This window comes from Pelomicrobium sp. P1, from assembly GCF_052805615.1.
Genome location: NZ_JBRBEM010000003.1, coordinates 168231 through 225901, shown reverse-complemented (window position 1 = coordinate 225901; position 57671 = coordinate 168231). Strand labels below are relative to the sequence as shown.

Annotated in this window: 43 protein-coding genes and 2 pseudogenes (2 of these 45 cut by a window edge); 37 read left to right on the top strand and 8 right to left on the bottom strand. The window is 67.7% G+C overall.

What is annotated here, in order from left to right; translation table 11 throughout:
- Positions 1-2013: the 5' portion of a DNA polymerase I gene (gene polA, locus ACUVYZ_RS04735; RefSeq protein ID WP_439933519.1), read on the bottom strand. The gene continues 696 nt to the left of window position 1, outside the view; only the first 2013 of its 2709 coding nucleotides appear in the window; its start codon is at positions 2011-2013; its stop codon lies beyond the left edge, outside the window.
- Between the two features lie 30 nt (positions 2014-2043).
- Between polA and ACUVYZ_RS04730 the strand changes: the two genes are divergently transcribed.
- The 4 genes from ACUVYZ_RS04730 to ACUVYZ_RS04715 all read left to right on the top strand — a co-directional run bounded on the left by ACUVYZ_RS04730 (position 2044) and on the right by ACUVYZ_RS04715 (position 4993).
- Positions 2044-2772, top strand: coding sequence for an LOG family protein (locus ACUVYZ_RS04730; RefSeq protein ID WP_439933518.1), 729 nt, complete (start codon positions 2044-2046; stop codon positions 2770-2772).
- Positions 2773-2840: 68 nt separating this feature from the next.
- Positions 2841-3254, top strand: coding sequence for a DUF2782 domain-containing protein (locus tag ACUVYZ_RS04725; protein WP_439933517.1), 414 nt, complete (start codon positions 2841-2843; stop codon positions 3252-3254).
- A gap of 25 nt (positions 3255-3279) precedes the next feature.
- Positions 3280-4230, top strand: a complete 951-nt coding sequence (locus tag ACUVYZ_RS04720; protein ID WP_439933516.1) for a homoserine kinase — start codon at positions 3280-3282, stop codon at positions 4228-4230.
- A 34-nt stretch (positions 4231-4264) separates the two neighbouring features.
- Complete coding sequence (locus ACUVYZ_RS04715) at positions 4265-4993, top strand: BPSS1780 family membrane protein (protein WP_439933515.1); 729 nt, start codon at positions 4265-4267, stop codon at positions 4991-4993.
- A 54-nt stretch (positions 4994-5047) separates the two neighbouring features.
- On the opposite strand, the gene ACUVYZ_RS04710 is transcribed toward ACUVYZ_RS04715, so the two are convergent.
- Together ACUVYZ_RS04710 and ACUVYZ_RS04705 are read right to left on the bottom strand one after the other, a co-directional pair.
- A complete protein-coding gene (locus tag ACUVYZ_RS04710) occupies positions 5048-7237 on the bottom strand; it encodes a UvrD-helicase domain-containing protein (RefSeq protein WP_439933514.1) in 2190 nt (729 codons plus the stop codon).
- A gap of 71 nt (positions 7238-7308) precedes the next feature.
- Entirely contained in the window at positions 7309-8205 is an 897-nt protein-coding gene (locus ACUVYZ_RS04705) for a phosphoribulokinase (protein WP_439933513.1), read from the bottom strand.
- Between the two features lie 234 nt (positions 8206-8439).
- On the opposite strand from ACUVYZ_RS04705, the gene leuS reads away from it, so the two are divergent.
- The 22 genes and pseudogenes from leuS to ACUVYZ_RS04595 all read left to right on the top strand — a co-directional run bounded on the left by leuS (position 8440) and on the right by ACUVYZ_RS04595 (position 40193).
- Positions 8440-11046, top strand: coding sequence for a leucine--tRNA ligase (gene leuS / locus ACUVYZ_RS04700; RefSeq protein WP_439933512.1), 2607 nt, complete (start codon positions 8440-8442; stop codon positions 11044-11046).
- Positions 11047-11210: 164 nt separating this feature from the next.
- Positions 11211-11510, top strand: a complete 300-nt coding sequence (locus ACUVYZ_RS04695) for a nucleotidyltransferase family protein (protein WP_439933511.1) — start codon at positions 11211-11213, stop codon at positions 11508-11510.
- A complete protein-coding gene (locus ACUVYZ_RS04690; protein WP_439933510.1) occupies positions 11500-11844 on the top strand; it encodes a HepT-like ribonuclease domain-containing protein in 345 nt (114 codons plus the stop codon). Before ACUVYZ_RS04695 ends, ACUVYZ_RS04690 begins: the two co-directional genes overlap by 11 nt.
- 247 nt (positions 11845-12091) lie before the next feature.
- Positions 12092-13255, top strand: a complete 1164-nt coding sequence (locus ACUVYZ_RS04685; RefSeq protein WP_439933508.1) for a Fic family protein — start codon at positions 12092-12094, stop codon at positions 13253-13255.
- 69 nt (positions 13256-13324) lie between these two features.
- Positions 13325-14446, top strand: coding sequence for a DEAD/DEAH box helicase (locus ACUVYZ_RS04680; protein ID WP_439933507.1), 1122 nt, complete (start codon positions 13325-13327; stop codon positions 14444-14446).
- Positions 14447-14571: 125 nt separating this feature from the next.
- Positions 14572-15528, top strand: a pseudogene (locus ACUVYZ_RS04675) (type I restriction-modification system subunit M); the annotation flags it as partial.
- Between the two features lie 14 nt (positions 15529-15542).
- Entirely contained in the window at positions 15543-19112 is a 3570-nt protein-coding gene (locus ACUVYZ_RS04670) for a helicase-related protein (RefSeq protein WP_439933506.1), read from the top strand.
- Positions 19113-19291: 179 nt separating this feature from the next.
- Positions 19292-19933: an ATP-binding protein gene (locus tag ACUVYZ_RS04665; RefSeq protein ID WP_439933505.1), complete on the top strand. Its 642-nt coding sequence runs from the start codon at positions 19292-19294 to the stop codon at positions 19931-19933.
- Positions 19930-23649, top strand: a complete 3720-nt coding sequence (locus tag ACUVYZ_RS04660; RefSeq protein ID WP_439933504.1) for a DUF559 domain-containing protein — start codon at positions 19930-19932, stop codon at positions 23647-23649. The genes ACUVYZ_RS04665 and ACUVYZ_RS04660 overlap by 4 nt, the downstream gene beginning before the upstream one ends.
- Positions 23650-23682: 33 nt before the next feature.
- Complete coding sequence (locus ACUVYZ_RS04655; protein WP_439933503.1) at positions 23683-23940, top strand: hypothetical protein; 258 nt, start codon at positions 23683-23685, stop codon at positions 23938-23940.
- On the top strand, positions 23940-24350 hold the full coding sequence (locus ACUVYZ_RS04650; protein WP_439933623.1) for a type II toxin-antitoxin system VapC family toxin: 411 nt from the start codon (positions 23940-23942) through the stop codon (positions 24348-24350). Before ACUVYZ_RS04655 ends, ACUVYZ_RS04650 begins: the two co-directional genes overlap by 1 nt.
- Before the next feature lie 15 nt (positions 24351-24365).
- Positions 24366-27689, top strand: a complete 3324-nt coding sequence (locus tag ACUVYZ_RS04645; RefSeq protein WP_439933502.1) for a Swt1 family HEPN domain-containing protein — start codon at positions 24366-24368, stop codon at positions 27687-27689.
- A gap of 10 nt (positions 27690-27699) precedes the next feature.
- Positions 27700-28539 (top strand): annotated as a pseudogene (locus ACUVYZ_RS04640) (type I restriction enzyme subunit R domain-containing protein); the annotation flags it as partial.
- An 89-nt stretch (positions 28540-28628) separates the two neighbouring features.
- The gene (locus ACUVYZ_RS04635) at positions 28629-30086 is read left to right on the top strand and encodes an ATP-binding protein (RefSeq protein WP_439933501.1); all 1458 of its coding nucleotides are present in this window, start codon (positions 28629-28631) and stop codon (positions 30084-30086) included.
- A 44-nt stretch (positions 30087-30130) separates the two neighbouring features.
- Positions 30131-33763, top strand: a complete 3633-nt coding sequence (locus tag ACUVYZ_RS04630; RefSeq protein WP_439933500.1) for a hydantoinase B/oxoprolinase family protein — start codon at positions 30131-30133, stop codon at positions 33761-33763.
- A gap of 177 nt (positions 33764-33940) precedes the next feature.
- A complete protein-coding gene (locus ACUVYZ_RS04625) occupies positions 33941-34459 on the top strand; it encodes an LPS-assembly lipoprotein LptE (RefSeq protein WP_439933499.1) in 519 nt (172 codons plus the stop codon).
- Between the two features lie 54 nt (positions 34460-34513).
- Positions 34514-35563, top strand: a complete 1050-nt coding sequence (gene holA / locus ACUVYZ_RS04620) for a DNA polymerase III subunit delta (RefSeq protein WP_439933498.1) — start codon at positions 34514-34516, stop codon at positions 35561-35563.
- 10 nt (positions 35564-35573) lie between these two features.
- Positions 35574-36848 (top strand): glutamate-5-semialdehyde dehydrogenase, encoded by a 1275-nt coding sequence (locus ACUVYZ_RS04615; protein ID WP_439933497.1) that lies wholly within the window; start codon positions 35574-35576, stop codon positions 36846-36848.
- 284 nt (positions 36849-37132) lie between these two features.
- Positions 37133-38917, top strand: a complete 1785-nt coding sequence (gene lpdA, locus ACUVYZ_RS04610) for a dihydrolipoyl dehydrogenase (protein WP_439933496.1) — start codon at positions 37133-37135, stop codon at positions 38915-38917.
- Positions 38918-38953: 36 nt separating this feature from the next.
- Entirely contained in the window at positions 38954-39310 is a 357-nt protein-coding gene (locus ACUVYZ_RS04605) for a DsrE family protein (protein ID WP_439933495.1), read from the top strand.
- 78 nt (positions 39311-39388) lie between these two features.
- Positions 39389-39850, top strand: coding sequence for a GNAT family N-acetyltransferase (locus ACUVYZ_RS04600; RefSeq protein ID WP_439933494.1), 462 nt, complete (start codon positions 39389-39391; stop codon positions 39848-39850).
- 163 nt (positions 39851-40013) lie between these two features.
- A complete protein-coding gene (locus ACUVYZ_RS04595) occupies positions 40014-40193 on the top strand; it encodes a hypothetical protein (protein WP_439933493.1) in 180 nt (59 codons plus the stop codon).
- A gap of 20 nt (positions 40194-40213) precedes the next feature.
- Here the strand turns inward: ACUVYZ_RS04595 and ACUVYZ_RS04590 are convergent, their stop codons facing one another.
- Together ACUVYZ_RS04590 and ACUVYZ_RS04585 are read right to left on the bottom strand one after the other, a co-directional pair.
- Positions 40214-41296 carry a glycerophosphodiester phosphodiesterase gene (locus ACUVYZ_RS04590; protein ID WP_439933492.1) on the bottom strand — a complete coding sequence of 361 codons (1083 nt, stop codon included), beginning with the start codon at positions 41294-41296 and terminating at the stop codon, positions 40214-40216.
- A gap of 64 nt (positions 41297-41360) precedes the next feature.
- Positions 41361-42608: a D-amino acid dehydrogenase gene (locus ACUVYZ_RS04585; RefSeq protein WP_439933491.1), complete on the bottom strand. Its 1248-nt coding sequence runs from the start codon at positions 42606-42608 to the stop codon at positions 41361-41363.
- A gap of 48 nt (positions 42609-42656) precedes the next feature.
- Here ACUVYZ_RS04585 and ACUVYZ_RS04580 point away from each other — a divergent pair, with 48 nt between their 5' ends.
- Positions 42657-43016, top strand: a complete 360-nt coding sequence (locus tag ACUVYZ_RS04580; RefSeq protein WP_439933622.1) for a diguanylate cyclase domain-containing protein — start codon at positions 42657-42659, stop codon at positions 43014-43016.
- A gap of 21 nt (positions 43017-43037) precedes the next feature.
- Here the strand turns inward: ACUVYZ_RS04580 and ACUVYZ_RS04575 are convergent, their stop codons facing one another.
- On the bottom strand, positions 43038-43916 hold the full coding sequence (locus ACUVYZ_RS04575; RefSeq protein WP_439933490.1) for a dienelactone hydrolase family protein: 879 nt from the start codon (positions 43914-43916) through the stop codon (positions 43038-43040).
- A 243-nt stretch (positions 43917-44159) separates the two neighbouring features.
- Here ACUVYZ_RS04575 and ACUVYZ_RS04570 point away from each other — a divergent pair, with 243 nt between their 5' ends.
- The 4 genes from ACUVYZ_RS04570 to ACUVYZ_RS04555 all read left to right on the top strand — a co-directional run bounded on the left by ACUVYZ_RS04570 (position 44160) and on the right by ACUVYZ_RS04555 (position 50513).
- On the top strand, positions 44160-44555 hold the full coding sequence (locus tag ACUVYZ_RS04570) for a YqaA family protein (protein ID WP_439933489.1): 396 nt from the start codon (positions 44160-44162) through the stop codon (positions 44553-44555).
- A 93-nt stretch (positions 44556-44648) separates the two neighbouring features.
- Positions 44649-48506, top strand: coding sequence for a DUF3683 domain-containing protein (locus tag ACUVYZ_RS04565; RefSeq protein ID WP_439933488.1), 3858 nt, complete (start codon positions 44649-44651; stop codon positions 48504-48506).
- A 22-nt stretch (positions 48507-48528) separates the two neighbouring features.
- A complete protein-coding gene (locus ACUVYZ_RS04560) occupies positions 48529-48945 on the top strand; it encodes an HIT family protein (RefSeq protein ID WP_439933487.1) in 417 nt (138 codons plus the stop codon).
- Between the two features lie 8 nt (positions 48946-48953).
- The gene (locus ACUVYZ_RS04555) at positions 48954-50513 is read left to right on the top strand and encodes a hypothetical protein (protein ID WP_439933486.1); all 1560 of its coding nucleotides are present in this window, start codon (positions 48954-48956) and stop codon (positions 50511-50513) included.
- Between the two features lie 3 nt (positions 50514-50516).
- Here the strand turns inward: ACUVYZ_RS04555 and phoR are convergent, their stop codons facing one another.
- Positions 50517-51851 (bottom strand): phosphate regulon sensor histidine kinase PhoR, encoded by a 1335-nt coding sequence (gene phoR, locus ACUVYZ_RS04550; RefSeq protein WP_439933485.1) that lies wholly within the window; start codon positions 51849-51851, stop codon positions 50517-50519.
- A gap of 189 nt (positions 51852-52040) precedes the next feature.
- On the bottom strand, positions 52041-52727 hold the full coding sequence (phoB, locus tag ACUVYZ_RS04545) for a phosphate regulon transcriptional regulator PhoB (protein ID WP_439933484.1): 687 nt from the start codon (positions 52725-52727) through the stop codon (positions 52041-52043).
- A 160-nt stretch (positions 52728-52887) separates the two neighbouring features.
- Here phoB and ACUVYZ_RS04540 point away from each other — a divergent pair, with 160 nt between their 5' ends.
- The 6 genes from ACUVYZ_RS04540 to ACUVYZ_RS04515 all read left to right on the top strand — a co-directional run.
- Positions 52888-53298 carry a gamma-butyrobetaine hydroxylase-like domain-containing protein gene (locus ACUVYZ_RS04540; RefSeq protein ID WP_439933621.1) on the top strand — a complete coding sequence of 137 codons (411 nt, stop codon included), beginning with the start codon at positions 52888-52890 and terminating at the stop codon, positions 53296-53298.
- Positions 53299-53383: 85 nt separating this feature from the next.
- Positions 53384-54118, top strand: coding sequence for a bifunctional demethylmenaquinone methyltransferase/2-methoxy-6-polyprenyl-1,4-benzoquinol methylase UbiE (gene ubiE / locus ACUVYZ_RS04535; RefSeq protein WP_439933483.1), 735 nt, complete (start codon positions 53384-53386; stop codon positions 54116-54118).
- A gap of 61 nt (positions 54119-54179) precedes the next feature.
- Positions 54180-55613 carry a CUAEP/CCAEP-tail radical SAM (seleno)protein gene (locus ACUVYZ_RS04530; RefSeq protein WP_439933482.1) on the top strand — a complete coding sequence of 478 codons (1434 nt, stop codon included), beginning with the start codon at positions 54180-54182 and terminating at the stop codon, positions 55611-55613.
- 11 nt (positions 55614-55624) lie between these two features.
- Positions 55625-56335, top strand: a complete 711-nt coding sequence (locus ACUVYZ_RS04525; RefSeq protein WP_439933481.1) for a TapB family protein — start codon at positions 55625-55627, stop codon at positions 56333-56335.
- Positions 56336-56345: 10 nt separating this feature from the next.
- On the top strand, positions 56346-57032 hold the full coding sequence (locus ACUVYZ_RS04520) for a hypothetical protein (protein WP_439933480.1): 687 nt from the start codon (positions 56346-56348) through the stop codon (positions 57030-57032).
- Positions 57033-57036: 4 nt separating this feature from the next.
- Positions 57037-57671 carry the 5' portion of an ATP-grasp domain-containing protein gene (locus ACUVYZ_RS04515; RefSeq protein ID WP_439933479.1) on the top strand. It continues 613 nt past the right edge of the window, so 635 of the gene's 1248 nt are visible here — the first part of the coding sequence; its start codon is at positions 57037-57039; the stop codon falls past the right edge of the window.

The following is a 57671-nucleotide window of genomic DNA, read 5'->3' as shown; positions in this document are numbered from 1 at the left end:
CGGTGGCGCGATGAAGGCCTCCCGGATGCGCCGGCCTTCGGCCGTGCGGATGGGGATGTTCTGCAGGTTGGGCTCGTTACTGGAGAGCCGGCCGGTCACCGCCACCGCCTGGGCGTAGTTGGTGTGCACCCGGCCGGTTTCCGGGTGGATCATGCGGGGCAGCTTGTCCGTGTAGGTGGACTTGAGCTTGGAAAGGCCGCGGTACTCCAGGATGAGCTTGGGCAGGGGATAATCCAGGGCGAGCTGCTGGAGCACGTCCTCGTCGGTGGACGGCGCACCGCCCGGGGTCTTCTTGACCACGGGAAGCTTAAGCTGCTCGAACAGGATTTCCTGGATCTGCTTCGGGGAATTGAGGTTGAAGGGCTGCCCGGCCACCTCATGGGCCTTTGCCTCGATCTCCATCATGCGCTGGGCAAGCTCCCGGCTCTGGGCCTCGAGCCGCGCCACGTCCAGCAACACCCCGTGCCGCTCCATGGCGAAGAGCACGTGCATGACCGGCATTTCCAGGGCCTGGTATACGTGGAGCAGCTTGGGCTCGGCTTCGAGCTGGGGAAACATGGCCCGATGCAGTTGCAGGGTCACGTCGGCGTCCTCGGCCGCGTACTCAGTGGCGCGCTCCACCGGTACCTGATCGAAGCCGATCTGGCCCGCCCCTTTGCCGCACACCTCTTCGTAGGTGATGGTCTTCACCCCCAGATAGCGCTCGGCCAGGCTGTCCATGTCGTGGGCGCGGTGGCTTTGCAGCACGTAGGACTGGAGCAAGGTATCGTGGACCACGCCCCGGAGCGCAACCCCGTGGTTCGCGAACACGTGCATGTCGTACTTGGCGTGCTGGCCTAGCTTGCGCTTCGTGTCGTCCTCCAGCCAGGGCTTGAGCCGCGCGAGGGCCCGGGTCAGGTCGAGCTGGGGCGGCGCGTCCGGGTAGCGGTGGGCAAGCGGCAGGTAGGCCGCCTCGTGGGGTTCCACGCAAAAGGAGATGCCCACCAGGCGGGCCCGCATCGGGTCGAGATCGGTGGTCTCCGTGTCCACGGCCGCGAGCCCGGCGGTCTCGAGCCGCGCCAGCCAGGCCTCGAGCTGCGCCTCGGTGAAGAGGGTCTCGTAACGGCGCTCGGCCCGGGGCTCGGCGGTTGCGGGGGCGGCCGCCCGGCCGCCGTCCCCCGCCGGGTCCTGGGCCTCGAGCTCCCTCAACCAGCTCCTGAAGTCGAAGCGCTGGAACAGGGCCTGGAGCCGCTCCCGGTCCGGGGGCCGAGGCCGCAGGTCCTCGATGGAAACGGGAAGCGGCACGTCGCGGCGCACGGCGAGCAGCTCCCGCGCCTTCGGCAACCACTCCAGGGCTTGGCGCAGGTTCTCCCCCGCGACGCCCGGGATCTCACCCGCCCGGGCCATCACCGCCTCGAGGCTCCCGTACTGCTGCAGCCACTTGGCCGCCGTCTTGGGCCCCACCTTGTCCACCCCCGGCACGTTGTCGATGGCATCCCCGATCAGAGTGAGGTAATCCAGCACCCGCTCCGGCGGGACCCCGAACTTGGCCCGGACCCCCGCTTCGTCCAGCGTTTCGTTGGTCATGGTGTTTACCAGCACCACGTTCTGGCCCACGAGCTGGGCGAGGTCCTTGTCCCCGGTGGAGACCACGCAGCGCAGCCCCCGCGCCTGCGCCTCGCGGCAGAGGGTGGCGATCACGTCGTCCGCCTCCACTCCCTCCACTTCCAGCAGCGGCCAGCCGAGGGCCTGGATCGCCTCCTTGAGGGGTTCGATCTGCCGCGCCAGGTCTTCCGGCATGGGCGGCCGGTTGGCCTTGTACTTGGGATACAGCTCCTCGCGGAAGGTCTTTCCTTTTGCGTCGAAAACGCAGCCGATATAATCGGCGTCATGTTCCCTGCGCAGCCTGCGCAGCATGTTCAGCACGCCGTAGATCGCCCCCGTCGGCTCGTTGTTGCGGTTTCTCAGGTCGGGCAGCGCGTGGAACGCGCGGTAGAGATAGGACGAGCCGTCCACCAACAGCAGCGTCTTCATCGGATGCTTTTCTTCTTTTGAGGTGCCCACATGAGTATCAGTCACAAGCTTCCTTCGGCGGTCGCCGTCGAAGCGTTGAAGAAAACCTGGTCGGCCCGGGAGTCGTGGCGGGTCTTCGGGATTATGTCAGAATTCGTCGAGGCGACGGAACGGCTGAGCGCGGTGATGCCGGCGGTGAGCGTCTTCGGCAGCGCCCGGGTCACCCCCAACCATCCGTACTACGCCCTCACGGAGAAAATCGCCCGGCTGCTCTCCGACGCCGGGTTCAGCGTGATCTCGGGCGGCGGCCCCGGCGTCATGGAAGCGGCCAACAAGGGCGCGTTCTTCGGAAAATCCCCTAGCGTGGGCCTCAACATCCAGTTGCCCCACGAGCAGCACGGCAACCCGTTCCAGGACATCTCCCAGAGCTTCCGTCATTTCTTCGCTCGCAAGTACATGTTCGTGAAGCTCGCCACCGCCTGGGTGGTGATGCCGGGCGGCTTCGGCACCCTGGACGAGCTGATGGAGGCCCTCACCCTGGTACAGACCGGCAAGTCCCGGCGCATTCCCATCATCCTGGTGCACGGACCGTTCTGGCAGGGGATGCTGGACTGGTTCCGCACCACGCTGGTCACCGAGGGCATGATCGACGCCGAGGACCTCGACCTGATCCAAGTGATCGACGAGCCCGAAAAGGTGGTGACCGCCATCTTCGACTACTACGCCACCCGCGGCTTCTCCCCGTCCGAAAAGGAAAAGGAGATGCAACTCAACCTGTAAGGCTCAACGAAAAGCCCGGGCGCTCGTCTATAATCCGGGGCCATGCCTCTGCAAAGGACAACGACATCATGATCCCCCACCGCTTCGTCCAGGGCCTCGCCGCCGCCGGGCTCTTTTGCCTCTGGGCCGCGGCGGCAGCCCAGACGCCCAACCCGCCTTCGAAGCAGCCGCCTGCGCCCGCGGGACAGCCGCCGTCCAAGCCGCAACCCCCGGCCAATCTGGAACCCCTGCCCGAGCCGCCTCCCCCACCCCCCGGCTACGAGCCGGACCCTTCCCTCGAGCCCCAGGTGACCATCATCCAGCGCGGGGAGGAGACGGTGGAGGAATTCCGCATCAACGGGCGCCTCTACATGGTCAAGGTGACACCCCGCTACGGGCCGCCCTACTACCTCATCGATTACCAGGGCAACGGCCAATTCATCCGCCGGGACAGTCCGGACCCGGGTTTCAGCCCGCCCATGTGGGTCATCGAGCGCTTCTAGCGGGGCGGAGCCCTTCGCCTGCCCCATGTCGGTCTTCACCCCCGTCACCCCCGAGGAGCTTTCCGCCTGGCTGCGCCACTACGCGGTGGGGACGCTCGTCGCCTTGGAAGGCATCGCCGAGGGGATCGAGAACACCAACTACCGGGTGACCACCACCCAGGGCCGCTTCGTCCTCACCCTGTTCGAGAAGCTCAGCGCCGAGGAGCTGCCCTTTTACGTGGACCTGATGGCCCACCTGGCGGAGCACGGCATCCCGTGTCCCCGGCCCATCGCCGGACTGGACGACTGCCGCTTCCGGCCCTTGAAGGGCAAGCCCGCCTGCCTGGTGAGCTTTCTGCCCGGGCGGCCGCAGGAGCATCCCGCGCCGGCCCATTGCGCCGCCGTGGGCGCCGTGCTGGCCGAAATGCACCTGGCGGGCGCCTCCTACCCGCGGCGGCTCGACAACCCCCGGGGTCCCAAGTGGTGGCGCGCCACGGCGCCTCAGGTGATGCCCCACCTTTCCCCGGAGGACGCCGCCCTGCTCAAGGAGGAGTTGCGCTTCCAGGCTCTGTACCGCTTCCACGACCTGCCCCGGGGGGTGATCCACGGCGATCTGTTCCGGGACAACGTGTTCTTTCTGGAGGGACGGGTGTCGGGGCTGATCGACTTCTACTTCGCGGGCAACGACGTCCTGCTCTATGACGTCGCCATCACGGCGAACGACTGGTGCCTGGATGCTCGGGGCCAGATAGACGAGGCGCGCTGCCGGGCGCTCCTCTCCGCCTACCACGAAGTGCGGCCCTTGACCGCTATCGAGCGCGGCGCCTGGCCCGTGCTGCTGCGGGCGGCGGCGCTGCGCTTCTGGATTTCCCGTCTCTTCGACTGGCATTTTCCCCGCCCGGGCGAGCTCACCCACGCCAAGGACCCGGAGCACTGCAAGCGCATCTTGACCGCCCACATCGCCGCTCAATCGCGGCTCGCGCGCCTGTGGGTTTAAAATAGTTTCGTTCGTTATCCGCTCGGAGAGGCAGATGCAGGTGCGCAGGCTCGCGCCCATGCGCGGCTGGGAATGGATCGTTCAGGGCTTCGCCCTGTTCCGCAGGAGTCCCCTCAACTGGATCGCCTTGTGCCTAGCCCTGGTGGGATTCGCCCTGGCCGCGAGCTTGATTCCCCCCATCGGCGAACTGGTGTTCTACCTGCTTTCGCCGGTGCTGCTGGCCGGTCTCATGGTGGGCTGCCGCAACCTGGAGCAGGGCGGCCGGCTGGAGCTCACCTGCCTGTTCGAGGGTTTCCGACGCCAGACCAGCGCCCTCGTCACCATCGGCGGCGTCTACCTGGTAGGGCAAGTGCTGATCTACGGGGTGGTGGTCGTGCTGGCCGGCGCGAGCCTCAACGAGCTCATGCGGGACGTGCAGGGATCGACGCCGCCAGCGGTGCCCCCCATGCCCGGCCAGGTGATGCTGGCCCTCGCCGTGGCCGCCGCCCTGTCGGTGCCCCTGCTTATGGCGGTGTGGTTCGCCCCGCTGCTGGTGATTTTCGACGGGCTCATGCCCTTCGCCTCCATGCGGGAGAGCTTCAACGCCTGCCTCGCCAACATCCTGCCCCTGGTGGTCTACAGCCTGATCCTGATGGTGCTGGGCTTCCTGGCACTGCTGCCCTTCGCCCTGGGGCTGATCCTGCTAGTGCCCACCGTGTTCGCCTCGATCTACGTGAGCTACAAGGAGATCTTCGCCGCCGATCCGGCCCTGGCCGCGGCGTGACGCGGGCACCAATATCCCGAGAATGCCTGGAGGCGCTCGGCCCACTCTCCAGGCTCAATGGGCGGGGGTGAGCTTGGCGTACTCCAGCGCCAGCCACTTCAGCCCCGCCTCGGAAAAGCGCACCTGCACCCGGGCGTCGGGGCCCCGGCCTTCGCAGTTGACGATGACCCCCCGGCCGAACTTGGGGTGAAGCACGCTCTGGCCCACGTGCCACTCGGGGCCGCCGGCGAGGCGAAACGCTGGCTCCGGCCAGGTGGATCCCTGGGGCGAAGCCGGAGCGGGCGCAGCCCGGCGTGCCGGGACCCCGCTCCCCATGGCCTTCACCAGCTCGGCCGGGATTTCCTGTAGGAACCGGGAAGGCACGTTGTAGCGGGTCTGGCCGTGGAGCATGCGGCTCTGGGCGAAGCTCAAGTACAGCCGCCGCCGGGCGCGGGTGAGGGCGACGTACATGAGGCGCCGCTCCTCCTCCACGCCGCCGGGGTCCAAGAGGCTCTGTTCGTGGGGGAAGAGCCCTTCTTCCAGGCCGGTGACGAACACGGCGTGGAACTCCAGCCCCTTGGCCGAGTGCACGGTCATGAGCTGGAGCGCCTCCGCGCCGCTCGCCGCCTGGTGCTCCCCGGCCTCCAGGGCGGCGTGGGCCAGGAAGGCGGCCAGGTCGTGTTCTTCCGCCTCTTGGAGGAAAGCGCTCGCCGCGTTGACCAGCTCGTCCAGGTTCGCGAGCCGCTCCTCCCCTTCCCGCTCGGCCCGGTAATGGGCGGCGAGCCCGCTCGCCTCGATCGCGTGTTGAACCAGCTCCGGCAGGGACAGGGCGGCAGCCGCGGCGCGCAGGTCCTCGATCAGGGCCACGAACCCCTCGATTCCCTTGCGGGCCCCCTCCGGCTTCTGTCCCCTGGCTTCCGCCCTCCGGCGCGCCGCCTCCCACAGGCTCGAGCCGGCGGCCGCCGCCTCGCTGCGCAACTGCTCCAGGGTGCGGGCGCCGATGCCCCGGACGGGGAAGTTGATGACCCGCTCGAGGGCGCCGTCGTCGCCGGGATTGGCCGCCAAGCGCAGGTAGGCGAGGGCGTGCTTGACCTCCTGGCGCTCGAAAAAGCGCAGCCCTCCATACACCCGGTAGGGAACGCCGGCGCTGAAGAGGGCGTGTTCCAGGACCCGGGACTGGGCGTTGGAGCGGTACAGCACCGCCATGTCGGAATAGGGCACCCCTTCCCGGCTTAAAGCCCGCACCTCGTCCACCACGAACCGGGCCTCTTCCTGGTCGGTCAGGGCCTGATACAAGCGCAGGGGCTCTCCTTCGCCGTCCGTGGTCCACAGGTTCTTGCCCAGGCGATGGCGGTTGTGCTTGATCACGGCGTTCGCCGCCGCCAGGATGTTGCCCGCGGAGCGATAGTTCTGTTCCAGCTTAATCAGCCGGTAGCCGGGATGGTCCCGCTCGAAATCCCGCATGTTCTCGGCGGAGGCCCCGCGGAAGGCGTAGATCGACTGGTCGTCGTCTCCCACCGCGAACAGGGGCGTCTCCCGGCCCGCCAGGCGCTTGAGCCAGAGGTACTGGAGGCGGTTGGTGTCCTGGAACTCGTCCACCAAGATATGGGCGAAGCGGTCCCGGTAATGGGCGGCGAGCGCCGGGTCGCGGGAGAAAAGCTCGTAGGCCCGGAGCAGGAGCTCGGCGAAGTCCACCACCCCTTCCCGGTCGCACTGCTCGTCGTAGGCGGCGTAGAGCTGCGCCATGCGCCGGGTGCGCTCGTCCAGGGCCTCCACCTGGGCGGCGCGCAGGCCTTGCTCTTTGGCGGCGTTGATGAAGTACTGGAGCTCCCGCGGCGGCACCTTCTCCTCGTCCACGTGCAGCCCCTTGAGCAGGCGCTTCACGAAGGCGAGCTGGTCCTGGCTGTCCAAGATCTGGAACAGGGCGGGCAGTCCCGCCTCCCGATGATGGGCCCGCAGCAGCCGGTTGCACAGGCCGTGGAAGGTGCCTACCCACATGCCCCGGGGATTGATGGGTAGCATAGCCGAGATGCGGGTGAGCATCTCCCGGGCCGCCTTGTTGGTGAAGGTGACCGCCATGAGCCCGTGGGGGACCACCTGTCCTGTCTGGATCAGATAGGCGATGCGGGTGGTGAGCACCCGGGTCTTGCCGCTGCCGGCGCCCGCCAGCACCAGGGCCGACTGGGGTTCCCCCGAAGGCTGCCGCAGGGGAAGGGTGACCGCTTCGTGCTGCTGGGGATTGAGTCCGGAGAGAAGCTGCGACATGGAAGAATACGGGGCCGCTCAAAGCCCCGTATTCTACACCGCGCTCGGTCCCCGCACGCGGGCGGTCGGCCTCACACCCGCGTGAGGGCCTCCAGCGCGTTCAGTTGCTTGCTCTTGGAGATCAGCTCCTGGATCAGGGGGGTGATGATGATCTCCATCGCCATGCCCATCTTGCCCCCGGGCACCACGAGGGTGTTGGGCCGGGACATGAAGGAGTTGTGCAGCATGGAGAGCAGGTAGGGGAAGTCCACCCCCCGGGGGTTGCGGAAGCGGATCACCACGAAGCTCTCGTCCAGGGTGGGGATGTCCCGGGCGATGAAGGGGTTGGAGGTGTCCACGATGGGTACCCGCTGGAAGTTGATGTGGGTGCGGGAGAACTGGGGCGTGATGTAGTGCACGTAGTCGTGCATGCGCCGCAGGATGGTGTGGGTCACCGCCTCCAGGGAGTACCCCCGATCGTTCATGTCCCGGTGGATCTTCTGGATCCACTCCAGGTTCACCACCGGCACCACGCCGATCAGCAGGTCCACCTTGCCGGCGATGTCGATGGCGTCGGTCTTCACGCCTCCGTGCAACCCCTCGTAGAACAGGAGGTCCGAGCCCGGAGGAATGTCCTCCCAGGGGGTGAAGGTGCCGGGCTTCTGGCCGTAGGGGGCCGCCTCCTCCTCGTTGTGGAGGTACTTGCGGTACCTCCCCCTGCCGTTTTCCCCGTAGGCGCGGAACAGGTTTTCCAGCTCCTCCCACAGGTTCGCCTCCGGGCCGAAGTGGCTGATGGCGCGCCCCTTCTTCTCCGATTTCTCGATCTGGCGCTTCATCTCCTCCCGGTCGTAGCGGTGGAACGCGTCGCCCTCGACGAACACCGCGTTGATCTTCTCCCGGCGGAAGATGTGCTGGAACGCCTGCTTGACCGTGCTGGTGCCGGCGCCCGACGAACCGGTAACCGCAACGATGGGATGCTTCTGCGACATGGCCTGCTCCTCGTCCCGTGGCATGCAAGGGGGCATCGACAGCGCTTAAATGCCCCAGTCTACCAAGCGTCAATTTAACAGAGGGTTTCGAAAGGCAAGATACGACTTGCTTATCGTATCGATAGCGTTTTCGTGGCAAATAACCCCCCAGGGACTGGCCGCGCCCGTTTCCTCCGGCACGCTATAATTCGTTTTTTCCTGAATTCACGGACTTTTTTTCGAGGCGCCAGGCTTATGGAAGCCCACTACCATCCGGAGCTCGTCGAGGCGCGAGCCCAGACCCATTGGGAAAAGACGCGCCGCTTCCGCGCGGTCGAGAACACGGACAAGCCCAAGTACTATTGCCTGTCCATGTTCCCCTACCCGTCGGGAAAGCTCCACATGGGGCACGTGCGCAACTACACCCTCGGCGACGTGCTGGCCCGCTACCACCGCATGCGCGGCTACAACGTGCTGCAGCCCATGGGCTGGGACGCCTTCGGGCTGCCGGCGGAAAACGCCGCCATGGCGAACGGCGTTCCTCCGGCCCGATGGACGTACGACAACATCGCCTACATGAAGCAGCAGCTCAAGTCGCTGGGCTTCGCCATCGACTGGGACCGGGAGCTCGCCACCTGCCGGCCGGAGTACTATCGCTGGAACCAGTGGCTGTTCCTGCGCATGCTGGAAAAGGGCCTGGTCTACAAGACCACGGGCATCGTGAACTGGGACCCGGTGGACCAGACCGTGCTCGCCAATGAGCAGGTGATCGACGGCCGCGGCTGGCGCACCGGGGCGCCGGTGGAAAAGCGCGAGATCCCCATGTACTACATGCGGATCACCGCCTACGCCGAGGAGCTGCTGGCCGGCTTGGACCGGCTTCCCGGCTGGCCCGAGCGGGTGAAAACCATGCAAGCCAACTGGATCGGCAAAAGCGAAGGGGTGCGCTTCGCCTTCCCCTACACGCTGCCGAACGGCGAGAAAGGCCTGCTCTGGGTCTTCACCACCCGGGCCGACACCCTCATGGGCGTGACCTTCTGCGCCGTGGCGGCCGAGCATCCCCTGGCCGCGTACGCCGCCCGGAATAACCCCCCGCTCGCCGCCTTCATCGAGGAATGCAAGCGCGGCAGCGTCATGGAAGCGGACCTCGCCACCCTGGAAAAGAAAGGCATGCCCACGGGACTGACGGTGATCCATCCCCTCACGGGCGAAGCGATCCCGGTGTGGGTGGCCAACTACGTCCTCATGGGCTACGGCGAGGGCGCGGTCATGGCCGTGCCCGGCCACGACGAGCGGGACTTTCACTTCGCCAAGAAGTACGGGCTTCCGATCAAGCAGGTGATCGAAGTGCCGGGCGAGACGTTTTCCACCGACGCTTGGCAGGACTGGTATGCGGACAAGGCACGCGGACGGTGCGTGAACTCCGGAAAATACGACGGCCTCCCCCACGAGGCGGCGGTAGAGGCCATCGCCGCGGACTTGAAGGCCCTGGGCCTGGGCGACAAACAGGTGCAATGGCGGCTGCGGGACTGGGGGATTTCCCGCCAGCGCTACTGGGGCTGTCCCATCCCCATCGTCCACTGCGAAGCCTGCGGCGAGGTGCCCGTGCCCGACGACCAGCTCCCGGTGGTGCTGCCCGAGGATCTGGTGCCCGACGGCAGCGGCAATCCCCTGGCGAAGACCCCCTCGTTCTACGAATGTTCGTGCCCCCGCTGCGGCCGGAAGGCGCGCCGAGAGACCGACACCATGGACACCTTTGTCGATTCCTCTTGGTACTTCCTGCGCTACTGCTGCCCGGACAACCACCGGGCCATGGTGGACGAGCGGGTCGCGTACTGGATGCCGGTGGACCAGTACATCGGCGGCATCGAGCACGCCATCCTGCACCTGCTCTACTCCCGCTTCTGGACCAAGGTGATGCGGGACCTGGGCCTCGTCTCATTGGACGAGCCTTTCACCAACCTGCTCACCCAGGGCATGGTGTTGAACGAAATCTTCTACCGAAAGGGCGAAGGCGGACGCATCACCTACTACAACCCGGCGGATGTGGACGTCCTGACCGACGAGCAGGGGCGCCGCGTCGGCGCGGTGCTGCGCTCCGACGGCAAGCCCGTGGAGTCCGGCGGCATCGGCACCATGTCCAAATCCAAGAACAACGGGGTCGATCCCCAGGCGTTGATCGAGAAGTACGGCGCCGATACGGCCCGGCTCTACATGATGTTCGCCTCGCCCCCGGAGCAGACCCTGGTCTGGTCGGACTCGGGCGTGGAGGGCGTGTACCGCTTCGTGCGGCGGCTGTGGAAGTTCGCCGCCGAGCACGAAGCCGCGATCCGCGGCGCCCCGGAGCGGCCTTCCGGCGAGTTGGATGGAGATCTCAAGGCGCTGCGGCGGGACGTGCACACCCACTTGAAGCAGGCCAACTTCGATTTCCAGAAGTTCCAGTTCAACACCGTGGTCTCGGCGGCGATGAAGATGCTGAATGCCCTGGAGGCCGCGCCTGTGGAGGGCAACGCCGAACGCAAAGCCGTGCTGCGCGAATCCATGGGCATTCTCCTTCGGCTCCTCGCCCCCATCGCCCCCCACGTCACCCATGTCCTGTGGGAAGAGCTGGGTTTCCCCGGCGACATCCTGGACGCCCCCTGGCCGGAGGCCGACGAGGCGGCGCTGGCCACCGACGAAGTGGCGCTGGTGATCCAGGTGAACGGCAAGCTGCGGGGCGAAGTGCGGGTGCCCGCCCAGGCCGACCGCGCCACCATCGAAAAGCTCGCCCTGGAGAGCGAACCGGCACGCAAGTTCGTCGCCGGCCAGCCGGTCAAGCGCGTGGTGGTGGTGCCGGGGCGGCTGGTCAACATCGTGGTGTAGTCGCCAGGGTGCGGGCGCCTGGACACAAGCGAGCCCGGGTTTCTCGGTTGTAGATGTACCTTTCGCACCTAAGGGCGTTGGGCTTCCTTGGCGATGCACAAGTCCATCTATTGCGATGCGCTCTGCAGCCGGGGAGAATGCAACGGGATAGCGGATAGGCGGCCATGAAAAGGGACGAAGCCATTCAAAAGCTGCGGCAGCATTTCCCCGAGCTGCGGGAACGCTTCGGGGTGGCCCATCTGTCCGTTTTCGGCTCGGTGGCGCGCGACGAGGCCGGACCGGAGAGCGACGTGGATATCCTCGTCGAGTTTTCGCCCGATGCCCGGGTTGGCTTGTTCGGCCTCATCGAGTTGCAGCAGCGTCTGGAGGAGCTACTCGGCTGCAAGGTGGACGTCGGTACGCCGCAAGGTCTAAGGCCGCGCATCCGGGATCGTGTGCTCAGTGAGGCCGTGCATGTCGCCTAGGAAATGGCCGCGCCGGCTTGAGGACATCCTCGACGCGATTTCCGAAATCCGATCCTTCGTGGCCGGTATGCCGTACGACCAATTCCGTTCGGACGCCAAAACGCTCAAGGCCGTGGAGGCCGATCTGATGATCATCGGCGAAGCGGCCGGCCATATTCCCGATGACGTGCAGCAAGCGAATCCTGAGGTGCCTTGGCATCTCATGCGAGCGATGCGGAACCGTATCGTGCACGTCTATTTCGATATCGACCCGCGTATCTTGTGGGACACCATCCAGCAAGACCTGCCACTTCTGGAAAAAGCGATCAAAAAGCTCTTGGAGAAAGACAATTGATTCCTGGGGCGGCGGAGGCTACGGGAAAGCCGTTGTCGGCCAGTCGATGAAACGCTTCCTGGTGGTGCCGGGGGCGGGTCAACCTCATTGGGTTAGCCATCAGGGCACGGGCGCTTGGGCACCGGCCAAGCCCTGCTTGCCCGTTCGGGTTGCGCATCAGGGCGAGCTTATTTAAGCTTCTGCCATAAAGTCTTAATAAAAAGCATCCCTATTTCACATCGTTGATTAATGAGGAGCCCCCGCCCCCATGAAGCGGGGCGAAACCGGCAGATATGAGGTGATCGCCGTTGCGGGAGAGAGGGTTCGCGCGCTCATCCCCGCGCCCCTGCCTCCAGTGCCTCCCCTTGTCTTCGACGGAGCCCTTCAGCAGGCGTTGGAAGCTGCGGTGCTGGCGCTCGGCCGGCTGGACGGCGTCTCCACCTTACTGCCGGATAAGTCTTTGTTTCTCTATGCTTATGTTCGGAAGGAGGCGGTCCTCTCGTCCCAGATCGAGGGGACGCAATCCTCCCTCTCGGACTTGCTCCTGTTCGAGCTTCACGAAGCGCCCGGCGTGCCGCTCGATGACGTGGTGGAGGTGTCGAACTACGTGGCCGCACTCGAGCACGGCTTGCGCCGCTTGCGTGGGGGGTTTCCCCTTTCGAGCCGTCTGATTCGCGAAATCCACGGCGTACTGATGTCAAGCGGCCGCGGAAGTCACAAGGAGCCGGGCGAATTTCGCCGTTCGCAGAACTGGATCGGGGGCGGCCGTCCGGGTAACGCCACCTTTGTTCCGCCGCCGCATACAGCGGTGCCCGACTGCATGTCCGATCTCGAGCGCTTCTTGCACGCCACGGACAATGGCCTTCCCGCGCTTGTCCGGGCCGGGCTCGCCCACGTGCAATTCGAAACGATCCACCCGTTTCTCGACGGCAACGGACGCGTCGGGCGGATGCTCATCACATTCCTGCTGTGCCACGCGGGCGTTTTGCGCGAGCCCCTTCTCTACCTGAGCCTCCACTTCAAGCAGAATCGCAGCGCCTATTACGAATTATTGGATCGAGTGCGCCGCGAGGGCGACTGGGAAATGTGGCTGGAATTCTTCCTCAAGGGCGTCCAACAGGTGGCCGAAGGCGCGGTCTCGACGGCCGAGCGGCTTTCCGAACTGTTCCGAACGGACCGAGGGCGGATCGAAGCGGCGTGCCGGCGCGCCGGCTCGGCTCTGCGCGTGCACGAGGCGCTCAAGGCGCGGCCGATTCTCTCCATGCCCGACGTTTGCAATGCGACCCGCCTGTCGTTCCCGGCCGCCTCCTCGGCCATGGAACTGCTCTGCGGGCTCGGCATCGCGAAAGAGCTGTCCGGCAAGCGGCGCAATCGCCTCTTCGTGTACGACCGCTATCTTGCCATCCTGAACGAAGGAACGGAGCGGCCATGAGCGTCGAGATCTCCGAAGGCTTGTCCGAGGGGGACAGAGTGAGCGTGACCTGCGCAGTAAAGACACTCCATGGGTGAGAGGCTTCTACGAGAAGGCCAGATTCTCACCGGCTCGTTATTCAGCGAGCCGATGCGGGTGGAGACCGTGCGCGCGAACGGCCCGGACACGTGGGTAGCCGGCCTCGTCGGCACGCAATCGGAGCGGTTCCGCAAGGTCACGCTCACGCGTCGCGATCTCCAGAATCTCACCATCCTGGACGCGCGGCATACCTACGACGGCGACGGGCGTCTCCTTCGCCTCGGCCTGCAGGCGTACGCTCTCGGCATCGCCTACGAGTTCGATCCGTACTTCGGCCTTTCGATCTCCCGCGTGGACCCGCTGCCGCACCAGCTCGAGGCGGTCTACGACTACCTCTTGAAGCTCCCGCGGGTCCGGTTCCTGCTGGCGGATGACGCCGGGGCCGGGAAGACGATCATGGCGGGCCTGCTCATCCGTGAACTCGAACTCCGGGGTTTGGCCGAGCGCATTCTGATTGTCTGTCCTGCCAACCTCACGTTCCAATGGCAGCGCGAGCTGAAGGAGAAGTTCGACGAGAAGTTTCTCGTGCTGAAGGGCAGCGACATCCGGGATCAGTTCGGGGTCAACCAGTGGCTGAAGCAGAAGCGGGTCATCGCTTCGCTCGACCTCGCCAAGCGGCACGAGATCCTGCCGGGGTTGCGGCAGGTCCATTGGGACCTCGTCATCGTGGACGAGGCGCACCGCATGTCGGCGTCCGACGAGAGCCACAAAAGCCTGCGCTACAAGCTGGGCGAGCTTCTGCGGGACACGTCGGATCACCTGCTGCTGACTGCCGCGCCGCAGTCGGGCATCGAGGATGCCTTTCCCTTGCTCCCCGGGCTTCCGCGCCCCGAGTTCGCCGAGTGGAATGTCGGCAGCCTGCATGATACGCAGCGCATCGAGCTCCATTTCGTCCAGCGCACCCGCCGCGACATCGAGCAGACCTGGAAGGGTGACGCCTCTTTTGCGAAGCGGAAGCCGGCCGACGCGACCTACAAGCTCTCCGATCCGTGCCGCGAGCCTTCGAGCGCGCCTACGCGTTTTGCTCGGAGATCGTGCGCACCGGTGAGCGCCTGGAGGCGCGCAAGCGCCGCGTGCGCTACTGGGGTGCGCTCGCGCTTCTGCGCTGCGTGATGTCGAGTCCGGCTGCGGCGTTGGCGGGCGAAACGAGGTACCGGGCTAAGGTGGGCACGCGGCTTCGGAGAGAGCGAACGATTTAAAGTTGGTGTTGAGACGTTATGAAAGGAACGAAGAGAGTCATGGCCAAACAACAGAGCGCCACCTCCGCTAACCTGGGCTTCGAGGCGGAGCTCTGGGCGGCGACAAATGCCCTGCGCGGCTCGATGGACGCCGCCGAGTACAAGCACGTCTTCCTCGGGCTCATCTTTCTCAAGTACATCTCCGACGCTTTCGAGGAGCAGCATGCGAAGCTCGTCGCTGAGCAGGCCCAGGGCGCCGACCCCGAGGACCCGGACGAGTACCGGGCGGAGAGCATCTTCTGGGTCTCGCCCGAGGCCAGCTGGTCCGAGCTGCAGAGGAATGCTCGCCAGCCTACCATCAGCGAGCTCGTGGACCATGCCATGGCGGCCGTCGAGCGTGACAACCCCTCGCTCAAGGGGGTGCTCCCCAAGGACTACGCCCGGCCTGCCCTCGACAAGCAGCGCCTCGGGCAACTCATCGACCTCATTTCCAACATTCACCTGGACAGGGGCGACAACCACGCCCGGGACATCCTGGGCCGGGTCTACGAGTACTTCCTGACGCAATTCGCCAGCGCCGAGGGCAAGAAGGGCGGCGAATTCTACACCCCCCGGTGTGTGGTACGGCTCCTCGTGGAGATGCTCGAACCCTTCCAGGGCTGCGTCTACGACCCCTGCTGCGGCTCGTCAGGCATGTTTGTGCAGTCGGTGGAGTTCATCGAAGCGCACGCCACCGGAAACGGCAATAGCGGCCGCGCCCGCAGCCAGATCAGCATCTACGGCCAGGAGTCGAACTACACCACCTGGCGCCTCGCCAAGATGAACCTCGCCATCCGCGGCATCGAGGGGAGAATCGCCCCCGGCGACACCTTCCACAACGACCGCTTCCCAAACCTCAAGGCCGACTTCATCCTCGTCAATCCCCCGTTCAACGTCTCCGACTGGGGCGGCGAGCGGCTGCGCGACGACAAGCGCTGGAAGTACGGCGTGCCGCCCAAGGGCACCGCCAACTTCGCACAGGCCCGTGCTGTATGAAACTCGAAGACCTCACGCCCGGAGCGAGCGTCCGCGGCATCCTGCCCGATGCCGCCGTCACCGTCGTGAACGTGCAGTGGCACGGCTCCGACGCGCTCACGCTGGTCTATCGTGATCCTGCCGGCAAGTTGGCGGATGAGATCCTCTACCGCCACGACGAGCAGCGCCTCGAGATCGTCGAGCAAGGTCGCCCATGGAGCTTCGACGGCGACGGTACGACGTTCCGCTTGGTCGCCGAGGCGCATCGCATCCGGCTCGCACACCTCTTCGACCCCGTGCTCGCGGTCCACACGTCGCTCGTCGAGCCGCTGCCCCATCAGATCACGGCGGTCTACGAGGCGATGCTTCCTCGTCAGCCGCTGCGCTTCCTGCTCGCCGACGATCCGGGTGCCGGCAAGACGATCATGGCCGGACTCCTCATCAAGGAACTCATTGCGCGAGGTGATCTCAAGCGTTGCCTCATCGTCTGTCCCGGAAGCCTCGTCGAGCAGTGGCAGGACGAACTGGCGCGGAAGTTCCACCTCCCGTTCGAGATTCTGACCAACGACAAGCTGGAAGCGGCCCGCACCGGAAACTGGTTCCTGGAGAACGACCTCGTCATCGCGCGACTGGACAAGCTCGCACGCAACGAGGATGTGCAGCAGAAGCTCGCCGCACCGGACAACCGTTACGACCTCGTGGTATGCGACGAGGCACACAAGCTCTCCGCGACCTTCTTCGGCGGCGAGGTGAAGTACACCAAACGCTACCGCCTCGGGCAGCTTCTCTCCGGCATAACGCGCCACTTCCTGCTGATGACCGCCACGCCGCACAACGGCAAGGAGGAGGACTTCCAGCTCTTCCTCGCGCTGCTCGACGGCGACCGGTTCGAGGGGAGGTTCCGCGACGGCGTGCACCAGGTGGACGTCTCCGACCTGATGCGGCGCATGGTGAAGGAGAACCTTCTCAAGTTCGACGGCACGCCGCTCTTTCCGGAACGCATCGCGTACACGGTGCCCTACAAGCTCTCGCCGGCGGAGGCTCGCCTCTATAAGGAAGTCACGGAATACGTACGCGAGGAGTTCAATCGCGCCGAAGCGCTGCAGAACGATAAGCGCGCCGGCACGGTCGGCTTCGCGCTCACGATCCTGCAACGCCGCCTCGCCTCGTCACCCGAAGCTATCTATCAGTCACTGCGTCGGCGTCGCGAACGGTTGGAGAAACGCCTTCGCGAGCTGGAACTGATGCAGCGGGGTGCGATGTCGGCACCCGTGACGGGAGGGCCGATTCTCGACCCTGAAGATGTCGAAGACCTGGAGGACGCCCCTGAGAACGAGGTCGAAGCCGTTGAGGAGGAGATTCTCGACCAGGCAACTGCAGCGAGCACCATCGCCGAACTCAAGCTGGAGATCGAGACGCTCGCTCGCCTCGAAGCCCTCGCCGCCGAAGTACGCCGCAGCGGTCAGGACACCAAGTGGCGCGAGCTGTCGCAGCTCCTGGGCGAGATCTTCACGCCCGCCGCGCTCACAGCCGGCGAGCCCGATCCGCCGCCGTACGACGCCCGCTCCATCCCAAAGCCCGCGCGCTCGCCACGCCAGAAGCTCGTGATCTTCACCGAGCACCGCGACACCCTCGCCTACCTCGAGCAGCGGATCGGTTCCCTACTCGGACGGCCCGGAGCGATCTCGGTCATCCACGGGGGAATGGGTCGCGAGGAGCGGCGCAAGGCGCAGGAGAGCTTCCTGCACGACCCCGAAGTGCGCGTGCTGCTCGCGACCGACGCCGCGGGCGAGGGCATCAACCTTCAGCGCGCGCATCTGATGGTGAACTACGACCTGCCGTGGAATCCGAACCGCCTCGAGCAGCGCTTCGGCCGCATCCACCGCATCGGTCAGACCGAGGTCTGCCACCTGTGGAACCTCGTCGCCGAGGAAACGCGCGAGGGAGATGTCTATCGGCGTTTGCTGGAGAAACTCGAAGAGGCGCGCGCGGCACTCGGCGGCCAGGTCTTCGACGTGCTCGGCAAGCTCCAGTTCGAGGGGCGGCCTCTGCGCGAGCTCATGATCGAGGCCATCCGCTACGGCGACCGGCCGGAAGTGCGCGCGCGACTCACCCGTGCCGTGGAGCGCGCGGTCGAGAAGGATCGGCTCCGGGACCTGTTGGAAGAGCGCGCGCTCGCGCACGACGCGATGGATGCGAGCCGGGTCGCGCGCGTGCGCGAGGACATGGAGCGCGCCGAAGCGCGGCGCCTGCAACCGCACTACATCGAGTCGTTCTTCCTCGAAGCGTTCCGGCGACTGGGCGGCACCGCCCGGGAGCGTGAGCCGCGACGCTACGAGCTGACGCACGTGCCCGCGCCGGTGCGCAAGCGCGACCGGCAGATCGGCGCCGGAGATCCGGTGCTCGCCCGTTACGAGCGCATCGTCTTCGAGAAGCCGCTCATCGCGCCCCCGGGTAAACCGCTCGCGGCCTTCATCTGCCCCGGCCATCCGCTGCTCGACGCTGTGCTCGATCTCACGCTGGAGCGCCACCGCGACCTCTTGAGACGCGGTGCAGTCCTCGTGGACGAACGCGATCCCGGAACGGCGCCGCGCGTGCTGTTCTTCCTGGAGCACGCGATTCAGGACGCGACGGCGCTCCCATCCGGGGAACGGCGCGTGATTTCGCGCCGCATGCTCTACGTCGAAATGGACCAGGCAGGCAACACGCGGCACCTGCACTACGCGCCGTACCTCGACTACCGGCCGCTCGCCGAAGGCGAGCCCGACGCCGCGACGCTGCTCGCGCGCCCCGAGGCCGCGTGGATCACGCGGGACTTGGAGCAGCGCGCCCAAGGCCACGCCATCGCCCACGTCGTACCGGAGCATGTGAAGGAAGTGCGGGATCGCCGTCTCGCGTGGATCGAGAAGACGCGCGCGGCGGTGAAGGACCGGCTCACGAAGGAGATCGCCTACTGGGATCACCGCGCCGAAGAGCTCAAGGCGCAGGAACAAGCCGGCAAGGCCGGCGCGCGGCTCAACTCCCAGGAAGCGCGGCGCCGGGCCGACGAGTTGCAGGCGCGTCTGGGACGCCGCCTCGCTGAGCTCGATCGTGAGGCACAGATTTCGGCGCTACCGCCCGTGGTGCTCGGCGGTGTCGCGGTCGTGCCCATGGGGCTGCTCGCCAAGGTGATGGGTCGGGCAGCGCTAACGGCAGCAACCCCCGTCGATACGCAAGCGAGCGCGACCCGGGCACGCGCCCTCGTGATGGAGATCGAGCGCCGGCTGGGCTTCGAGCCGGTCGACCGCGAGCACGAGAAGCTCGGCTACGACATCGAAAGCCGCGATCCCAGAACGGGCCGTCTCCGGTTCATTGAGGTAAAGGGGCGCATCGCCGGCGCTGACGCGGTGACGGTGACGAAGAACGAGATTCTCTACTCGCTCAACAAGCCCGACGACTTCATCCTCGCGATGGTCGAGTTCCATGACGACGGCGGCCATCGCGTCCGTTACCTGCGTCAGCCGTTACGGCGCGAGCCGGACTTCGGCGTCACCAGCGTCAACTACAACTTCGCGGAGTTGCTCGCGCGGGCGACGGACCCGAATTGACGATTCATGTGATGAATGAATATCATTCACGCGATGAAAACGCTGCCTCGTCTGGTTGGCGCCGCCCTGGCCGAACGGCTGCGCGTGATGCCGGCGGTCGTGGTTAGTGGCGCGCGCTGGCCCGGCGCGGCGGCTACCCCACCCCGGCGCTGGCGCTCCGCACCGCCGCCGAGCGTGCGGTGTGGTTCGACGGCTACGTGCGTACTTATCTCGAGCGCGACCTCCAGGAGCTGGCCGCGATCTCGGCGCTGCCCGACTTCCGCCGGCTGATGCGCGCGGCGAGCCTCCGGCTGGGCCAGCTCCTCAACCAGACCGAGCTGGCCCGCGACGTGGCGCTGCCGCAGCCCACGGTGCACCGCTGGCTCAACCTGCTCGAGACCTCGTACCTGCTCGTGCGCCTGCCGGCCTACGCGGTCAACCGCACCAAGCGCCTGATCAAGTCGCCCAAGCTCTACTGGAATGACACCGGCCTCGCACTGCATCTCGCGGGCGTGGATGCGCCGGGCGGTGCGCATCTCGAAAACCTCGTGCTCGGCGACCTGCTCGCCTGGCGCGACGCGCGGCTCGAGCGCCCCGAGCTCTGCTATTGGCGCACCACGCTGGGTGAGGAGGTGGACTTCGTGATCGAGACCGGCGGCAAGCTCCTGCCCATCGAGGTCAAGGCCACCGCGCGCCCGCGCCTCCCCGACGCCGCGCACCTGCGGACGTTCCGCAAGGAGTACGGCAGAAAGGCACGCGCCGGGCTCCTGCTCCACACCGGGACGACGCTCGAGTGGCTGGCTCCCGACGTGCTCGCTGCGCCGTGGTGGAGGGCGCTGTGAAGAAGAAGCTCATCGAAGTCGCCCTCCCCCTCGAATCCATCAACAAGGCCGCCGCGCGGGAGAAGTCCATCCGCCACGGCCACCCCAGCACCCTGCACCTGTGGTGGGCGCGCCGGCCCCTAGCTGCTGCCCGGGCGGTGATCTTCGCCCAGATTGTGGACGACCCCTCGGCGGTGCCCGAGGAGTTCCCCACCCCCGAAGCGCAGGAGCGCGAGCGCCGGCGGCTCTTCCGCATCATCGAAGAGCTGGTTCAGTGGGAAAACACCACCAACGAAGCCGTGCTGGAGAAGGCGCGCGCCGAGCTCTGGAAGAGCTGGCGGCGAACCTGCGCAGACAACGCGAACCATCCGCGGGCGAAGGAGCTGTTCGACCCCGAGAAACTCCCCGCCTTCCACGACCCCTTCGCCGGCGGCGGCGCCTTGCCGCTCGAAGCGCAGCGGCTGGGCCTGGAGGCCTACGCCAGCGACCTCAATCCGGTGGCGGTGCTCATCAACAAGGCCATGATCGAGATTCCGCCCAAGTTTGCCGGCAAGCCGCCCGTACATCCTCCCTCTCCCAGCGGGAGAGGGGATGGGGGTGAGGGCTTGTTCCAGCGCGGTTGGCGGGGCGCACAGGGCCTGGCCGAGGACGTGCGCTACTACGGCCAGTGGATGCGCGACGAGGCCGAGCGGCGCATCGGCCACCTGTACCCGAAGATCGAGATCACCCGCGAGATGGTGGAAGACCCCATCAACCCCCGGCCTGACCTCGCGCCGCTCGTCGGCCAGAAGCTCACCGTGATCGCCTGGCTGTGGGCGCGCACGGTCAAGAGCCCCAACCCGGCCTTCGCGCATGTGGACGTGCCGCTCGCTTCGACGTTCATGCTCTCGACCAAGGCAGGCAAAGAGGCCTACGTCGAGCCGGTGATCGAGGACGGCGGCTACCGCTTCACCGTCAAGGTGGGTAAGCCCAAGGACCCGGAGGCGGCGAAGAACGGAACATCGGCTGGCAAGCGTGCGGCGTTCAAGTGCTTGATGTCCGGCGCGCCGATTCCCTACGACTACATCCGGGGCGAGGGCCAGGCCGGGCGTATGGGCGCACGGCTGATGGCGATCGTCGCCGAAGGCCCGAACGGACGCGTGTATCTGCCGCCCACGCCAGAACACGAAGCGATTGCGCGGGAGGCGAAACCGACGTGGAAGCCGGAGGTTGCGATGCCCGAGAACCCGCGCGACTTCAAGACACCGCTCTACGGCCTCACGACCTACGGCGACCTCTTCACCCCGCGCCAGTTGGTGGCGCTGACGACCTTCTCCGACCTGGTGGGCGAGGCGATGGAGCGGGTTAAGCGCGACTACCTGAGGGCGATGGGTGAGGAGGCCCCCACCCCAGCCCTCCCCCAGAAGGAGATGATAGCCCCCACCCCAGCCCTCCCCCGCTGGGGGAGGGAGCCATTCTCCTCCCCCCAGCGGGGGGAGGACGGGAGGGGGGTCAATACCCAGCGGGGGGAGGACGGGAGGGGGGCCAATACCCAGCAGCAAGAGACCAGGGGGGCAGCATCGGAAGCCGGCATGGGGGCCACCGAGGCACAATTCTGGCAGCCTACGCCGGTTCCCCCAGCCCTGTTGCAGGCTGCGCGTGACCTGCGCAAGACCATGACCGATGCGGAACAGTTGTTGTGGCAGTGTTTGCGCGGGAAGCAGTTGGGCGGTTTTAAATTTCGCAGGCAGCATCCCATTGACCGCTTCGTTCTGGATTTCTACTGTCCTGCGGCAAGATTAGCGATCGAGCTGGACGGCAGTCAGCACAACACCGAGCAAGGCCGGGCAGCCGATGCGGAGCGCACCGCCTGGTTGAATGCACAGGGTATTCGCGTGTTGCGTTTCTGGAACAGTGAGGTGTTCAACAACCTCGAGGGTGTGATCACCACCATTTGGGAGGCCCTGCATGCTTACTCCGACGTTGGCCCCCACCCCAGCCCTCCCCCAGCGGGAGATGTTGACCCCCACCCCAGCCCTCCCCCAGCGGGAGATGTTGACCCCCACCCCAGCCCTCCCCCTCCGGGGGAGGGAGCTATGATCCTCCCCCCAGCGGGGGGAGGACGGGAGGGGGGCCTTCCCCTCCGCGACGGCGGCGCTGGCGCCCAGGCCTACGCCGAGGCCGTGGGGATTTATTTGGCGTTTGCGGTGGATAAGGTTGCGGACTACTGGTCCACGATTTGTACCTGGCATTCAAGTAAGGAGCTGATTCGCAACACGTTTGGCCGCCAGGCAATCCCCATGATGTGGGACTTTGCCGAGGCTAATCCCTTCTCCGAGTCCAGCGGCAACTGGATGGCAATGGTGGACTGGACGTGGAAGGCCACAGAAGTGTTGCCAGCCCAATCTGCGGGGGCCTCGAGCCAAGCTGACGCCCACACCCAGGCCGTCAGCACCAACAAGCTCGTCTCCACCGACCCGCCCTACTACGACAACATCGGCTACGCCGACCTGTCGGACTTCTTCTACGTCTGGCTGCGGCGCTCGCTGCGCGGCGTCTTCCCCGATCTGTTCGCCACGCTCGCTGTGCCCAAGGCCGAGGAGCTGGTCGCTACGCCTTACCGCCACGGCAGCAAGGAGAAGGCCGAGCAGTTCTTCCTTGACGGCATGACCCAGGCCCTGCACCGCCTGGCCGAGCAGGCCCACCCGGCCTTCCCGGTCACCATCTACTACGCCTTCAAACAATCCGAAACCGCCTCCCCTCCCCCGCTGGGGGAGGGGCAGGGTGGGGGCCAAAGCTCCCCAGCGGGGGAAGGGCAGGGTGGAGGCACCACTAGCACCGGCTGGGAGACCTTCCTCGAGGCCGTGATCCGCGCTGGCTTCGCCATCAGCGGCACCTGGCCGATGCGGACCGAAATGAAGACCCGCCAGATTGCGATGGGCACTAACGCCCTCGCGTCCAGCATCGTCCTGGTCTGCCGCCCGCGCACCCCCTCCCTTCTTCCCTCCCCCAGCGGGGGAGGGGTAGGGTGGGGGACCGCCACCCGCCGCGAGTTCGTCGCCGCGCTCAAGGCCGAGCTGCCCGCGGCGCTCGCCGAGCTGCAAAAGGCCAACATCGCCCCGGTGGATCTGGCGCAGGCCGCCATCGGCCCCGGCATGGCTGTCTACACGCGCTACGCCAAGGTCCTGGACGCCGAGGGCAAGCCGCTCACGGTGCGCGAGGCGCTAGCGCTCATCAACCAGATCCTCGACGAGGTTCTGGCCGAACAGGAGGGAGACTTCGACGCCGATAGCCGCTTTGCCATCGCCTGGTTCGAGCAGTACGGCTTTGCCGAAGGCGAGTTCGGTGTGGCCGAGACGCTCTCCAAGGCCAAAAACACCAGCGTGGCGGGCTTGGCCGAGGCGGGCATTCTCGAATCCAGGCGCGGCAAGGTGCGGCTCCTCAAGCCAAGCGAGCTGCCCGCGGACTGGGACCCCGCCACGGACATGCGCCTCACGGCGTGGGAGATGGTCCACCACCTGATCCGCGTCCTCGAATCCGGCGGAGAGAGCGCGGCCGGAGGGCTCGTCGCAAAGCTCGGCAGCAAGGCCGAGACCGCGCGCGAGCTGGCCTACCGTCTCTACACGATCTGCGAACGCAAGAAGCGCGCGGCGGAAGCGCTCGCCTACAACGGGCTCGTGCAGAGCTGGCCGGAAATCGCTCGGCTGGCACAGGACGCTCCGGCGGCGGTGCCCGCTCAGACCGACCTGGACATTTGACGGCAATACGGGAATACGGTTAACATGCTTTCCATGAAAGCCACCATCGACATCCCCGACGAGCTGTACCGCAAGGTCAAGGCCAAGAGCGCACTGCTCGGCAAGCCGGTGCGCGAGGTGACGGTCGAACTGTTTCGACAGTGGGTCGAAGGGGCCGAAGCGGCACCGCCGCCGGCAGGCGCCGACTGGCTGGAGGAGTTCAGGAAGCTGCAGATCCCCGCCGGCGCTGCCGGCCCGACTGCGCGCGACATCCTCGAGGAAGGGCGTAACCGCCTGGAGCCGGGACGGTGATGACGGTCGATGCCAGCGTCTGGATCGGCTTTCTCGACCGCAACGACCCCTTCAATACTTCGAGCGACGCGCTGCTGCGGCGACTGCAGTCGTCGAGCACGCCCTACTACAGCCCGGCGTTCGCCGCCCTCGAGATCGCCTGCGCCTTGGCGCATCGGCAGCGCGACGCACAGGCGGGCATCGCGGCAGCCGCCCTTCTGCGCCGCAACGGTCAGTTGCGGCTCGTCGAAACGTCGAGACTCCAGCCTCTCGCCGAAGAGCTGGGCTGCCGGCTCTTCCTGCGCGGGGCGGATGCGCTGTACGCCGCGACGGCCGAACTCACCGCAACGCCGCTGGTGAGCTGGGACCGCGAGCTGATCGAGCGTGCCGGCGCGCTCACGCCCGAGCAGTGGCTGGCGCAGTACGGGTAACAAGAGTCGAACCGTATGGCCATCACCAACCACGAACGGATCGGCAAGGCGATGGAGCTGCTGCGCGCGGGGCTCGCGCCGTTCGTCGAGCGCGAGGTGCAGGCGGCGGTCAAGGCAGGCACGGTCCGCATCGAGGCGGTGCAGCGCTTCGCCGAAGACCCGCTGATCGGGAAGAGGCCCATCGCGCAATGGGACGTGGCTGCGTTGCTCAAGCTGATGTGGGAGACATGGAACGACGTGTTCGGCCGCACGTTGGGCCGCGCCGAGCGCTCGCTGGTGCAGGAGCTGCGCGACTGGCGCAACAAGTGGGCGCATCAGGAGCCATTCTCGAGCGATGACGCCGACCGCGCGCTTGATTCGATGGCTCGTCTGCTCAGCGCTGTCTCCGCGCCGCAGGCCGACGAGATCGGCAAGATGAAGATGGAGCTGCGCCGGCTCGTCTTCGACGAGCAGGTCCGCAGCGAGAAGCGCAAGGCCGGCGGCTCCCTCATCGAGGCGGCGGCGACAGGCACGCTCAAGCCCTGGCGCGAGGTCGTGACTCCACACGCGGACGTGGCAAGCGGGCGCTACCAGCAGGCCGAGTTCGCGGCCGACTTGTGGCAGGTACACCTGGGCCAGGGCAGCGACGAGTACCAACAACCCACCGAGTTCTTTCGCCGCACCTTCCTCACCGAAAGCCTTAAGCGGCTGCTGGTGGGGGCTGTGCAGCGCCTGTCGGGCACCGGCGGCGACCCGGTGGTGCAGCTCCAGACCAATTTCGGCGGTGGCAAGACCCACTCCATGCTGGCGCTGTATCACCTCTTTAGCGGTGCCGCACCGGGCGATCTCGCCGGTATCGACGCGGTGATGGCCGAAGCGGGGGTGAAGGCGCTACCCAGGGTGCGGCGGGTGGTGCTGGTAGGCAACAAGATCTCGCCTGGTAACCCCATGCGCAAGTCCGACGGCACGCTGGTGCGCACGCTGTGGGGCGAGCTGGCCTGGCAACTGGGCGGGCGCGAGGCGTACGAGCGCATTCGCGAAGACGACGAGCGGGCTACCAGCCCCGGCGATGCGCTGCGCGAGCTGTTTGTAGAGTACGGCCCCTGCCTCATTCTGATCGACGAGTGGGTGGCCTATGCCCGCCAACTGCACGACGCCGCCGACCTGCCGGGCGGGAGCTTCGAGACGCAGTTCACGTTTGCCCAGGTACTCACCGAGTCGGCCAAGCTCGCGGGCAACTGTCTGCTTGTGATCTCGCTGCCGGCGTCCGACACGCAGGGCTCGCCGCACACCCAAGCCGATGACGTGGAGGTGGGTGGCATCCGCGGGCGCGAAGCGCTCGATCGACTCCGCAATGTCGTGGGGCGCGTCGAGTCGTCGTGGCGACCGGCTTCGGCCGAGGAAGGGTTCGGGATCGTGCGGCGGCGGCTCTTCGAGCCGCTTTCGGGTCCGGAGGCGTTCAAGCAGCGTGACGTGACGGCGCGCGCGTTCGCGGACCTATACCGCGCGCAGGCTGCCGAGTTCCCGCCCGAGTGCAGGAGCGGCGACTACGAGAGGCGCATTCAGGCCGCCTACCCCATTCACCCGGAGGTCTTCGACCGGTTGTACGAGGACTGGTCGACGCTGGTGAAGTTCCAACGCACGCGCGGTGTGCTGCGGCTCATGGCCGCTGTCATCCACTGCTTGTGGGAGAAGGGTGACCGGAACCCGCTGATCCTGCCTTCGACAATCCCGATGGACGACCCACGCGTGCAGTTCGAGCTCACGCGGTATCTGTCGGACAACTGGGTGCCAATCATCGAGAAGGACGTGGACGGTCCGAACTCACTGCCGCTCAAGATCGACGGCGAGGTGCCGAACCTCGGCAAGCTGCACGCCACGCGGCGTGTGGCTCGGACTATCTTCCTCGGCTCCGCACCGACGGCGGCCGCCGCGCACCGCGGGCTCGAAGACCGCCGGGTGAAGCTTGGCTGCGTGATGCCGGGCGAGTCGGCGGCCGTGTTCGGCGATGCACTGCGCCGGCTCGCCTCCGCGGCGACCTACCTCTACCAGGACGGGCCGCGCGTCTGGTACGCGACGCAGCCCACGGTCACGAAGCTCGCGGAGGACCGCGCGGAGCAGTTGAAGCGCGACCCGGACAAGGTGGCCGTGGAGCTCGAAAAGCGCATCCGCGCCGACATCCAGAAGAAGGGCGACTTCTCGCGCGTGCATCCGCTGCCGCGAACCGGAGCGGACGTGCCCGACGATCTCGACGCGCGGCTCGTCGTGCTCCCGCCCGAGCACGCGTACACGAGGGAGAGCGGCAACGCCGCCGAGCAAGCGGCGCGGACGATTCTGGAATCTCGCGGCAACGCACCGCGCCTCTATCGCAATACGCTCGTGTTCCTGGCGGCGGACAAGATCCGCATGCAGGACCTGGACGAGGCTTTGCGCAAGTACCTCGCGTGGGCGTCCATCGTCGCGGAGAAGGAAACGCTCGACCTGAGCCCGTTCCAGGTCCGGCAGGCCGAGACGCAGAAACAGGCGGCGGACGCGGCCGTGGCGGCGCGGCTGCCGGAAACCTACCAGTGGATTCTGGTGCCCGAGCAGAAGTCGCCGCAGGCACCGATCCAGTGGCAGGCGCTGCGGCTTGCCGGGTCGGATGCGCTCGCGGTGCGAGCGAGCAAGAAACTCAGAAGCGAAGAGCTGCTCGTGGCGAACCTCGGGTCAACGATTCTGCGCAAGCACCTGGACGAGGTGCCGCTGTGGCGCGGTGACCATGTTGCAGTCCGGCAGCTCGTCGAGGACTTCGCGCGCTACCTGTACCTGCCCCGTCTCGCGGGTCCCGAGGTGTTGGTGCAGGCGATCCGCGAGGGCGTGGCGCTCCTGACCTGGCAGTCCGACACCTTCGCGTACGCCGAGAGCCACGACGAGGTGAGTGGCAGGTATCGCGGTCTGCGCGCCGGTCAGCAGATCAGCGTTGGCGCTGAAGATGCCGGGCTGCTCGTCAAGTCGGATGTCGCTCGCCGCCAGCTCGACGCGGAGGTGCCGCAGTCGAAGCCGCCGGGTAGCGGCCCCGCTCGGAGCGAACCGCCGACGAGCGGAACCACGGGCGGCGCGGCGCCGCAGCCCGCCACACCTGTCCTGGCACGTCGATTCCACGGCACCGTGCGTCTCGATCCAGCGCGCGTCGGGCGCGACGCTGGACGAATCGCCGAAGAGGTGATCGCCCATCTCGTGGGACAGCCCGGCGCGGAGGTGACGGTCACGCTGGAAATCGACGCGCGACTCCCGAGCGGGGTCAACGAACAGACCGTGCGCGCGGTGACGGAGAACAGCCGCACCCTGAAGTTCGAATCGCACGGATTCGAGAACGAGTAGCCATCCAGCGGCGCACCGCAGCCGGTACGACTTCATCGACGGCTTCGGCGACGCCCCGCCACACGCCTCCTTCATCGGCTTCACCGACACGCCCATCGAGCTCGCCGACGCCAACACCCGCGCCGTCTTCGGCGACTACATCGGCATCTACGACATCCAGCGCGCGGTCGAGGACGGCGCCACAGTCCCGATCTACTACGAAAGCCGGCTGGCCAGGCTAGCACTCGACGAGGCGGAGCGACCGAAGGTCGACCCTGACTTCGAGGAGATCACTGAGGGCGAGGAGGTCGAAGGCAAAGAGATCAAGACGAAATGGGCGCAGCTCGGGGCCATCGTCGGGGCCGAAAAGCGCCTGAAGCTCCTCGCGCAAGACATTGTCGAGCACTTCGAGCGGCGGCTGGAGGCGATGGACGGCAAAGCGATGGTCGTCTGCATGAGTCGGCGCATCTGCGTGGAGCTTTACCGCGAGCTGGTGCGGGTCCGTCCGGAGTGGACCGGCGATGACGACGCCCGAGGCGTCATCAAGGTCGTGATGACCGGCTCGGCATCCGATCCGTCCGATTGGCAGCCCCACATCCGCAACAAGCCGCGGCGCGAGGCGCTCGCCAAGCGCTTTCGTGACCCGAACGATCCGTTCCGGCTCGTGATCGTCCGCGACATGCGGTTGACCGGCTTCGATTGCCCGAGTCTACATGCGATGTAACTGGACAAGCCGACGCGGGGGCACGGGCTGATGCAGGCCATCGTGCGAGTGAACCGTGTGTTTCGCGACAAGCCCGGCGGGTTGGACGTGGACTCCTTGGGACTCGCCTACGAGTTGAAAGGGGCCCTGGCGACCTACACCGAGAGCTGAGGCACACGCCGCACAGAAATTTTCTTAAAACATGATTATAAGTCAAGTACACTTGACTTAAATTAGCAAAATAGGATAATCGGGCTGTGATCACCTCACCCCAGGAGGTCATGGCCGTCCTCCGGCAGTACAACCCATGGTGGTTGGGGCTGCCGGTGCCTGATTTGCCCGCCTGGCGCCGGGCGGTGTTCCGGGAACTCGATTTCTGGCTGCGCACGCCGCCCGCCCATCGGGCGGTGCTGCTTTCCGGCGCGCGCCAGGTGGGTAAGACCACGCTGCTCTTGCAGGCCATCGAAGCGCTGGTCAAGGGCGGTGTGCCGCGGCAAAACATCCTGTACGCCACGTTCGACCACCCGTTGCTGAAGCTCGCGGGGCTCGATGGTGTCTTGAAGCTGTGGCGCGAGTTCGAGCCGGCCGCCGAGGGACCGGAATACCTCTTTCTCGACGAGATCCAGTTCATGCGCGGCTGGCAAACCTGGCTCAAGCACCAGGTGGATTTCGAGAAGCAGCGCCGGATCGTCGTGACCGGCTCGGCGACGCCGCTGGTGGAGGAGGGCCAGGAATCAGGCGTGGGGCGCTGGCACACCCTCAAGCTCGCCACGCTTTCTTTCTACGAATACCTGCAGATCAAGAAGCTGCCGCAGCCGCCGCTGCCGGAGGTGGCCTCGCTCGCTCAGCTCCTCGACTGGACGCCGGCGCAATTCGCACGGGCCGCCGAGCAGGCCCGCCCGCTGATGGCGCATTTTCACGAGTACTTGCTGCGCGGCGGCTTTCCTCAGTGCGCGCTGGTGCCGAGCGTGGATCTGGCGCAGAAGCTTTTGCGCGAAGACATCGTGGACAAGGTGCTCAAGCGCGACATGACGGCCCTGTTCGGCGTGCGGCGGGTGCTAGAGCTGGAGCAGACCTTTCTCTATCTGTGCCTGCACGACGGCGGGCTGCTCGACATGGTGGACCTGGGCAAAAACCTCGAGGTCAAGAAGCCCACGGCGCAGAATTACCTCACGCTCCTGGAATCCACGCACCTGATCCACCGGCTCCCGCCCCACGGCTATGGCAAGGAGATCTTGCGCGCGCGCTACAAAGCGTATCTGGCCGACGCCGCCATCGCGCCGAGCGTTCTGCTCAAGGGCAAGGCGATGCTGGACGATCCTGTCGCGGTGAGCCGCGCAGTAGAGACAGCCTTCTTCAAGCACGTTTTTACGCGCTACTACGCGCTGAGCATCGGCTTTGCCTACTGGCGTAACCGCCGCAACGAAGAGGTGGATATCGTCGCCGACGTCCGAGGGCAGCTCGTGCCGTTCGAAGTGAAATACAGCCGCCAGCACACGGGCCTCGGCGAGCTCAAGGGCATGGCGGCCTTCTGCACGGAAAAGCGGGTGCCCCGGGGCTATGTCATCACGCGGGAGCTTTCCGATTTCAGCGTCCTGGCGCTGCCGGACTCGCCGGCCGGCACCCGGCTGCTCAAGATTCCAGCGGTGCTCGCCTGCTACTGGCTGGGGCAATCGGAACTGCTCGGGGCGCGCAGACAGGAGCTCGAAGAGTGAACCGGTTTGGCCGGAGACTCAAGAGGCTCCTCTGTAACCGATTCATGGATGCAAACCGGGGCAAGTGGCAGTTCTGGATCGACCGCGGCGGCACGTTCACCGACGTGGTGGCGCGCACGCCCGAGGGCGAGCTCCGGACGCTCAAGCTCCTGTCGGAAGCCCCCGGCCGCTACCAGGACGCCGCGGTGGAGGGCATCCGCCGCATGATGGGGCTCGCGCCCGGCGCGCCGATCCCCGCCGAGGAGATCGACGTGGTCAAGATGGGCACCACGGTGGCCACCAATGCGCTCCTTACCCGCACCGGGGAACCCACGCTGCTTCTCATCACCCAGGGCTTTGGGGACCAGTTGCGCATCGGCTACCAGAACCGCCCGCGCCTGTTCGATCTGAACATCGTCCTGCCGCAACCCCTCTACCGTCAGGTGGTCGAGGTGCGCGAGCGCCTGAGCGCCCACGGCGAGGTCATCACGCCCCTCGACGAGGCCGCCGCGCGGGAAGCGCTGGAGGCCGCCTACCGGGAGGGTCTGCGCGCGGTCGCCATCGTGCTCGTGCACGCCTGGCGCTACCCGGACCACGAGCGCCGGCTGGCCGATCTCGCCCGAGCAGTGGGTTTCACCCAGGTCTCCGCCTCCCACGAGGTGAGCCCCCTCATGAAGCTCGTCTCGCGAGGCGACACCACTGTGGTGGACGCGTACCTCTCCCCTGTGCTGCGCCGGTACGTGGATCAGCTGGCCGCGGAGCTGGGCGACGTGCGCCTCATGTTCATGCAGTCGAACGGGGGACTTACGGGGGCGCCCCAGTTTCAGGGACGCAACAGCCTCCTCTCGGGCCCGGCGGGGGGCGTGGTGGGCGCGGTGCGCACGGCCCGCGCAGCAGGGTTCGAGAAAATCATCGGCTTCGACATGGGCGGCACCTCCACCGACGTGTGCCACTATTGCGGCGAGCTGGAGCGGGTGTTCGACACCCAGGTGGCGGGCGTGCGGCTGCGGGCGCCGATGCTCGCCATCCACACCGTGGCCGCCGGCGGGGGTTCCATTCTGCGCTTCCACCAGGGCCGGTTCCAGGTGGGACCGGACTCGGCAGGCGCCTTGCCCGGGCCGGCCTGCTACCGCAACGGGGGACCGCTGACCGTCACCGATGCCAACGTGATGCTGGGACGCATCCAGCCCGAGTATTTTCCCAAGGTGTTCGGCCCCGCGGGCGACGAGCCCCTGGACGCCGAGATCGTGCGGGAGAAGTTTGCCGCGCTCGCGCGCGAGATCGAGCGGGAAACGGGTCTCGCCCGCACGCCGGCGCAGGTGGCCGAAGGCTTCATCGAAGTGGCCGTGGCCAACATGGCCAACGCCATCAAGCATATTTCGGTCGCGCGCGGCTACGACGTGAGCGAGTACGTGCTCAACGGCTTCGGCGGCGCGGCCGGTCAGCACGTGTGCCGCGTGGCCGACGCCTTGGGCATCGACACGGTGCTGCTCCATCCCCTGGCCGGGGTGCTATCGGCCTACGGCATCGGGATCGCCGAGGTGACCGCGATGCGCAGCCACGCCGTGGAGCGCCCCTTGACGGCGGCATCCATGGCCCCGCTCGCGGCTACCCTCGACCAACTGGAGCAGGCCGCGCGCGAGGAGCTCGCCGCCCAAGGCATTGGCCAGGCGTCGATCCGCGTCGCGCGGCGCGCGCATGTGCGCTACGAGGGCACCGACACGGCGCTGCCCGTGGACGAGGGCCCGATCGAGGAGATGGTGCGCCGCTTCGAAGCGCTCCACCGCCAACTCTACGGCTTTCTCATGCCGGAGCGGCCCCTGGTGGTGGAGACGGTGTCGGTGGAAGCGGTGGCGCAAGACGAAATTCCCGCCGCGCCTTGCGCGTGGGCGGCACTCCCCGGCGCCCGCGCCGCACGCGGCGAACCGCCTTCTCCCCTGGCCACGGTGCAGATGGTCGTGGCGGGAAGCGCCCGCGCAACGCCTCTGTACCGGCGGGAGTGTTTCGTCCCCGGCCAGCGCGTCCAGGGACCTGCTTTGATCGTCGAAGCGAACGCCACCACGGTGGTGGAGGCCGGCTGGGCGGCCCGGGTGGGCGACCAAGGCGAGCTCGTCCTCACCCGCGCGACGCCCCGCCCACGGCGCGTCGCCCTCGGCACCCAGGCGGACCCGGTGAAGCTGGAGATCTTCAACCATCTTTTCATGTCCATCGCCGAGCAGATGGGCCTGCGGCTTGCCCATACCGCCCATTCGGTCAACATCAAGGAACGGCTCGACTTCTCCTGCGCCGTGTTCGACGGCGAGGGCAACCTGATCGCCAACGCGCCCCATATCCCGGTGCATCTCGGCTCCATGGGGGAAACGGTGAAGCAGGTGATCCGGGACAACGCCGGGCGCATGCGGCCGGGCGACGCTTTTGCGGCCAACGACCCTTACCACGGCGGAACCCATCTTCCGGATGTCACGGTCATCACGCCGGTGTTCGACCGGGACGGCCGGGAGGTCCTGTTCTACGTGGGCTCCCGGGGCCATCACGCCGACATCGGGGGTTTGACTCCCGGCTCCATGCCGCCGCGCTCGACGCGGGTGGAGGAGGAAGGCGTGTTGATCCGCAATTTCCATCTGGTGGACGGAGGCCGCTTCCGCGAGCTGGAACTGCTCGCGCTGCTTTCCTCGGGCCCCCACCCGTGCCGCAATCCGCAGCAGAACCTGGCCGACCTGCGGGCCCAGGTGGCTGCCAACGAGAAAGGCGCGCAGGAGCTGCGCCGCCTGGTGGACCACTACGGGCTGCCGGTGGTGCGCGCCTACATGGACCACGTGCGGGCCAACGCGGCCCAAGCCGTGCGCCAGGCGATCGGCAAGCTCAAAGCCGGCGCTTTCCAACTGGAAATGGACAACGGCGCCGTGATCCGGGTCCGGGTGACGGTGGACCGGAACGCGGGACGCGCCGTGGTGGACTTCACCGGCACCTCCCCGCAACGATCCGACAACTTCAACGCCCCCCGGGCGGTCACGCTGGCCGCGGTGCTGTACGTGTTCCGCACCCTGGTGCAGGAAAACATCCCGCTCAACAGCGGCTGCTTGGAACCCCTCGAGATCATCATTCCGGAAGGGTCCCTGCTCAATCCCCGCCCCCCGGCCGCCGTGGTGGCGGGCAACGTGGAGACGTCCCAGAACATCGTGGACGCCCTTTACGGCGCCTTAGGGGTGCTCGCCGCCTCTCAGGGCACGATGAACAACTTCACCTTCGGCAACGAACGCTACCAATACTACGAGACCCTCGCCGGCGGTGCCGGGGCGGGCCCCGACTTCGACGGGGCGAGCGCCGTGCACACCCACATGACCAACTCCCGCCTCACCGATCCGGAGGTGCTGGAGTGGCGCTTTCCTGTTCTGGTGGAAGCCTTCTCCGTCCGGCGCGGCAGCGGCGGGCGAGGCCGCCATCGGGGCGGCGACGGCGTCACGCGCCGCATTCGCTTCCTGGAGTCCATGACGGTGGGCATCCTCGCGGGACGCCGGCGGATACGACCCTTCGGACTCTTCGGCGGGGAGCCGGGTGCGCCGGGACGGGCATGGATCGAGCGGCGGGACGGGTCGCGGCAGGATCTGGGGGCTACCGACGAAACGGCGGGGGACGCGGGCGACGTCTTCGTCATCGAAACCCCCGGCGGCGGCGGGTACGGAGTTCCCGAAGGATAAGGGCGCCGTCAACCCGCCGCGGAGTACACAAAGGCGGAGAGAAAAAACTTTTTCTCAACGTAAAGGGCGCCAAGAGCAAACAGAAAGAGCGGTCCTTTTACTTCCTTCCCATTCTGTACACCTTTGGCTTTTGCAAAGCGTTTTTTCTCCGCGCCTCGGCGCTATAATCCCCGCACCATGACGATCCTTGAGACCCGGCGCCGGTGGCTGCGCGGTCTCCTAGCTAGCGCGCCCCTTGCCCTGCTCGCCGCGGGCTGCGGCTTTCGGCTGCGGGGCACCCAGGACCTGGCGTTCAAAACGCTTCACGTCACAGGCGGTGACCCCGTTTTCCTGACCGAGCTTAAGCGGGCGGTCGCCGCCGGCACGGGCGCCCGGCTGGTGGACGACTCCAAGGCGGCCGAAGCGGTGCTGTTCATCGACGGCGTCGCCCGGGACCGCCTGATCCTCTCCCTCTCCGGGGCGGGACGGGTGCGGGAGCTGGAGCTGCGGCTGCGGGTACAGTTCCACATGAACGACGCCAAGGGCCAGCCCTTGATCGCCCCGTCCCAGATTTCCCTTAAGCGGGCCCTGACCTACGATGACACCCAGGTGCTGGCCAAGGAACAGGAGGAGGCGCTGCTCTACCGGGACATGCAGAACGACGCGGTCCAACAGATCCTGCTCCGGCTGGCGGCAGTGAGGCCCAAGGCAGGCTGAAGCACCCGCCGCGGAGGCTCGGACCCGAGCCGACCCGCCCCCGCACAGGGAAAATTGCCCTTTTTCGCCGCCATGCCCGTCATCGACTCCGAAGCCCTGCCGGCCCAGCTCGCCAAGCGCTTCGCGCCCCTGTACGCGATCCACGGGGAGGAGCCGCTACTGGCGCAGGAAGCGGCCGACCGCATCCGCGCCCGGGCCAGGGCCCTGGGGTACACGGAGCGGGCGCTTTTCATCGCCGAAGGCGGTTTCGACTGGGGGAGCCTCTCCGCGGCTGGCGCCAGCCTCTCCCTCTTCGGCAGCCGCAAGCTGATCGAACTGCGCGTACCCACCGGACGGCCGGGCGCCGCCGGGGCCGAGGCCCTCGTCGCCTATTGCGAGGGGCTTCCAGCGGACGCGGCGACCCTGATCGAGCTGCCCAAACTGGAGCGTTCCGCTCTCGGGAGCCGCTGGTTCGAGGCCCTAGGGCGGGCAGGCGTCGTGGTGCACGCGAAACCGGTCCCGCGAGAGCAGCTGCCCCGCTGGATCGCCGCGCGCCTTGCCGCCCAGGGCCAGCAGGCGGACGCCGAGACCCTGGCGTTCATGGCCGAGCGGGTGGAAGGCAACCTCCTCGCCGCGTTCCAGGAAGTGCAAAAGCTCGCGCTCCTGTTCCCGCCGGGACCCCTGCCCGGGGAGGCGGTGCGAGCGGCGGTGGCCAACGTGGCCCGCTATGAGCCGGTCCAGTTGGGGGAAGCCCTCTTCGGCGGCGACGTGGCCCGCTTCGCCCGGGTGCTGGAGGGCCTGCGGGGCGAAGGGGCGGCCCTTCCCCTGGTGCTGTGGCAGATCGCCGAAGACGTGCGCGCCGTGGCCCGCCTCCAGTCGGCCCTCTGGCAGGGCAGAAAACGCGATCAGGCGCTGCGGGAAGCGCGGGTGTGGGGTGCGCGCCAAGCCTGGACGCCGGGCGCCGCCCAGCGCTTCGATCCGGCCCGGCTGGACTGGACCCTGCAGGAGCTCGCCCGGCTCGACCGCATGGCCAAGGGGCTCGCCCCCGGGGACGTGTGGAGCGAGCTGGTGCGGCTCGCCCTGACGCTCGCGGACGCATCGGCGGCGCAGGCCAAAACGGTTTAGAATCTGGGTCATGGATCTCTCTTCGGAACGGGACATCAAGGCGTACATGCAGGCGCTGGGGCGCGCCGCAAGGGAAGCGGCGCGCGCCATGGCTAAGGCCGAGACCGCCGCCAAGAACCGGGCCCTGGAGGCCATGGCGGTCGCCATCGAGCGAGCGCAGGAGCGGCTCCTCGCGGAAAACGCCAAGGACGTGGAGGCGGCCCGGGCCAAGGGCCTGGAGCCCGCCCTGATCGACCGGCTGACTTTGACCGCCAAAGGCGTCGCCGCCATGGCGGACGGCTTGCGCCAGATCGCCCAGCTCCCGGACCCGGTGGGGGAGATCATCGACCTCAAGTATCGTCCCTCGGGGATCCGGGTGGGCCGCATGCGGGTGCCGCTGGGCGTGATCGGCATCATTTATGAAGCCCGGCCCAACGTGACCGCCGACGCGGCGGGGCTGTGCCTGAAGGCTGGAAACGCCGCCATCCTGCGGGGCGGGTCGGAGGCGATCCGCTCCAACCAGGCCATCGCCGCTCTGGTGCACGAGGGGCTGGAAGCGGCGGGGCTGCCCCATGCGGCGGTGCAGGTGGTGGAGGTCACCGATCGGGCCGCAGTGGGCGAGTTGATCACCATGAAGGACTACGTGGACGTCATCGTCCCGCGGGGGGGCAAGGGCCTGATCGAGCGCATCTCGAAGGAAGCGCGCATCCCGGTGATCAAGCACCTGGACGGGGTGTGCCACGTCTACATCGACGAGGGCGCCGACCTGGAAAAGGCGATCCGCATCGCCGACAACGCCAAGACCCAGCGTTACGGCACCTGCAACACCATGGAGACGCTGCTCGTCGCCCGCGCCATCGCGCCTGCGGTGCTGCCCCGGCTCGCCCGCCTCTTCCTGGACAAGGGGGTGGAGCTGCGGGGCTGCGAGGAGAGCCGCCGGCTCGTGCCGCAGATGAAGCCGGCCACCGAGGAGGATTGGTACGCCGAGTACCTGGCGCCGATCCTGGCGGTGCGGGTGGTGGACGGGCTGGACCAGGCCATCGACCACATCGCCCGCTACGGCTCCCAGCACACCGACGCCATCGTGACCGAGGACTACACCCGCGCCCTGCGCTTCTTGCGGGAAGTGGACTCCAGCTCGGTTATGGTGAACGCCTCCACCCGCTTCGCCGACGGCTACGAGTACGGCCTAGGCGCCGAGATCGGCATCTCCACCGACAAGCTCCACGCCCGCGGCCCCGTGGGCCTCGAGGGCCTCACCAGCCTCAAGTTCGTGGTGCTGGGGGACGGGCACGTCCGTACCTGATCCGGGTTTTCGATGAAGGGGCTCCGCTCCTTGATCGCTAGGCACATGAGCGCTGCTCTTCGTGGGTTCAGGCCCAGGAGACGATTTGGAACCGCGGGTTAGCCGTCAAGCGACGGGCCGTCGATCCAGTTCATCGCCGGGACTTGCCAACAGGAGCATTCTTGGCGAATCTCAAAGGCGCGGGCATTCCCGCCACGAGTGGATCCGGTAGCGCAGTATCCCCAGCATGCGCTCCGCAACCGGAGATGCTGTAAGCAACAAGGCCAGCGCGGAGGAGATCAAAAATGGCCCAGCTCGTTGATATACGCGTCCCCGACATCGGCGACTTCAAGGATGTGCCGGTCATCGACGTCCTGGTCAAGCCCGGCGACCGCATCGAAAAAGAGGCGAGCCTGATCACCCTGGAGTCCGACAAGGCCACCATGGACGTGCCCTCGCCCCGGGCGGGCGTGGTGAAAGAGGTGAAGGTGAAGGTGGGCGACAAGGTTTCCGAGGGCTCCCTCATCCTGACCCTGGAAGCGGAGGCGGCAGAGGCAAAGGCGCCGGCGAAGGCGGAAGCGGCCCGCGCGGAGGTCCCCCCGGCCAATGCACCCGAGCGGCCCGCCGCACCGCCCCCCGCTCCCGCGCCGGCGCCGCCGCCCGCGGCGGTCGCGAAGGGCGATCTTCACGCCGAGGTGCTGGTGCTGGGGGCGGGTCCTGGGGGCTACACGGCCGCTTTCCGCGCCGCCGACTTGGGGAAAAAGGTGGTCCTGGTGGAGCGCTATCCCGCCCTGGGCGGGGTGTGCCTCAACGTGGGCTGCATTCCTTCGAAAGCGCTCCTGCACGTGGCCAAGGTCCTGACCGAGGTCCAGGAGTTGGGGCATGCCGGAATCACGTTCGGGCAGCCCCAGATCGAGCTGGCGGGATTGCGCAAGTGGAAGGAAGACGTGGTGGGGCGCCTGACCAAGGGGCTCGCGGGGCTCGCCAAGCAGCGCCAGGTCCAGGTGGTGCAAGGGGTGGCCGAGTTCAGTGGGCCCCACGCCCTGAAAGTCAAGACCGCCGAGGGGGAAAAGACCCTCACCTTCGACTACGCGGTCATCGCCGCCGGCTCCCAAGCGGCCAAGCTCCCCGGGCTGCCCTACGAGGACCCCCGGGTGATGGATTCCACCGACGCCCTGCGGCTCGACGAAATTCCCAAGCGGCTCCTCGTGATCGGCGGGGGCATCATCGGGCTGGAAATGGCCACCGTCTACCACGCCCTGGGCTCGAAAGTGAGCGTGGTGGAGCTCCTGGATGGACTCATCCCCGGGGCCGACCGGGACGTGGTGAAGCCCCTGGAGAAGCGAATCCGGGCCCGGTATGAAGCGATCTATCTCAAGACCAAGGTCGCCCGGCTCGAGGCCCTGAAAGAAGGCCTCAAGGCCACCTTCGAGGGCGAGCAAGCCCCCGCACCCCAGGTCTACGACCGGGTGCTGGTGGCGGTGGGGCGCCGGCCCAACGGGCACGCCATCCAGGCGCAAGCCGCGGGCGTTCGGGTGGACGAGCGCGGCACCATCCCGGTGGACCGGCAGCAGCGCACCAACGTCGCTCACATCTTCGCCATCGGCGACATCGTGGGCGAGCCTATGCTCGCCCACAAGGCGACCCACGAGGGCAAGGTGGCGGCCGAAGTGATCGCGGGGCTCAAAAGCGCCTTCGACGCCCGGGCGATTCCCTCGGTGGCCTACACCGACCCGGAAGTGGCGTGGATGGGAGCGACGGAGCTCGATCTCAAGGCCCAGGGCATCGCCTACGAGCGGGCGGTGTTTCCCTGGGCGGCGAGCGGGCGGGCCCTCGCCGAAGGCGGCGCCGACGGCCTCACCAAGCTGCTCTTCGACCAGCAGAGCCGGCGGCTCCTGGGGGCGGCCATGGTGGGCCCCAACGCCGGGGAGCTCATCGCCGAGACGGTGCTCGCCCTGGAGATGGGCGCCGACGCCGAGGACATCGGCCTCACCATCCACCCCCACCCCACCTTGTCCGAGACCGTGTGCTTCGCGGCCGAGATGGCGGAGGGGACCATCACCGACCTGTACGTGCCGAAGAAAAAATGAAGCGCCTTCTCTTCTGAAGGGTCAAGGAGGATCGCCATGAAATTCCTGATCGCAGTCTCTTCCGGAACCGACGACCCCACCCGCGCCACCTTGGGCATGATGGCGGCCAAAGTGGCCCGCGAGCAGGGCCACGAAGTGACCGTGTGGCTCCAAGGCGAGGCGGTGGTGATCGCCAACCGCCACGTCTACGACAAGATCCAGGGGGTCAACATGCCCGCCATGCAGGTCCTGGTGGAGGCGCTCCTTTCCCAGAACGTGCCCTTTTGGGTGTGCGAGGCGTGCGGCAAGGGTCGAAACGTGACGCCGGACAATTGGGTCGCCACCGCCACCTACAAGACCATGGGCGATTACGTGGCCGCCGCCGCGACGGCGGACCAGGTGCTCTCCTTCTGATCGGCAGCCCGCCGCCCCATGATCGCCGAAGGCCGGGGACAGACGCGGCAAAGGCCCCTTTCTGCCACGATCCGCCCCATGCAGCCCGAGGAGGCTCCCGAGATCTCCCGCTTCATGCTGGCTGCCTTCGACGAGTTCATGGCCAAGGACTTCGACGAGTGGGGCAAGGCGAGTTTTGCCAAGTTCGCCGCCCCCGAAGCGCTCCTCGCCCGCCAGGCCTACGGCTATCTCACCCTGGTGGCGGAGGAGGGCGGGCGCCTCGCCGGCCTGATCCAGGTGCGCTGGCCGTCCCATATCGTCGCCCTCTTTGTGCGGAAGGAATACCAGGGGCGGGGCATCGGCCGGGCCCTGGTGACCGAGGCCGTGCGCCGGATCGAGATGGAGTGCCCCGAGGCGGAGTTCGTCACCGTGGTCTCCTCCCCCCATGCCGTGGGTTTCTACCGGCGCCTCGGGTTCGAAACGGTATACGCCGACGGCACTCGAAGCGCGAAGCACGGGATGCGCCTGCCCCTCACGAGCGTGGCGGATCCGGAGCATTGAGAAGCCCGAGCGCGCCGCCGGGGCTTTCGTGGACCAGGCTCGGCGGCCAGGGAACTTCCCGGGCGAGAGCGGTCACTGTCCCTTATCGAGGGCCGTCCCAACCGCCGCCGGGTGCCGGGCGGCCGTGAGTCCGTAGCGATCCATCAGGAGGAGGCGACTTCCCGTGGCCAAGAACGTAGAGATCAATCTCACCGTGCGGCTGTCCCTCAAGTTGGCGGAGAACGTGGACTGGGACGACGTCATCCACGACCTGGAATTGTCCCTGGCCGTGCCCAAGGACACGGCCGAGATCGTGGATTTCGAGGTGCTGGACGTCCAGCCCCTCGGCGAGGAAGAAGAGTAAAGACCGGCCCGGGGCGTGGGCTAGCGATTTCCCGCGACGAAAGCGTCCCGCGCCCGCACGCCGACATCGGCCTGGTCGGTGAAGAAGCCGTCGACGCCCGTGGCGAGAAACGCCGCGATCTCCCCTTCCCCGTCCCCCAGGGCGTTGGGGTCGTCGGAGGAGCGTAGGCTCGCCGGCAGAAAGCGGTTCTCGGCGCGGAAGGTGTAGGGGTGCACCTCGAGCCCCACGGCGTGGGCGTTCTTCACGAAATCGCTGGCGTTGGCCGGGTCGAGCCGGCCCTCGGCGTCGGGGGCGAGGATGAAATGATATTTCTCCGGCCCCACCCCGTCGGCGTAAGTCGCGATGTCCGCTAAACCCTGGGGCGTCGCCATCTGGTCGTAGGTGAGCGTCCCGCCCTCCGCTTCCACGTCGTAGGGTTTGCCTTCCCGCCCCAGGAGCTGCACCAGCGGGATCCCGGTCATGCGGTCGAGCTTCTTGAGGTTCCCCACCTCGAAGGACTGGATGAACACCCGCTCTGGAGCCTCCTCGTAGCCGTTGCGGCACAGCATCTCCACCAGGGGCTCTTCCATGGGGAGCCCCAACCGCTGGAAGTAGGTGGGATGCTTGGTCTCCGGATAGAGGCCGATTCTGCGGCCCAGGGCGCGTTCGTGGGCCTTCACCAGGTCGATGATCTCCTGCAGGGTGGGCACCTGGAACTGGCGGTCGAACCGGGCGTTGGCCGGCCGCACGTCGGGGATGCGCTCGATGGCGCGAAGCTGCTTGATCTCCGCCAGGGTGAAGTCCTCGCTGAACCAGCCGGTGACCCCGACGCCGTCCACCACCTTGGTGGTCCGGCGGTCGGCGAATTCGGGCCGGCGCGCCACGTCGGTGGTGAGATCCAGCACGTTGCCGTGCCGCGCGATCAAATGCCCGTCCCGGGTCATGACCAAGTCGGGCTCGATGCAGTCGGCGCCCTGGAGGATGGCCACGGAATAGGCAGCCAGGGTGTGCTCGGGAAGATAACCGCTCGCGCCCCGGTGGGCGATGACGATGGGTTTTTCCCCGCCGTGACGGTTGGGGGCGCAGGGCGGACGGGCTTCGGCGCTCATGGCGTCGATCAGCATAAGCGCCGCCGTCGCCAGGGTAAACAAGCGTGCGCCGAATCCGCCTGGGGATGCCTTGGCCCGATCAGCCCCACCACGGAAATTCGATCGGCGGGTTGCGACCGTCCACCCGATCGGCGAGCACCCGCGCCGAGCCGCAGGCCAGAGTCCAACCCAGGGTGCCGTGCCCGGTGTTCAGGTAAAGATTCTCATAGCGGCGGGAGCGCCCGATCACCGGCACGTTGCCGGGCGTGGCGGGCCGTAAGCCCGTCCAGCATTCGGCGGCGGCCCGATCGCCGGCCCGGGGAAAGAGCTCGAACATCCGGTCCAGGATCAGGGCGCAGCGGCGCGGGTCGAGGGAAAGATCGTAGCCCGCAAGCTCCGCCATCCCCGCCACCCGCAGCCGGTCGCCCAGGCGCGAAAAGACGAGCTTTCGCGCTTCGTCGGTCAGGCTCACCACGGGCGCCCCCTCGCCCGCCGGCACCGTGACCGAGTAGCCCTTCACCGGATAGATGGGCAGGCGCTCGCCCAGGGGCGCGAGGAGCCGCGGGCTATAGCTTCCGAGGCAGACCACGTGGGCGTCGGCGCCCAGGACTTCGCTCCCGCCGCCCGCCGCCACGCGCACGCCCGTCACGCGGCCGCCGCCGGTCTGCAGGCCCTCGATTCGCGTCCCGTAGCGGAAAGCGACCCCGCGCTGGGCCGCCAAAGCGGCCAGCGCTTCGGTGAACTTGCGCGCGTCGCCCGATTCGTCGTCCGGACAGTACAAGCCCCCGTGGATGGGGGCACGGCTCGCCGCGAGGGCGGGCTCCAGGCCCACGCACTCGGCGGCGGACTTGAGCTCTAGGCGCAAGCCCAGGGCGGTCAGCGCCGGAAGCTTCCGCCGCGCCGCCTCGTAGTCTTCCGGCTCGGTGAAGACGTGCAGGATGCCCCGGGCGAGCTGGTCGTACTCGATCCCCGTCCGTGCGCGCAGCTCCCGTAGGCTCGCGCCGCTCAAGCGGGCGAGGGCCGCGATGGCGGCGGCGTTTCTCCGGGTGCGGGCGGGCAGGCATTCCAACAGAAAGCGCGCGCCCCAGGCCCACTGGGCCGCTTCCCACCGCGGGCGGAACTTGAGCGGCGCGTCCTCGCGCCAAAGCCAGCGCAGCAGCTTGGCCGGCGCCTCGGGATTGGCCCAGGGCTCGGCGTGACTCACGGACACCTGGCCGCCGTTGGCGAAGCTCGTCTCCAGCGCCGGGCCGGGTTGACGCTCGACCACCGTGACGCGATGGCCGGCCTCCGCCAGATACCAGGCGCTGGTGACGCCGATCACGCCGGCGCCGAGAACGATGATTTCCATTCCGCTGAGGGGTGCGAAAGCCGCAAATGATGGGGCGGCGACTGCCCGCTGGCAAGGGTAACCCTCCCACCGGCGAGAGGCGCACCGGGCGGGCGATCTTGCCGGGCCAAAACAAAGCGTTGCGTCGGCGCCGCCGGCCTCGCCGACCTAGCGCGGGCCGACGACGCGGCTCCCGTCGGGGAAAAAATCCTCGAGGCCCTCTCGGCGCCGATCTGCACCGCCGGCCACGAGCTCGGCATTTCGTGCAGCATCGGCATCAGCGTCTACCCCGAGGACGGGAAGGACTTCGCCACCCTCACGACCAACGCCGACATGGCCATGTATCACGCCAAGAAGAAAGGGGGCAGCTTCCACTTTTACATGCCGGAGATGCGCGTCCCGGCGCTCGACGGCCCGGCGCACCCTTGACACGGGCCCGCGGGGACGCCCTCAGGCCACCCCGTGCTTCTTGAACCAGGCGAGCATGCGCCGCCAGCCATCCTCGGCGGCGTCCTTGCGATAGGTGGGCCGATAGTCGGCGTGGAAGCCATGGGGCATGCCCTCGTACAGGATGATCTCCGAGGGGCTGCCCGTTTTCTTGAGCGCCGCCCGCATTCTCTCCACCGTGTCGTTGGGGATGCCCTGGTCGGCGCCGCCGTAGAGCCCGAGCACGGGGGCGTGCAGCTTGTCCGCCACATCGATGGGATGGGTGGGCATGGTGGGCGTACGCTCCGCGACGATGCGCCCATACCAGGCCACCCCCGCCTTCAGCCGCGGATTGTGAGCGGCATAGAGCCAAACGATGCGCCCGCCGTAGCAAAAGCCGGTGATGCCCAGGCGCTTCCCGTCACCGAAGCCGCTCTTCTCGGCCCAGGCAACCGCCGCGTCCAGGTCGGACAGCACCTGGGCATCGGGCACCTTGGACACCACGTGCTTGAGGAGGTCGGGGATACTCTCGTACTTGCGCGGATCCCCCTGGCGGTGGAAAAGCTCGGGCGCGACTGCGAGATAACCCAGCTTGGCCAGGCGCCGGCACACGTCCTGGATGTATTCGTGCACGCCGAAGATCTCCTGCACCACCAGGATCACCGGGAACGGCCCGCCCTGATCGGGCATGGCCCGATAGGCGGGGATCTTCCCGTCGGCGGTGGGAACGGACACTTCTCCGTCCACCAGGCCCTTGGAATCGGTCCTGATCAGCGTCTCGGCGTACACGGGCTGCACCGCCAGTGCAAAGCCGCCGGCGAGGAGCCCGGCGACGAAGGCGCGGCGATTCATTTCCGGGGCGGGGCACAGGCTATCGAGCTCTTGCTTGACATGCGGGTCCATGAAGCACTCCTTTCTATGCAGGCGGCCCGGCCCTTTCCCCTTCCCTCTCTCCCACCGGGAGAGGAGATCCCACTTCTTCTTCCCCCAGCGGAGGAAGAAAACCATCCAGTCCCTCCCCCGGGTGAGGGGGGACAGCGGTCAATGGTTCGTCAACCGTTGACCGGAAGTTCAGAGGGTAGCGCCGGGCACGGCGAGTCGGGCCGCTCAATGGTAGATTAAAGCCTTGATGGAAAAAAGACGCCCATGACGGAGCACTGGAGCCTCCTGGCCCTGTTGCTGTCGAGCTTTCTCGCCGCCACCCTGCTGCCGGGCGGCTCCGAGGCGGTCCTCTTCGGCGTGCTTAAGCATTCGCCGGAGCTCTATTTTCCCGCCATCGGGGTCGCCACCCTGGGCAATACCCTAGGCGGGATGACCTCCTATCTGATCGGCCGGCTGATCCCGCCCAAAGAGCCCCTCAAGGGGCTGGCCTTCGTGCGGCGATACGGGAGCGCGGCGCTCCTTTTCGCCTGGGCGCCCGTGGCGGGCGACGCCCTGTGCGTCGCCGCCGGCTGGCTGCGGGTCAACCCCTGGTGGTCGGCGGGCTTCATGGCCCTGGGCAAGCTCGCCCGTTATCTCGCCATCGCCCAGCTCGCGGGATGACAGAGGCGTTGCACCATTATCCCTCCGGCCGTCATGGGTGAGTCCCCTCCCGCAGTGCGGTAAAATTTTCTTTTAAGCCGTCCTGGTGCTGCAGTGGGTCTCGACATTCCGACCGCGCTCCTTCCCGCCGCCGCCCGTCTGCGGGAAATCCCGTACAACTACACCTCGTTCTCCGACCGGGAGATCGTGATCCGCCTCCTGGGGGAGCCCTCCTGGCACCTGATTAACGAGCTTAGGGCCGAGCGGCGCACCGGCCGCTCGGCGCGCATGCTCTACGAGGTGCTGGGCGACATCTGGGTGGTGTCGCGCAACCCCTACCTCCAGGACGACCTGCTCGGGAACCGGGCCCGAAGGAAAGCCCTGGTCGAGGCCCTGCGCCATCGCCTCGCCCTGATCGAGGAGCGGCGCCAAGGCAGCGAAAAGGTGAAGATCCTCCTCGACCGGGCCCACGCCGCTGTGGACGCCTTCGAGGCCGAGTTCGAGGAAGTGGCGAAACTGCGCCGGCGGGTCCTGAGACGCCTTTCCCGGGTGACGCGCCGAGACAACATCCAGTTCGACGGCCTGGCGCGGGTGTCCCACGTGACCGACGCCACCGACTGGCGTGTGGAGTACCCCTTCGTGGTGATCCACCCCGACACCGAGGAGGAGATCGCTCCCATCGTGCGGGCCTGTATCGAGCTCGGCCTCACCCTCATCCCCCGGGGCGGCGGCACCGGCTACACCGGCGGCGCTGTGCCCCTCACCAAGCGCTCGGCGGTGATCAACACCGAGAAGCTGGAGCGCCTGGGGCCGGTGGAGCGGGTGAAGCTCCCGGGGCTCGACCTGGAGGTGCCCACCCTCCTGTGCCAGGCGGGGGTGGTGACCCGGCGGGCCATGGACGCCGCCGAAGCCGAGGGGCTGGTGTTCGCCGTGGACCCCACCTCGGCGGACGCCTCCTGCATTGGCGGCAATATCGCCATGAACGCCGGCGGGAAAAAGGCGGTGCTGTGGGGCACCGCGGTGGACAACCTGGCCGCCTGGCGCATGGTCACCCCCGAGGGACGCTGGCTCACCGTGGAGCGGCTGGACCACAACTTGGGCAAGATCCACGAGGTGGAAGTGGCGCGCTTTCGCGTCACCCGCTATGCCGACGACGGGAAGACCCCGCTGGGCGAACCCGAGATCCTGGAGATCCCGGGCCGCGCCTTCCGCAAGCCGGGGCTGGGCAAGGACGTGACCGACAAGGTGCTCGGGGGGCTGCCCGGCGTACAAAAGGAGGGCTGCGACGGCATCATCACCTCCGCCCGCTTCATCCTGCATCGCATGCCGGCCCACGTGCGCACGGTGTGCCTGGAGTTCTTCGGGAGCGTGCACGAGGCGGTGCCTTCCATCGTGGAGATCAAGGATTATCTGGACCGGCACCCCAAGGCCGTCCTGGCCGGACTGGAGCACCTGGACCAGCGCTACCTCAAGGCGGTGGGCTATGCCACCAAGGCCCGGCGCCACGGGCTGCCCAAAATGGTGCTGATCGGCGACATCGTGGGCGACGACGAGCAGGAAGTGGCCCGCGCCGCCTCCGAGGTGGTGCGCATCGCCAACCACCGGGGCGGCGAAGGTTTCATCGCCGTCACCGCGGAGGCGCGCAAACGCTTCTGGCTCGACCGGGGCCGCACGGCGGCCATCGCCAGGCACACCAACGCCTTCAAGATCAACGAGGACGTGGTCATTCCCCTCCCCCGCCTCGGCGACTACACCGACGGCATCGAGCGGATCAACGTCGAGCTGTCCATCAAGAACAAGCTCCGGCTGCTGGATGCCCTGGAAGAGTTCCTGCAGGGCGATCTTCCGGTGGCGCTGGAGGATGAGTCGATTCCCAAGGCAGAGGTCATCGGCAACCGGGCCGAGCAGGCCCTGGAGCTGATCCGCAATGCCCGGACCCGGTGGCGTTTCCTGCTGGACAACCTGGACCGTGCAATCGGTGCGCTGCCGGCGGACGGACCGGTGGCCTGGCCCGAGGGCGTGGGACCCGAAGACACGGTGTTCGGGGTGCTGCAGGACTACCGGCTGCGGGTGTCCTGGAAAAAAGAGGTACGGGAGCCCCTGCGGCAGATCTTCGGCGGCAAAGCCTTCCAGCCGGCGCTGGAGGCGTGCGAGGCCATCCACCAGCGGGTGCTCAAGAGCCGAGTGTTCGTGGCCCTGCACATGCACGCCGGTGACGGCAATGTGCACACCAACATCCCGGTCAACTCCGACGACTACGAAATGCTTCAGGAGGCCAACGCCGCCGTGCGCCGGATCATGGCCCTGGCCAAGTCCCTGGGCGGCGTCGTCTCCGGCGAGCACGGCATCGGCATCACCAAGCTGGAGTTCCTTGAGCCGGGCGAGGTCGAAGCGTTCCGCGCCTACAAGCAGCGGATCGATCCCAACGGTCACTTCAACCGGGGCAAGCTCCTGCCGGGCGCCGACCTGGCCAACGCCTACACGCCCAGCTTCAACCTGCTGGAGCTGGAGAGCCTGATCCTGGAGCAGAGCGAGCTCAAGGCCATTTCCGACTCCATCAAGGACTGCCTGCGCTGCGGCAAATGCAAGCCGGTGTGCGCCACCCACGTGCCCCGGGCCAATCTCCTCTACAGCCCGCGCAACAAGATCCTGGCCACCTCGCTCCTGATCGAAGCGTTCCTGTACGAGGAGCAGACCCGGCGCGGCGTCGCGCTGGAGCATTTCGACGAGTTCGGCGACGTAGCCGACCACTGCACGGTGTGCCACAAGTGCCGGGCACCCTGTCCGGTGGACATCGACTTCGGCGACGTCTCCATCGCCATGCGCAACTTCCTACGCAAGCAGGGGAAGCAGAAGTTCAACCCGGGCACCTGGGCGGCCATGGCTTTCCTGAACGCCACCGACCCGAACACCATCAAGCTCCTGCGCAAGGGAATGATCGAATGGGGCTACAAGGCCCAGCGGTTCGCCTACGGCTGGGCCAAGCGGCTGGGCCTCGCCCGGGCGCAAACGAGCCGCCCGCCCGCCACCGTGGGCCGGGCGCCGCTCCGCGCCCAGGCGATCCACTTCGTGAACAAGCCCATGCCCGGCAACCTGCCGAAGAAAACCTCCCGGGCGCTCCTGGACATCGAGGACCCGGCCATCGTCCCGGTGATCCGCGATCCCCGCAAGGTGAACGAAGACTCCGACGCGGTATTCTACTTCCCTGGCTGCGGCTCGGAGCGCCTGTTCAGTCAGGTGGGCCTCGCGACGCAAGCGATGCTCTACCACGTGGGCGCCATCACGGTGCTGCCTCCCGGCTACCTCTGCTGCGGCTATCCCCAGACCGCCGCGGGCCAGCACGACCGCGGGCAGGAGATCATCACCGACAACCGGGTGCTGTTCCACCGCTTGGCCAACACCCTCAACTACCTGGACATCAAGACGGTGATCGTCTCCTGCGGCACCTGCATGGATCAGCTCCAGAAGTACGAGTTCGACAAGATCTTCCCCGGCTGCCGGCTGCTGGACATCCACGAGTACCTGCTGGAGAAAGGGGTCAACCTAGAAGGGGTGCAAGGGGTGCGCTACATGTACCACGATCCCTGCCACACGCCCATGAAGACCCATCCGCCGCTCAAGGTGGTGAACGGCTTGATGGGCGGCGGCGTGGAACTCAACGAGCGCTGCTGCGGCGAGGCCGGGACTCTCGCCATGAGCCGCCCGGACGTGGCGACCCAGGTGCGGCTGCGCAAGGAGGAGGAGATCCGCAAAGGCGTGGCGCGCATCCGCGCCCGGGACAACCCGGGCGAGATCAAGATCCTCACCTCGTGCCCGTCTTGTCTGCAGGGGCTCGCGCGCTATAATGACGACGCCGGCACCACCGCCGATTACATCGTGGTGGAAATGGCGCGCCACATCCTGGGGCCCAATTGGCTAGCCGATTACGTCGAACAGGCCAATCGAGGCGGCATCGAGCGGGTGCTGCTGTAAGCCCCTCGCCCGCGCAGCATTCATGAACTGCGAGCTCTGTAAAGGCGGCACGGGCGAAGTGCTCTGGTCGAGCGACCTGTGCCGCGTGGTGCTGGTGGACGAGCCCGACTATCCCGGCTACTGTCGCGTGATCCTCAACCGCCATGCAAAGGAAATGACGGATCTGGCAGCTGGCGAGCGGGCGGCCCTCATGGAGGTGGTGTTCGCCGTGGAGGAGGCGCTGCGCGCAGCGCTCGCGCCGGACAAGATCAACCTGGCGAGCCTCGGCAACCAGGTGCCCCACCTGCACTGGCACGTAATCCCCCGCTGGCGCTCCGACCGCCACTTTCCCGCCGCCGTTTGGGCGGAACCCTGCCGCGCTTCCCGGCCGGCGCCGCCTCCCGCCTGGCGCGAGCGGCTTGCCTCGGCCCTGGACGCCCGGCTGCCGGGGCGCCCTTGAGCCCGTCCGTGTTTGCCAGCCCGCTGCCAATCGCCCGGCCCGAGAAACGCGGCGCCATCGTCGATCGGGCCACCTGCGCCCAGTGGCTCGCCCAGTTCCAGTTGACCGACATCCGCGCGGCGCACCAGGCGCTCTACCGGGAGCTCGCCGCCCTGGGCCAGTATCTTCTCCCGCCGGCGGAGCGACTGCAGATCATGGAGAGCCTGCGGGAGACGGTGACCTACGTGCAGGGCGAGCTAGCCAGGCGCCTGGCGGGCCGCCCGCTGCCCTTGTCGGAGGCCGAGCACGGGGCCTTCATGACCCTGATCGGGATCTGGGCCCAGATGGTGCTCGGCTACCGCCACTGCTTGGAGGCAGGGGCGGGCGCCGCCGAGCGGCCGCTCTTGATCCAGCGCTGCCTGCGCTACACCGGGGTCCAGCTCGTCGATTACGCCCGCATGCGCTACGAGTATCCGGCGCAGCTCTGGGCCCAGCTCCACGGCCTGTACGCCTTCGCAGAGGAGCAGGGCTTCGCCGATGCCAACGTCATGGATGGGCCGGGGGAGGCCAGGCCCAGTAGTTGCCGCACCGCGTACGTGGAGTCCCTGCTCCTGTGCCACGCCAACCCCTTCGAGCTCAGCCCCAAGCAGATCGAGCTCGCCCAGCGCTGGCTGCGCCATTGGAGCGACGCGGTGGCCGTCCTGCGGGCGCCGCGCCGGGGCAACGAGAAGGTGCCCATGCTGGCGGTGCACCTCAAGGGCGGAAGCGGCCTGCAGTCCCTCTCCCACCTCGCCCCCTCCGAGGCGACCCGCTATCTGGACCTGTCCGAGATCAGCAAGACCCTGCGGGTGAAGCAGATCCTGCTGCAGCAGGGACAGAAGCCCGAGTCCCTGGGGCTCGGCCGCGACTGCGAGCAGCCCGGCTGCGGCCAGCTCCTCGCCCAACTGCACCGCTACTGGTGCGAAGGGGCGCCCACCCGCAGCTTCGACCGCCGCCCCTCCATCAACACCGCCCAGGTGTGCTTCGGCATCTCGGCGATATGGCAAATCGCCGCCGGTAGGCCCTTCGCCCAGCCGGGGGCGAAAAGGCGCCCCGCGAGTCCCGCCCAGGCGGCGGGCAAGCCGGCCGCGGGCCCGGTCCAAGAAGAAACCTGGTCGGTCAAGGACGAGAGCGTCCTCGGCATGCGCATCGAGCGCGACGGTCCGGGGGAGCGGCTGCAGGTGAACCAGCTCCTCGCCCTCAAGCTCCCCAACGCGAGCTGGCGCCTGCTGGGCGTGATTCGCTGGCTGGTGGTGACCCGGAGCGGCCAGCTTCAGGCGGGGCTGCGCACCCTGCCCGGCGCGCCCCAGCCGGTGGCGGTGCGGCCGGCGGGCCCCAACGCGGCGTCCAGCGAACCCTATCTGGAAGCCCTGCTCTTGCCCGAGATCCCCTCCCTCAACCTGCGGGGCAGCCTGATCGTGTCCAAGGGGATCTACCAGCCCCAGCGGCTGCTGGAGCTCGCGCGGGACGACGAGACCCGGAAGATCAAGCTGGAGCTGCTGGTGGAGCGGGGCGCCGACTACGAGCGGGTGGGGTTTTCGCCCGCGTGAGCGCTAGGCCACCCCCGCCCGGCTCGGCGGCGCGGAGGCCGTCTCCGGCAGGCGCCGGGCTTCGGGAAAGCGGGCGCTAAAGCGGCTGCCTTTCCCCACCTCGCTTTCGATCTCCAGCACCCCCTGGTGGCGCGAGAGCACGTGCTTGACGATGGCGAGCCCCAGCCCCGTGCCACCCGTCTCCCGGGAACGGCTGCGGTCCACCCGGTAGAAGCGCTCGGTGAGCCGCGGGATGTGATGGGCCTCGATGCCGATGCCGGTGTCCTGGACGCTGAAGACCAGCTCGCCCCCCTCCTCCTTCCACTGGATCTCGATGCGCCCCCCTTCCGGGGTATAGCGGACGGCGTTGCTCACCAGGTTGCCGAAGGCGCTGCGCAGCTCCTCGGGGCTGCCGAGCAACCCGGCGCCGGTCTCGATCTCCAGCCCGATGCGGTGCCGCCCCGCGCTTAAAGAGAGGGCTTCGTGGTGCAGCAGGCGCAGCAGCTCGGGCACGTTCACCCGCTCCTCCCGCAGGGGATTGCGAGCGTCCTCGAGCTGGGACAGGACCAGCAGATCCTCCACCAGCCGCTGCATGCGCTGGGTCTGCTGCCGTAGCAGCTCCAGGGCACGGCGCTGCATCTCCGGGTCCATGCCGGGGCCGTCCGCCAGGTTCTCCAGGAAACCGGCCACCACGGTGAGGGGGGTGCGCAGCTCGTGGGAGACGTTGGCCACGAAATCCCGGCGCACCGTCTCCGCCCGCTCCAGGCTGGTGATGTCCCGGCTGATCAGGAGCTTTTCCGTGTCCCCGTAGGGGATGAGCTGGATGGCGGCGGTCAAGGGCAGGTCCCGCTCCAGCCGGATCACCAGGGGCTCGCGGTAGTTCTGGGCGTTCAGGTATTCCACGAAGCGCGGGTGGCGCACCAGGCGAGTGACCTGCTGGCCCACATCTAGGCGCGGATCGATGCCCAGGTGCTTCGCAGCGGTGGGATTGCACCACTGGATGCGGTCCTGGGCGTCCAGGATCACGATCCCGTCGGGAAAGACGGTGGCGGCCTCCCGGAATCGCCGCAGCGCCACCGCCAGCTCCTCCTGGTTCCGCGCCTGGGCCCGAGTGAGCCGATAGAGATGGGCGAACAGGTGGTCCCAGAGGCCGGTGGTGGCAGGCATGCGGACGGGATCGGGCCGCTGTAGCCACCGGTAAAGGGCCGCCAGGTTGCGCAGATCGTGGGCGAGTAATGCGACCAGCAGGGCGCTCAGGGTGAGGAGCCCCGCGGCGCCGCCGAAGGCCACCCAGGCGATGAGGGAAGCCCCGCTGACCACGGCCGGCCCGATGAGGAGACGCTGCCAGAAGTTATCCACGGCCGTCCAGTATGGCCCGAGAAACAGGCCCGGGAAAACGATGCGATTTTCCCCCGCAGGGAAGGGACCCGTCCAGCGGGCGCCCGGGCGCGGCCCCGCGTCCTTTCATCCCTGGGCAGGAACCCGGGCAAGAAAGGGAGGATTGCCCCACAAAGCGCGCCCCGGATCCCCGGCGCACCCGGGGCGGGGTCAGGACGCGGAAAACCGGTAGCCCGCGCCGCGGACGGTCTGAACGAGACCCGCCTTGCCGGACGGCTCCAAGGCCTTGCGCAGGCGGCGGATGTGTACGTCCACGGTACGCTCCTCCACGAACACGTGGTCCCCCCACACCTGGTCCAGGAGCTGGGCCCGGGAATGGACCCGCTCCGGGTGGGTCATAAGGTAGTGCAGGAGCCGGAACTCGGTGGGTCCCAGGTTGATGGGAACGCCGTCGCCGGCGACCCGATGGGTGGCGGGATCCAGGGTGAGCCCCCCAATGGTCACCGGGTCGTCCGTCATCTGGGGCGCCCGCCGGCGCAGCACGGCCCGGATCCGGGCGATCATCTCCCGGGGCGAGAAAGGCTTAGTGATGTAGTCGTCGGCGCCGGTTTCCAGGGCGTCCACCTTGTCCCGCTCCTCGCTGCGGGCGGTGAGCATGATGATGGGAATGGCCTTGGTGCGCTCGTCGGCGCGCAGCCGGCGTGCCAGTTCGATGCCGCTCGCCCCCGGCAGCATCCAGTCGAGCAATACCAGGTCGGGCAGGGCGCTCTTGACGATGCGCATCGCCTCTTCGGCGCTCTCAGCGTGCAGGGGCAGATGCCCCGCTTGCCGCAAGTTATAGGCGATGAGCTCCTGGATCCCCGGCTCGTCCTCCACCACCAGCACCGTAGCGCTCATCCTGCGCTCCTTTTCCTTCCCTTCGCTGTGGGAAATCGTATGTACCCAATATTACAGCCGCGTGACAAGGACGCGGGCCTTGCTGCCCCGATGCGCCTGTCGGTTTCTCCGCGGGTGGTTTATCATGTTGTTTTACAGCGCTTCTGCGACCTTCAAGCCCATGGCCGGATTGAGCAAGGACGTCCCCCCGCCCACCGAGATCAAGCTGCACCAGGCCTCCAAAGTCCTGGAGATCTCTTTTGCCGACGGCAGGACGTTTCGCCTGCCGTGCGAGTTCCTGCGGGTCTATTCCCCCTCGGCAGAGGTGCGGGGCCACGGGCCCGGCCAGGAAGTGCTGCAGGTGGGCAAAAAAGACGTGACCATCACCCACATCGAGCCCGTGGGCAGCTACGCGATCCAGCTCACCTTCTCCGACGGCCACGACACCGGCATTTATTCCTGGGACCTGCTCTACGAGTACGGCCTCAAGCAAGAGGAGATGTGGCAGCGCTACCTCCAGCGGCTGGAGGAGGCGGGGGCAAGCCGGGAGGCCCAGCCGGGCCAGGAAGTGCCCCGGCCCAAGGGGAAGTGAACGCGAAGCGCCCGAAGGCCTGCGGAGGAGTCCGAAGGCCTGGGGCCAGGCCACCCCGCCGGCCATGAACGGTTGAGTTTTCCCCATGGACAAGACCACCGATTTCGGTTTCCAGAAAGTCCCCGAGCGGGAGAAGGCGGTTCGGGTCGCGGGCGTGTTCCACTCGGTGGCCGGCCGCTACGACTTGATGAACGACCTCATGTCCGCGGGGCTGCACCGGTGGTGGAAGCGTTTCGCCGTTCTACTCTCGGGGGTGCGGGAAGGGGACCGGGTGCTGGACGTGGCGGGGGGAACGGGAGACGTGGCGCGACTCTTCACCCGCCGGGTGGGGTCCCGGGGCGAGGCGTGGCTCACCGACATCAACCGCTCCATGCTGGAGATCGGCCGGGACCGGCTCCTGGAGGAGGGATTGACCCTGCCCGTGGTGCAATGCGACGGGGAAAAGCTCCCGTTTCGCGCCAACGTCTTCGATTGCGTGAGCGCCGCCTTCGGGCTGCGCAACATGACCCGCAAGGAAGCGGCCCTGGTCGAATGGCTCCGGGTGCTCAAACCCGGCGGGCGGGTGATCGTGCTGGAGTTCTCTCGGGTCTGGAAACCCCTGGAGCCCCTCTACGACTGCTATTCCTTCAATGTGCTGCCCCTCCTGGGACGAGTCGTGGCGGGGGACGCCGAGAGCTACCGGTACCTGGCCGAATCCATCCGGGTCCACCCGGATCAGGAGGCGCTCAAGGAACTCATGGAGCAAGCGGGTTTCCAACGGGTCGAGTATTTCAACCTCTCCGCGGGCATCGTCGCGGTGCACCGGGGGTTCAAGGTCTAAAGGGGTAGACGCCCGGAGCCCCGCAGCGCCTCCGGCGGTTTTTTTCCTGCCTCTTCTGCCCATGCGCTCTGAAGCCGCCCCTGCCCAAGCCCGTTCCCGGCGGCCCCTCCAGGCAGTGCTCATCAGCCCCTACGAGCTGGGACGCCAGCCCTTCGCCCTGGCGGAGCCCGCCGCCTGGCTCAAGCGGGAAGGGGTGGAAGTCACCCTGATCGACCTGTCCCTGCAACGCCTGGACGAGCAGGCCCTGGCCCGGGCCGACCTGGTGGGCCTCTCCTTGGGCATGCACACCGCCACCCGCATCGCCCTGGAGGCGCTGCCCCGCATCCGGCGCCTCGCCCCCGGCGCCCACCTGGTGGCCTACGGCTTATACGCGCCGGTGAACGCGGACTTGCTCTGCCGTCTCGGGGTATCCACCGTGCTTGGCGGAGAATGCGAGGGGGAGCTGGCTGCCCTGGTCCGGCGGCTCGCCCGGGGCGAGCCCGTGCCCCGGGAGGGGCCCCGAGTTCCCCTGGACAGGCTGGATTTCCTGGTGCCCGAGCGCCGGGGGCTTCCGCCCCTCTCCCGCTACGCCCGGCTGATCCTCCCGAACGGGTCGCGCAGGACGGTGGGTTTCGTCGAAGCGTCCCGGGGCTGCAAGCATCTGTGCCGCCATTGCCCGGTGGTGCCGGTCTACCACGGGCGGTTTCGTATCGTTCCGGTGGACGTGGTCCTTGCCGACGTCCGCCAGCAGGTGCAAGCGGGGGCGGAGCACGTGTCCTTCGGCGACCCGGATTTTTTCAACGGCCCAACCCATGCCCTGCGGGTGCTGGAGGCCATGCACGCCGAGTTTCCCTGGCTCACCTTCGACGCTACCATCAAGATCCAGCACCTGGTGCAGCACGCCCGCCTCCTGCCCGCCCTGAAGCGGCTGGGGTGCCTGTTCATCACCTCGGCGGTGGAGGCGGTGGATGATCGCATCCTCGCTTGCCTGGACAAGAACCACAGCGCCGCCGACTTCGAGCGCGCCGTCGCCCTCACCCGCGTCCAGGGCATCGCCCTGGCCCCCACCTTCGTCGCCTTCACGCCCTGGAGCACGGTGGAAGGCTACATCGACCTGCTGGCGAAGCTCCTCGAGTTGCGGCTGGTGGAAGCGGTGCCGCCGGTGCAGCTCACCCTGCGGCTGCTCGTCCCCCAGGGATCGTATCTGCTGAACCTGCCGGACTTCCGCGGGCTGATCGAGGATTTCGACCCCCGGATGCTGGGCTACCCCTGGCGCCACCGGGATCCCCGGGTGGACCGGCTCCAGGCCGAAGCGCAGGCCTGGGTAGTCCAGGCGGAGGAGGAAGGGCTCGAGCGCGCGCAGACGTTCGAGCGCCTCTGGCGTATCGCCCACGAAGCCGCCGGCCGGGAGGCGCCGGCCCTTCCCGCCGGCTTCGCGGGCGAACCGATTCCGCGCCTGTCCGAGCCGTGGTATTGCTGCGCCGAGCCCACCGAGCGGCAGCGGCTGAACTTTTAGGGCCCTTCCCCATGAGCCGCTCTTCCCTTCCCCTTGCCGCCGCGCTCCCGGCGCTTGCACTCCTCACGGCCTGCGCCACCATAGCCCCCGTGGGCGACCCTGTGCCAGCGCCCGAGATCCGGGCCGGCGACGCCTGGACCTACGCCGTCTACGACGGCTACCGGGGAACCCGCAAGGGCAGCACCCGGTACACGGTGCAGCAGATCACGCCCCACGGGGTGGTGACGCGGATGGAGGCCGGCGGCCGCCCGGCCACCCGCACCTTCACGCTGGAATGGAACCCCTACACGGACGAGCTTCCCGAGCACCGCATCGCCGATTTCACCCCGCCCTTCCCGGCCTTCGCCTTTCCCCTCCAGGACGGCAAGCGCTGGAGCGCCACCGTCACCGCCGTCGAAGCCGGGACCGGCCGCCGTTACCCGGTGCACGTCTCCGCCCGGGTGGCGGGGCGGGAAACGATCCAGACCCCGGCGGGCGCTTTCGACGCGATCCGCGTCGACCGTTCCATCTACCTGGACAATTACGAATGGTGGCGCAGCGGCACCCGCTGGTACCAGTCCGAGTGGTACGCGCCGGCGGTGGGCCGCTCGGTGCGCTACCAGGACTATTCGGAGTACACCGACTACACGAAAAGCAACGACGAGCCCTTGATCCGGAGCGACATCATCCCGGGCGACAAGACGGTGCTGGAACTCTCCGCCTACACCCCGGCCGCGCGATGAGGGTTTTCCCATGGCGAGCCTTCCACGCATCTCCTTTCTATGCCTCGTGCCGCCGCTCTTCGCCTGCGCCACGCCGGCGCCGGGCCCGGCGGCGCCGGCCCCCGAATTCATGCCCGGAGAGCGCTGGAGCTACCGGCAGGAGAGCCTCTACACGGGGCGTCCCCTAGGGAGTTTTGCCGTCGCGGTGCGGGAAGCGGGGCGGGAGGGGGCGGTGCTCGAGCTCGCGGGCGACGGGCCCGCCGCGTCGGTCTCCCAGGCCCCGAGCGGGATGCCCCTCCAACGATGGGTGGCGGACGGCCGGATGCTGATCCATGCCTCGCCCGGGGCCCTCATCCGCTTCCCCCTGGAAGCCGGGCGGTGCTGGAACGCCCGGGTCGTCCTCCGGGATCTCCACGGCGGCCCGCCGGTGGAGGCCTCGGTTGACGCCTGCGTCGCGGGCATGGAGAAAATCTCCACCCCGGCCGGCAGCTTCGACGCCTACGTGATCCGGCGCTCCCTCTACTTCGTGGAACGGCCGTGGTGGCGCAGCGAGATCCGGCTCTACGAGACCGACTGGTATGCGCCCCAGGCCAAGGCGGTGGTGCGAACCGAGTACGACTCCATTTTTACCGACTACTTCCGCCAGGCCCGGGGCGGGGCCGAAGTGCCCGGGGAAAAGGTGCGGATCGAGCTAGCGGCCCGCACCCAGGCGGGGTGAACCCATGCGGCGCATCCTGCTGCTGCTTCCCACCACCTCCTACCGCAACGAAGCCTTCGCCGCCGCGGCGCGCCGGCTCGGCTTGGAGGTGATCGCCGCCGCCGACTACTGCCACCGGCTCGCCCCCGGGTGGGGGCTGCCTCCGCGCATGGCGGTGCGCTTCGACCGGCCGGAGGCGGCGGCCCGGACCATCCTGGCCGAGCTGGGCGAGCGGCCGGACGCGGTGCTGGCGGTGGACGACGCCGGCCTGGAGCTCGCCGCCGTGCTCTCCGAACGGCTGGGGCTCCCCGCCAATCCCCCGGAGGCGGTGCGGCGGCTGCGGGACAAACTCGCCTTCCGCGCGCTGCTCAGCTCAAGCGGACTCCCCTGCCCGCGCTTCGCCCACCTGGCCGCCAGCGCCGACCCCCTGACCCTCCTCGCCGCCCTGGACCTGCCCGTGGTAGTCAAGGCCCGGCGGCTCTCGGCGAGCCGCGGGGTGATCCGGGCCGACGACGCCCCGGGCCTCGCGGCCGCCGTGGAGCGAGTGCGGGCGATCCAGCGCCGGGCCGACCGGGACGCCGAACGCCTGGGGCTCCTGGTGGAGGAGTTCATTCCCGGGAGCGAGCACGCCCTGGAAGGCCTCCTGGAAGACGGGCGACT

Bases quoted from the DNA above. Each gene is read 5' to 3' on its own strand.
- ACUVYZ_RS04725 (WP_439933517.1), top strand. From the start codon at position 2,841: ATGATCCCCCACCGCTTCGTCCAGGGCCTCGCCGCCGCCGGGCTCTTT.
- ACUVYZ_RS04710 (WP_439933514.1), bottom strand. From the start codon at position 7,237: ATGTCGCAGCTTCTCTCCGGACTCAATCCCCAGCAGCACGAAGCGGTC.
- ACUVYZ_RS04600 (WP_439933494.1), top strand. From the start codon at position 39,389: ATGCAGCCCGAGGAGGCTCCCGAGATCTCCCGCTTCATGCTGGCTGCC.
- ubiE (WP_439933483.1), top strand. From the start codon at position 53,384: ATGGACAAGACCACCGATTTCGGTTTCCAGAAAGTCCCCGAGCGGGAG.
- ACUVYZ_RS04680 (WP_439933507.1), top strand. From the start codon at position 13,325: ATGGGTGAGAGGCTTCTACGAGAAGGCCAGATTCTCACCGGCTCGTTA.
- lpdA (WP_439933496.1), top strand. From the start codon at position 37,133: ATGGCCCAGCTCGTTGATATACGCGTCCCCGACATCGGCGACTTCAAG.
- phoB (WP_439933484.1), bottom strand. From the start codon at position 52,727: ATGAGCGCTACGGTGCTGGTGGTGGAGGACGAGCCGGGGATCCAGGAG.
- ACUVYZ_RS04570 (WP_439933489.1), top strand. From the start codon at position 44,160: ATGACGGAGCACTGGAGCCTCCTGGCCCTGTTGCTGTCGAGCTTTCTC.
- ACUVYZ_RS04530 (WP_439933482.1), top strand. From the start codon at position 54,180: ATGCGCTCTGAAGCCGCCCCTGCCCAAGCCCGTTCCCGGCGGCCCCTC.
- ACUVYZ_RS04695 (WP_439933511.1), top strand. From the start codon at position 11,211: ATGAAAAGGGACGAAGCCATTCAAAAGCTGCGGCAGCATTTCCCCGAG.
- ACUVYZ_RS04650 (WP_439933623.1), top strand. From the start codon at position 23,940: ATGACGGTCGATGCCAGCGTCTGGATCGGCTTTCTCGACCGCAACGAC.
- ACUVYZ_RS04670 (WP_439933506.1), top strand. From the start codon at position 15,543: ATGAAACTCGAAGACCTCACGCCCGGAGCGAGCGTCCGCGGCATCCTG.
- ACUVYZ_RS04590 (WP_439933492.1), bottom strand. From the start codon at position 41,296: ATGCTGATCGACGCCATGAGCGCCGAAGCCCGTCCGCCCTGCGCCCCC.
- ACUVYZ_RS04625 (WP_439933499.1), top strand. From the start codon at position 33,941: ATGACGATCCTTGAGACCCGGCGCCGGTGGCTGCGCGGTCTCCTAGCT.
- ACUVYZ_RS04720 (WP_439933516.1), top strand. From the start codon at position 3,280: ATGTCGGTCTTCACCCCCGTCACCCCCGAGGAGCTTTCCGCCTGGCTG.
- leuS (WP_439933512.1), top strand. From the start codon at position 8,440: ATGGAAGCCCACTACCATCCGGAGCTCGTCGAGGCGCGAGCCCAGACC.
- ACUVYZ_RS04585 (WP_439933491.1), bottom strand. From the start codon at position 42,608: ATGGAAATCATCGTTCTCGGCGCCGGCGTGATCGGCGTCACCAGCGCC.
- ACUVYZ_RS04540 (WP_439933621.1), top strand. From the start codon at position 52,888: ATGGCCGGATTGAGCAAGGACGTCCCCCCGCCCACCGAGATCAAGCTG.
- ACUVYZ_RS04645 (WP_439933502.1), top strand. From the start codon at position 24,366: ATGGCCATCACCAACCACGAACGGATCGGCAAGGCGATGGAGCTGCTG.
- ACUVYZ_RS04655 (WP_439933503.1), top strand. From the start codon at position 23,683: ATGAAAGCCACCATCGACATCCCCGACGAGCTGTACCGCAAGGTCAAG.
- ACUVYZ_RS04560 (WP_439933487.1), top strand. From the start codon at position 48,529: ATGAACTGCGAGCTCTGTAAAGGCGGCACGGGCGAAGTGCTCTGGTCG.
- ACUVYZ_RS04575 (WP_439933490.1), bottom strand. From the start codon at position 43,916: ATGGACCCGCATGTCAAGCAAGAGCTCGATAGCCTGTGCCCCGCCCCG.
- ACUVYZ_RS04685 (WP_439933508.1), top strand. From the start codon at position 12,092: ATGAAGCGGGGCGAAACCGGCAGATATGAGGTGATCGCCGTTGCGGGA.
- ACUVYZ_RS04715 (WP_439933515.1), top strand. From the start codon at position 4,265: ATGCAGGTGCGCAGGCTCGCGCCCATGCGCGGCTGGGAATGGATCGTT.
- ACUVYZ_RS04630 (WP_439933500.1), top strand. From the start codon at position 30,131: ATGGATGCAAACCGGGGCAAGTGGCAGTTCTGGATCGACCGCGGCGGC.
- ACUVYZ_RS04525 (WP_439933481.1), top strand. From the start codon at position 55,625: ATGAGCCGCTCTTCCCTTCCCCTTGCCGCCGCGCTCCCGGCGCTTGCA.
- ACUVYZ_RS04705 (WP_439933513.1), bottom strand. From the start codon at position 8,205: ATGTCGCAGAAGCATCCCATCGTTGCGGTTACCGGTTCGTCGGGCGCC.
- ACUVYZ_RS04615 (WP_439933497.1), top strand. From the start codon at position 35,574: ATGGATCTCTCTTCGGAACGGGACATCAAGGCGTACATGCAGGCGCTG.
- ACUVYZ_RS04730 (WP_439933518.1), top strand. From the start codon at position 2,044: ATGAGTATCAGTCACAAGCTTCCTTCGGCGGTCGCCGTCGAAGCGTTG.
- ACUVYZ_RS04690 (WP_439933510.1), top strand. From the start codon at position 11,500: ATGTCGCCTAGGAAATGGCCGCGCCGGCTTGAGGACATCCTCGACGCG.
- ACUVYZ_RS04605 (WP_439933495.1), top strand. From the start codon at position 38,954: ATGAAATTCCTGATCGCAGTCTCTTCCGGAACCGACGACCCCACCCGC.
- ACUVYZ_RS04520 (WP_439933480.1), top strand. From the start codon at position 56,346: ATGGCGAGCCTTCCACGCATCTCCTTTCTATGCCTCGTGCCGCCGCTC.